The sequence below is a fragment of the Borreliella chilensis genome, assembly GCA_000808095.1.
Taxonomy (GTDB): domain Bacteria; phylum Spirochaetota; class Spirochaetia; order Borreliales; family Borreliaceae; genus Borreliella; species Borreliella chilensis.
This window is the reverse complement of record CP009910.1, coordinates 692,057-749,727: the sequence shown is the minus strand read 5'-3', so window position 1 is coordinate 749,727 and position 57,671 is coordinate 692,057. Positions and strand designations below refer to the sequence as shown.

The window sequence follows — 57,671 nt, the reverse complement described above, 5'->3', positions numbered from 1 at the left end:
CTTCTCTGTATTCTCAATATCAGCAATAACTCCATCCCTAAGTGGACGCACGGCCTTAATATTTTCTGGAGTTTTCCAAAGCATTTTCTTAGCATTTCGACCAACAGCAACAACTCTATTGCCTTTAGTAATATCTATTGCAACAACAGAAGGCTCACTCATAACCACACCATAATCTTTAATATAAACTAACGTATTACATGTTCCAAGATCAATTCCAATATCTATCAAAAAAGACTTAAACAAATTCAAATCAACCTCCCTAAAAGTCTTCCAAAGTAATTCCAAGCCTCTCTCTTGCTGATTCCAAATAAGGATTAAGATTGAGAGCTTCTCTCCAGTATTTCCTAGCTTTAGGATAATCTTTATCTCTTCTCCTATATATATCTCCTATTTTAACATAAACGCTAGAATTTGAACTATTAATTTCTAGAACTTTATTATAGTAATTAAAAGCACTATCATAGTCACCCTTATCTAAGAGAATGTCTCCGTAAAGCAAATACACCTTTTGAATTAAATTTTCATCAGTTTTCTCGCCCTTTAACAATTTCCCGTTATCTTCTTTTATTATTTTTTCTATATACTCAACGCTCTTGTTTATATCATTCAATTTGTAATTAACATAAGCTAAACTCCAAAGTACTAAATCAGACCTATTCTCATTATAAGCTTTTTCAAAAAACTTTAAGCTAGATTTGTAATCTCTTAAAAGCTGATACGAATACCCCAAATATTCAAAAATATCTTCCTTAATGTTCATAAAATCAAAATTATCAAAACTCAAAGCCTTTTTCAAAAATTTTACAGCAAGTTCGCTATAAAACTCTCCTTTATGAGAATATGCCTTCCCTAATATATAATATAAAGGGCCTATAGAGACACCATCATTTATAGAAATTAGAAATCTTAATCTTTCTATAGATTTATCTAAAAATTCTCCTTTTAAATATCCTTCACTTATTATTAAAGAATAATAAAAATATGAAAATCCCAAAAGCAAATTTAAATTAAAATTAAATCTATTATTTTTAATATCATTCTCAGCATAATCTATTATTTCTTTATATTCTTTTTTATCCCAAAGTAAAAGCAAATCAACTTCTGTTGGCCCTGCTTTTAAATAAGAATTAGAAAAAGATTTAAAATAAAATATAATATAATAAATTAAAAAAATAAAAATGAAAATCATAAGTAAGTAAAAAACATATCTTAAATATCTCATTTCCATTTAAAACTCTCTTTTAAGCTTATGAAATTAAGCTGACACCCATAAGCCGAGTTCTGTACTATGCCATCATCTCTCTTGTTTTTTTATCGCTAAAAAAATCATGCGATCTACCCGTAAGCATGCCTCAAGAACAAAGGAAGCTTACATACTTGATCTTGCTCCTAATGAGGTTTATCTTGCCTATATTTATTACTAAATAAGCGGTGAGCTCTTACCTCACCTTTTCACCCTTACCTTTTGTGGCGGTAATTTTCTGTGACACTCTCTTAGGTTTAAAACCCCTAGGTATTACCTAGCATTATGTTCTTATTGGAGCTCGGACTTTCCTCTTAAGTTTTAAAATATTAGAAACCTAAGCGATGGCTGACTGTCAGCTTAAATAAAAAGTATCAAATTAATAAATTTTATTCAACAAGATCTGCCAAACTACCAGGAATTATTTCATCGCTCATTTGAATTTTATCCTGATAATAGAGTATTCTACTGCAATAAGGACAAAATTTAATATCATTGGGTTCGCGCCTTACTTTATTTGCAAATTCAATAGGAAGTATCATATGACAACCTTTGCAGACATTGTCGATCAAAGGAACAACTCCATTTGATTTATTCCTTATTATTCTTTGAAATTTAAATAAAAAATCTTCATTCATTTTAGAAGAACAATTTAACTCTTCACTTTCTATTTCTAAAAGTCTCTTTTTAATTTCTAAAAGCTCTAATTCAAAACTATTACTCTCAGACTTAAAACATTCTTCCTCTTTACTGTACTTATCGCTAACATCTAATATTTCCTTTTCTATTCTCGTCTTAAGTCCATTAACATGTGTCATTTTTTTTCTAATTGTAACTTCATCGTCAATAATAACCTGAAGCTCTTTTTCAAGAGCTTCGTATTCTCTTTGAGTTTTAATGCTGTCAATTTTTTCTTCTGCCTTGCTCTTTCTTGAATTAATGTCTTGAATATCTAACTTTAAAGCAGAGTCTTCTTTTTGATATTCCTTAAACTTTTGTTGCAAATCAATTAAAACTTTAGATAACTCTTCAATCTGAATTTTTTTCATCTCCAAATACTTAGGAATACTTTTTTGCCTTTCTTCAAGCTCAAACTTAGACTTATATATAACTTCAAGCTTTTTCAATGTATCAATATTACTCTCCATCAATCCTCCATATTCAATTTAAATCTTCAAGATAATCTTTTAATTTTTGAGTTTTTTTGGGATTTTTAAGGCGCCTTAATGCCTTAGATTCAATTTGTCTGATTCTTTCTCTTGTAACATTAAAATGAAGTCCAACCTCTTCAAGAGTTAAAGAATAACCATCTTCAAGGCCAAATCTCATTTTTACAACTTCCTGCTCTCTTTCAGGAAGAGTCCCAAGAATTGCTCTTATTTGATCTTGCAAAACTACAAAAGATGTATGATTTGCAGGATTTTTTATTGCCTTATCCTCAATAAAATCACTAAGAACAGAATCTTCTTCTTCTCCAATTGGTGTTTCAAGAGAAACAGGCTCTCTTGAAACACTTTTTACAGTTTTAACCTTTTTAAGCTCCCATCCAAGTCTATCTGAGAGCTCTTCATCTGTAGGATCCTTTCCTAAAACTTGAATCAAATATCTAGTTTCTCTATTAAGCCTATTTATTTGTTCGATCATGTGCACAGGAACTCTAATTGTACGAGCTTGGTCAGAAATAGATCTTGTTATAGCTTGTCTAATCCACCAAGTAGCGTAAGTTGAAAACTTAAAGCCCCGCTTATATTCAAACTTTTCAACAGCCTTAATTAATCCAATATTACCTTCTTGAACAAGGTCAAAAAAATGAAGACCTCTATTTGCATATTTCTTGGCAATGCTTACAACAAGCCTTAAATTTGCCTTAATCAACTGATCCTTAGCATGCTGCATCATTTGCTTGCCTTTAGCAATCTCTTCTGACATGCTTATTATCTTATCCATTGGATATTCATAATACATTTCAATTCTCTCAAGTTCTTTTTGAGCGAGTTGAGCCTCTGTGATCTGCTCCTTAATGGTATCTTCTTTAAGTTTAAGAGATTTTTCTATTTCTATTCTTTTCTCGGCAATAGTTAAATCTCTCCCAAGCACTCTAAGATCTCTTATTTTTTCTATTTTCAACCTGCTCAGAATCATTCTTTGCTGTCTTTGCAAATCTTTTATTTTGTTAGCAGAATCAATATAATCATCTGAAAAAATCCTCAGTTCATCTTGATATAAAGGAATGTCTCGTAAAAGCTCTTTTAAGGCTAACCTTTCCCTTTTTAAATTTTTTTCAAAAATATCCCCCCCAAGCTCATATACTCTATGTTTATTATCTACATAGCTTATTAAACGATCTTGAATTGGCTTTAAAGGAATCTTGTAAAAAGAAGCAATTCTTTTTTTTTTATTATAATAATCCGGATTACTCTCTTTATCCTTATCCTTTTCTCTTTTAAAAAACTCTTCCCTTTCCATTCTTGAATAAATAACATTAACAAGATTGTAATAGTTTTCTATAACAAGTCCGTCATTTTTGAGAATATTTTCAATTATACTCTCTCCAGAATCCATCTGTTTTGCAAGTTCAACTTCTTGATTGCCTGTCAATAAGAACTCTTTCCCTATTTCTTTCAAATAAAGCTTTATTGGATCTTCTGAATGGGTATCTTTAAAAACATTGTTTTTAACATACCCTGAACCCAAATCGTCTTTAACAGAAATAATATCTTCATCACAATCATCCAACTTGTCATCAATATCAATATCAGCGTCACTTTGGAAACCATCATCTAGAATCATAAAATTTCTACCAGATTCAATGTCCATCTCTTCCTCTTCATTACCCTCATCTTCGGTGCCAACCACATCTAATTCTGGAGCTTTATTAACCAACCTTATTCCCCTATCCTCAAGTACTGTACAAATACAATCAAGAGTCTCTGGTTCTAATATGTCATCGGGAAGTAAATTTGATAATTCACTAAAACTAAGAGATTTTCTATTCGCTAAATGAGCAATAATTCCTTCTATCAGTTCCAAATATTTCTTTTCCAAATCCGGCAAAATTCAACTCCCTGGGACATCATCTAAATAGACTTTTAAATTTTTTCTCTGCATGTTTAAAAACATTAACTCGTTTATTTGAATCTTAGCATTTACCAAAAAATCCCCATCACATCTTCTTTTACAAAGCAAAACACGAGAATCCAATTTTCTTCTTTTGATTGCAAGTAAAATGTGAATGATCATCTCATCATCCACTTCAAATTCAGAATTTAACATTTCTTCAAAAAAAACTTCACTAACTTTATAGTTATCCTTTAAACTTCTTTTTAAATCTAACAATGTAAAATCTTCATTATTTTCAGATAAATCCTCAAAGCACATAAAAATTTTTCTAGCGTTGATATCGATTAAATCGCTATCAACAATATTGCGCCTTATTGTACCAAAATAACTAAAATTTTTCAACAAAGCTACTATTAAATACCTCTCGTAAGAATCATCATTATGAGCATACAAATTTCTTTTATTATTGTCAACTACAAACCTTTCTTTTATCCTATAGTAATCTTTTAATAAAGTTGTAACACCAATTCCAAGCTTATTGCTTAACTTTTCCAAAAAAATTTTTTTCTGAGTATCTACTTTTGACAAATTTATCAAATTCAAAAATAAATTAATCATAGCATTCAAGTCTACAGTTTTATTTAAATCATATTTATTAGAATAAATATCTAAAAGATATTCAAAAGCATCACATCTATTATTTAAAATTTTCTGCAAAGAACCGGAACCCTCATTCTTAAGAACATCTGCAGGATCACTACCTAAATCAATTTTAACAACGCTAACATTAATGTTAAATGGCAAACAAATTTGATAAGCTTTTAAAGTAGCAGAAAGCCCAGCATCATCACTGTCAAAAGCAAATATTATCTCATCAGCATATCTTTGAATCAAAGCAAGATGTTCTTTTGAAAAAGAAGTGCCAAGAGTAGACACAGCCCTTCTAATCCCAGATGTAAAAAAAGCAAGAACATCAATATAACCTTCTACTAAAATAACTGACTTTGTTGATTTAATGTCATCAAATCCCTCATAAAATCCATAAAGAAGCTCTTTTTTCTTAAAAACTTCAGTTTCACTTAAATTAATATACTTAGAGCCTTTACCGTCTAAATCTCTACCTCCAAAGCCAACAACATTTCCTTTAAAATCTTTAATTGGAAAAATCAATCTTTGAGATAAAATAGAAGCTTTGAGATTTGTTTTTGAGAATAAACCACTTTTTCTCAATATTTCAAAAGAATATCCTTTTGAAACTAGAAAATCATGAAGATCTAAACCATCTTTAACATTAAATGGTAAATAACCAAGCTCAAACAAATCAACAACTTCCTTAGATATTGATCTACTTTTTAAAACGTAATCTAAAACTTTTTTGTTTTTATTCAAAAAAAATTTAATAGTATTGATTAATCTAGAATTCAAAGAATAAATTTTTGAAACTATATCTTTATTTTCATTTTTCCTATCACCCTCTCGATTTATTTTTACATCATTGTAGTAAACCCCAAATTTTTTACATAAAGCCTTGAGAGCATCATTGTAGTTGATTTTTTCCATATCCATTAAAAATCTAATAACATCTCCACTCTTTTTACACCCAAAACAATAAAAATATCCTTGCAAAGAATTTACAGAAAAAGAAGGGGTTTTCTCAGCATGAAAAGGACAAAGACCTTTATAAGTAGATCCAGATTTAACAAGTTTAATGTATTGCTCCACAACAACCACAATATCAAATTTAGCTTTCATTGAAGCTGCGGTTTGTAAATACTCCATACTTCTTAATCCTTAGTAATAAAATTTTTAATATAATCTTTTGCTCCTAAAAGATGTGAAGAATAATTTGATGAAAATTGATGTGTACCCAACTTAGGATCTTTTACCACAAAAAATAAATACTGCGTATTTCTTGGAAAAAACGCTGCTTGCAGAGAAACAACACCAGCATTTGAAATTGGAGTAGGGGGATACCCTTTGTTAATATATGTATTATAAGGAGAATCCAGCTCTAAATCTGAAAAATAAATTCTTTTAGGATGACTTCGCCCTAACTCTTCTGTAATAACATATTCAATAGTAGCACAAGATTGTAACGCCATATCAGACCTTATTCTGTTATAAAAAACTGAAGACATTATTGAAGCTTCACTTTTAACCCTATACTCACGCTCAACAATAGATGCTATTATTACTCTATTGTAAAAATCTTTACTAGAATAATCACTAAAAACTACACCTATGGATTTAAGCTTATTAAAAAAATTATCAACAAACATGCGAACAACATTTTTTATTTCTATGCCCTTATAAAATTTATAAGTATCTGGGAATAAAAACCCCTCAAGAGAATCATAATCAAATCCAAGCTCAGAAATAAATGATTTTTCGTTGATCAAAAAAATAAAATCTTGAATGTCATCAATAATAGAAAAATCCTTAAGTTTAAAAGCAATTCTTCTACTAGTATACCCTTCAGGAATTGTAACATCAATGTTTACATTAGAAGATCCTCTTAAAAGTTCTTTATATATCTCAAAAGTAGAAAGACTTCTATTAATTAAATATCTTCCTTCTTTAAATTGTTTGTCACTATCAAAAATATACGAGATAAAAATAAGAAATAATTCAGATTTAATTAATTTTTGTTTTTTCAACTCTTTGGCTATTTTTTTAACCCCCCACCCTTTCTCAACATCAAATTCATAAACTAAACCATCAGCTAAAGAAGATAAATTTAAAAAATATATAAAAATTGATAAAATGGACCCTAAAAAGAACAAAAAAATAAATACTTTCCCAACTTTCATAAGCACAAGAATCTCCTAGCCAATCAAAAGTATTTGCTAATTACTCTTTAAGCATAAATTAAAAATTTTAATCAATAATTAACATAATCTTTTTACAATCAATAAGAACTCTTTTAAATAGATAAAAGTACAAATACCATAATAAAACGATACAACACCTTTAAAAAATCGCAATCAAAAATTATAGAAAAGACAATCGTTTATAACTACACGAGATGGGGAGGGTGGGATTCGAACCCACGTAGGCAAAGCCAACAGATTTACAGTCTGCCCCGGTTAACCACTTCGGTACCGCCCCTAAAAGCCGACTGTCGGAGTCGAACCGACGACCTGCGGTTTACAAGACCGCTGCTCTGGCCAGCTGAGCTAAGTCGGCAAATAATAAACTAATAGTTAGTTTATAAAAATACAACTCATTAGTCAATAGAATAATTGCAAATAATTAATACAATTTATCTGTAATCTATTTGTTGCCAGAAAGAAAAATTTTGAAAACAAAAGCGCAAAAAAAAATAATAAAGCTAAAAATTAAAATTATACAATAATTGATTTTTTTATTTCTCAATAAATAAAAAAATATCAACCTAGTAGATTCAAGCCCAAAAGACACAGAGCTCAAAACAATAGTAAGATCGAGATAAAACCTCTGAAAATTGTAAACAAAAATATTGTAAGAGCCGGCTAAAAAAACAAATAAACTCAACAAAGAATTTAAAAATAATACAATAACTAAAATTCTAATAAAATTTGAAAAACGCCTTAGATTTTTTACTTTAAAAGTTTCCATAAAATTTATAAATTTTTTACTATAAAAAGTGCTTGACTAATGATTTCTAAAAGATTCCCAATAACATCAGCTAATGTAATTTTTTTATTTTCATTTACCATTGACTTGTAAGAAACTGTTAAAGATTTTTGAATAAAAACATTATGATTTTCTAAAAGGGTCAAATATCTTTTTTTAAGTTCAATAAAATAATCTACAAATCTATTTGCAACCTTATCAATAAAAACCGATTCATTTAAACACCACTTTAAAATCCTTTCCTTATAAGGATCATCAATCCTACTCTCTCTTTTATGTCTTTCAAATTCTTCATTTTTATAATCAATCTCAAAGTAAATATTATAAATTTCTTTTTTCAAAACAGTAATATTATTTTCAATGTCAACATATATATTTCTCAAGTCATGATTATTAATTAATACTATATTATTTATGGTTCTTAAAACTTCCATCATTCTAACATCATATATATTTTTAAAAAAATCATTAAGAAAATACAATTTTTTAAAACTATAGCGACTAAGATTGAATTCGCTAAAAATCTCACCCTTTAAATTTAAAATTGCACTAGGGTCTTTAACAAGGCTTTTTATTTCCCTAATCACAAGAATTTTTAAGGAACTATCACGTCTTTTAATAGCCTGACCCATAACATTTAAAAATAAAATGTTTTCATAAAAACTTTTCACATCAAAAAAAGGTACATACCTTTTAGGAGACGCAACTGGATTTTTGCAATACACTCTAAAAATATCTAAATAAGGCAAAGTTCTAGATAAACCAACAATCTTAGAAACAATCGATAAAACATTTTTCAATACATATTCTACTCTAGAAGAATGATCTTCCTTTGAAATTATTTCTGAATTGCTAATATCATCAGATATTAAAAAATAATTTGATATAATGCTTTTTACAATATCTTCATCTATCTCAATATCTTTTAATGTGTACAAAATATCAAAAAAATAATTCAAATACTTGCTAACACTTGAAAAGCTAGTTCCAAAACCAATCTCAAGATCAACAATATTAACATTTTCAATATTATCTAAAAGATCTACATTAAAAAACGAAAAAAAGGATTTATAAGGGAAAAAAGCCAAGCTATTAAAAACATAATAAAATTCAAAAGTATCAGATATAGTTCTGTAAGTATCAGAGGGAATAGAATTAATATATTCATTTATTTTGGACTTAAGCGATTCTTCTAAATTGTTTTGAGTCTTTTCTTTTTTCAAAAAAAGCTCATATTCCCCTTCATCTAAAAAATCTTCCAAATTTTTCTTAGAATGAAGAACTTTATTTTGAATAATCTCCAAAATAGTTTGCTCAACAACAATACTGCCTTTTTCTAGCTTTCTAAAAAATTCTTTCAATTCCATTGAATAGCGACAAACATTAAAAAACATCTCTACAAAACCAACATGCAAACATTCTCTCTTAAAATCTATTACTGGATTTTTGCACATTTCATTAATTTGATTTTCTAGGTTTTTTATGACATATGTTTTATAAATATCTTCTTTACTTTTATCCTTCTGAAAAAAATTCAAAATAGTTAACCATATTTTCATAAAAAATGATTCTTCCATTAAGCGCCCTGAAAGAAATTTTTCAAGCTGGGAATCAGAATAAGGTTCATTGTTACAATTAGGCAAAACAAACTCAGAAGAATTCAAACCTAAGCTTTTTCTTATATCATTCATCAACCTATTTTTAGTCTCTTTTGAAAGCTGACCTATAGCGTTGTAAACACTATTGTTATTACTCCTCATAAAACCTCAATAAAACCATTTTAAAAAATAAAAGCACTACTTATAACATACTTCAAATAAATTAAAATTGTAAACTAATTTTAGAAAAAAATTAGTTTACACTATAATATAATTTTATATGAATCTAGGCAAGAATAGTCAAAACATAATTAAAATCGGTAAAATATTTAAAAAAAACAACTACGAATTTTTTTTAGTTGGAGGAGCTTTAAGAGACTTGCTACTTAATAAACAACCTTGCGATTTTGATTTTGCAACCAATGCAACTCCAGAAGAAATAATAGAATTGTTCCCAAATAACATTAAAACAGGAATAAAACATGGCACAATTAGTATTATTTTTAATAAAAAAATCTTTGAAATCACAACATACAGAATAGAAAAAGAATATGAAAACAAAAGAGCACCCAAACAAGTAGAATATACTAAAAATTTAATCAAAGATCTTAAAAGAAGAGATTTTACAATCAATGCAATTGCAATGGATATTTTTAACTTTAAAATAATAGATTGCTATGACGGGAAAAAAGATCTTAATAAAAAAATAATACGATGCATAGGAAACCCAAATAAAAGGTTTGAAGAAGACGCTCTTAGAATATTAAGAGCAGCAAGATTTTCATCCACACTAAATTTTAACATTGAAAAAAATACTCTAATTTCAATGAAATACAAAAAAGAAAATATTTTAATTATTTCAAAAGAAAGAATAAAAAATGAATTTCATAAATTATTAGAAGGCAAAAACATACAAAAAGGAATTTATTATCTTAAAAAAGTTGATTTTTTTAAGAATTTTTTCAACCTGGAAATAAAAGCAAAATTAATCAAAAAAACTGTTTTGTTGAGCAAAGACAAGTTTTATCTAAAAGCGATTACTATATTGACAATTAAAAAACCTATAAAAGAACTAAAAGAAAAATTAACTTTACTTAAATTTTCAAATAAAGAAATTGGGCTAATTTTATTTTATAGAAACATAATTGATAATAACAATATTTTTAATGTCAGAAAATTAAGCGAGATTAGATATTTACTTAGCAAAAGCACAAGAGAACATTATAAAGAAATAATTGACATATACAAAGCCCTAAAAGGAAAAAAGAAAAAATATTTATTTATAATAAAAAACATAAAAAGAAAAAAATTACTCGAAAATCCCCTCTCTTTAAAAGACTTAAAAATAAACGGTCAAGACATTCAAAATCTAAAACAAATAGAAAATAAAAATATAGGGAAAATTTTAAACATACTCCTAAGCCATGTAATTGAAAATCCCAAACTTAATAATAAACATTATCTTATAGAAAAAACAAAAGCCTTAAAGATTAATGTCTTCCATAGCTTTTAAAGCCACTTCAGCTGCTCTCATTTCGGCCTCTTTTTTAGATTTACCCTTTCCATTTGATATAAACTTTTCGCCAACATAAAGTTCAACACAAAAAACTTTGTCATGATCTGGGCCTATTTCCTTATCTAGCTTATAGCTTGGTGAGATTTTATATTTTTTTTGAACATATTCTTGTAATAAACTCTTATAATCTTTAAAATCACCCCTATTAAACATGAGCCTTATATACATGTCAAAAAGCCCAACCACAAAGTCTGTTGCCATTGAAAACCCACTATCAAGATAAATAGCGCCTACAAAAGCTTCAATAGCATCCGCAAGAATACCTTTTTTATTGCGACCGTCATTACTTTCTTCTCCTCTCCCAAGCAAAATATAGGAACCAAGATCAATCTCTCTAGCAATACTAGACAGAGAATCTTCACTAACAATATAAGATCTAGCTTTGCTAAGCTCTCCTTCACTTTTATTAGGGTAAGTTCTATAAAGATGATCTGTGATAATCAAATTAAGCACAGAATCTCCCAAAAATTCCAATCTCTCATTATTACTAGATTTTTGATCCAATTCATTGGAGTACGATGAGTGACTCAATGCTGTGTTTAATAAATCAAAATCATTAAAATTAATGCTCAAATTTTCCAAAAATTCAATTAATTGAACTTTTCTTTCGCTACTAAAACAAAAATCGGAAGAATTTTTTTTCATCAACCTTTTCTCTTTTTAATAAAATTAACAACATCACCTACCGTCTCAAATTCATTAGCTTCGTTCTCTGGGATCTTATCATCAAAAGCCTCTTCAAGTAAATACAAAAGCTCATAAATATCAAGACTATCTGCACTAAGATCTTCAACAAATCTAGAATCTACAGTAATCTCATCTTCTTTTTTATCAAGTTGCTCAGATATAATAGACCTAACCTTACTAAAAATTTCATCATGATCCATGAATATACCTTCCTTGCTACAAACTATAAACCTATTTCTAGATATTGGTTATTCCTATAATATCCACATTTTAAACATATTCTGTGCCTTACTCCAAGAGTACCACAATTAGAGCATTCTTGAAATTGCGGGATTTTCTTTCTCATATTTATACTACGCCTTGTTCTACTCCTAGATTTTGAAGGCTTAAATTTTGGAACAGCCATTATTTTCTCCTGCTTTTAAACTAAATTATCTTAATAATATATATTATCCAAGTCATTTGTCAATAAACTTAGATTTCAATCTATTAGATACCAATTCTGGAACAAAATGAGAAAGATCAACATCTTTTTTAGTCATTAATTCTTTTACAAAATCCGACCTTACGTACAAATATTCTGCACTACTTGGCAAAAATATAGTATCAATTTTAAAATCTAGCTTATTATTAACAAGGTATCTCTCAAACTCTATATCAAAATCATTAAAAGCTCTAATTCCCCTAACAATAAAATTAATAGAATTAATTAATGCATAATCAACAATAAATCCACTGTATTTATCTACAAATACATTTAAAAAATTTAAAGATAAAATAACATCCCTTGTAAGACTAAACCTATCTGCATCACTTAGCAAATATTTTTTTGATTTGTTTTTAGCTACCAAAACAACAACCTTGTCAAAAATAGCCGATGATCTTTTAATCAAATCAATATGCCCCCAAGTAATAGGATCAAAAGATCCTGGAAAAACTGCTACCTTCATATCAACAAAGCCTAAATCCTCTATTGATATCTTTAAGAATTTTTTTGCGCCATACTGGTTGTTCTTCTAAATTTTCAAATTCAATTTCTCTAATGATTTTGAAATACAAATACTCTCCCCTAGAGGATGTATCTACAACAAAAAACTTACCAACACCCCTGTAAACTAGTTTTTCATTATTTGAGAGATTGTTTTCAATCGTTAATTTATTGATAACACAGTCAAAATGAACAGGTTTATCTTCATTTTCAACTTTTAAAGACATGCTAAAAACAAGATCATTTATTTTTTCCCCACAAATAGCACAAGTAATGTCAAGAGTTATTCTTGTTTTGAATTTTTTACTTCTTTTCCTAAATCTACCTTTAAAAATATTTTGTTTATCTGAATTCACAATAGTTGACCTATTCTTAGAACTGTCTGGCAGAGCAACATTTTGGCTTTTACTTTCAGGATTTAACCTTTTATTCTTAAAACCATAAAAACGCTTATTGCCTTTTTGAAAATCATTACCCTTAAATTTACTTTGAGTATATTTCAAAATCAACTCTCCTTAACGACAACAAAATAAATACTTACTTCCCAAAAAAAGAAACACAAAAACTAAAATTTTACGTTTTTTAAAAGAAAAAGATACCATTAATCCATATTGAAATCAATAAAAACAGGCAATTAATATTTTAATTGCAACAAATCAAGGTCAAGCTTGATAAAATTATTTCTTAAAACAGCAAACCCCAAATAAAAATTTGTAAAACAACAAAACATCTAAAAATGGCTTTTAACATTAAGAAAATCTACTTATCTCACAACCCAATTTATAAAAATATTTAATTTTAGATTTCAAATTATCTAAAATCTAATGTTTAACTTTTTTAACATTCAGACGTTCCTTAATCTTCATAGCAGCCTTACCTATTCTATTCCTCATATAATAAAGCTTTGCTCTTCTAACCTTTCCTCTTTTTAAAACTTCAACTTTTTCTATAATAGGAGAATATACTGGGAAAATTTTTTCAACACCTACTCCTGAAGAAATTTTTCTAACCAAAAATGTTTTGCCAATCCCCTTGTTTTGAAAAGAAATGATAATTCCTTCAAAACTCTGCAATCTTTCATTACTACCCTCAATGATTTTATAAACAACCTTCACAGTGTCTCCCACATTAAAGACAAAAGTCTCATTTTTCTTATTTTGAGCTTCAATTTTTCTTATCAAATCCATCATCTTCTCCTATTATCTTCAAATATTTAAGGTATAAATCATATCTATTTTTCTTAGTTTTTTCTCTAGCCTTGCCAAGCCTCCAATTCTTTATATTTTCATGATGACCTGAAACAAGAACTTCTGGAACCTTCATACCCATAAAATTATAAGGCCTAGTATAATGAGGATATTCAAGTAATCCATTTCTCAAACCAAATGATTCTTCCAATAAAGAATTGGGATTTATCACTCCATCGAGCAATCTATATATGCTATCTATCAAAACTAGAGCTGCTATCTCTCCTGAGGACAAAATATAATCCCCAATAGAAATCTCAAAATCAACATACAAATCTACAATACGTTGATCAATTCCTTCATATCTTCCACAAATTATAACAATTTCCTCTTTTTTTGACAAGAAATAAGCTAAATCTTGGGTATATCTTATACCAGAAGGACTTAAAAATATTGTTGTTTTCTTAGAAGCTTCTACGTGTTCAAGAGCAAAAGACAAAGGCTCAGGCTTCAAAACCATCCCAGCACCACCTCCATAAGGCACATCATCACATCTATTATGCTTGTCTTTTGAAAAATTTTTAATATCAATAAGCTCAAAACTTACCATTCCTTTAGTAATAGCTTTTTTCATTATTGAATTTTCAAAAAATGGTTTAATTATTGCTGGAAAAAGAGACATAACTGTAAATTTCATCTTAAAAGATCTAAAACCTTAAGTTCAATTGTTTTTTCTCTCTCATCTATATTGCCAATATAAACACTCAAAAAAGGAATAAAAAAAAATTTAACTCCCACTTTAACCTCAAGAAATACACTATTCAAAGATTCAAAAAAAGCCACAACTTCCCCCAACCTTCTACTGCCATCAACAATAGTATAGCCAATCAATCTACCCAAATAATATTCGCCCTCTCCCAAGCTCGATGCAAGAGAATCATCAACCCACAATTCAAAACCAATTAAAGGCTTAACTAACTCTGGAGCATTAATCCCTTCAAACTTCAAAAACAAGGAATTACCCTTCACATTAACATCTACAACTTTAATCTCAATAGGAAAACTATTGCTCTTTTTTAAAAGAACTTTGTTGTTTTTCAGGTTAACAAAATCACAAAAATTAGTGGATATGCTTTTAACCTTAGCATATCCACTAACTCCATAAGACGATAATATAACGCCTTTAATAAACATAAATTAATCTAAAATTTCCAATTGTACTCGCCTATTAGTTTTAGCAGCACAAGCCCCAAGCAAAGTTCTAATAGCTCTTGCAATACGGCCTCGCCTTCCAATTATTTTGCCTACATCACTTTGAGAAACTCTTAATTCTAAAATAGTTGACTTTTCCCCTTCAATTACATTTAACTTTACTTCATCTTGCTTATCCACAAGAGACTTTACTATAAACTCTATAAGCTCAATTTCACTTCCATATTCTTTCATCTAAACCTCCTGACTTTTCAAATTCAAGTTGTTTTTATTCAAAAGCATTCTCACTGTATCACTCGGAATTGCTCCTTTACTTATCCAATCCTTCATCCGATCTTCCTTAATTTTTATTTGATTCTGTTTCTCAACAGGATGATAATAACCAAGTTCTTCAATCGCTCTACCATCTCTAGGAGAAGCAGAATCCATCACTACAATTCTATAATAAGGCCTTTTTTTAGCTCCCATCCTTTTCAATCTTATCTTAACGCTCAAATTTATTCCTCCTTATTTTCCCAAAAGGGATGCAATCTTATTTTGAAAATCTTTATTTTTCATTTTTTTCATAATCAAAATTGTTTGACTAAACTTTTTTATGAGTTTATTAACATCAAAAACAGTTGTTCCACTTCCCAAAGCTATTCTTTTTTTTCTTGAAGGACTGTTCAAAATCACCGGATTTATCCTTTCTTTTTTAGTCATAGAAAGAATAATAGCTTCTTCTTTGTTAAAACTTTCTTCATCTAAATTGCTACTATTCAATATTGACTTTGAAGCACCTGGTAAAAAACTTAAAAAATTAGCAATCCCTCCCACTTGCCTCATACGTCTAAATTGACTTAGATAGTCTTCAAAATTTAAACTAGCTTTACTGATTTTCTCTTCAAGCTTAATAGCCTCTTCCTTGTCAACAACACTTTGCATCTTCTCTACAAGACTAACAACATCCCCCATGCCAAGAATTCTAGAAGCAATTCTTTCTGGATAAAAGGAATCAAGATCTTCAATCTTTTCTCCAACCCCAATAAATTTAATAGGAACTGCACAAATACTCTTGAATGAGAGTATAGCACCTCCTCTAGTATCTGAATCAAGCTTAGAAAATATTGCACCAGTAAGACCAACATTTTCATTAAATTCCTTAGCAATATTTACCGCAACTTGCCCCATCATAGAATCTACAACTAAAATGGTTTCTGAGGGTTGCAAAATATCCTTGATTCTTTTTATCTCTTCAATCAACAAAGATTCAACTTCAAGTCGTCCTCTAGTATCAACTATTACAGAATCAAAAAACTCAGATTTAGCAAACCTCATAGCTGCTTTAACAATTTTAATAGGATCCCTTTCACCTTCAAGTGAAAATACTGGAACACCTATTTGACCACCCAATATTTTCAACTGCTCTACAGCAGCTGCTCTAAATGTGTCAGCAGCTACAAGAAGCACCTTTCTATTTTCTCTTTTAAGCCTTAAAGAAAGCTTAGCACACGTTGTAGTTTTGCCAGAACCCTGAAGCCCAAGCATAAGGATATAAGATTGTTTATTAATAGGATGCAAGCTAAGCTCATAATTTTTGCCCCCCAAAAACTTAACAAGATTATCATTGACAATTTTAATAAACTGAGATTTAGGATCAACACCTCTTAAAACTTTTAATCCTCTGGATTCTTCAACTATGGAATTTAAAAACCGTCTTACAACTCTTAAGTTAACATCAGCATCAACTAAAGAACTTTTAATAATCTCAATAGCCTCTGCAATGTTTTTGTCATTTATTGTAGATTTTCCAGAAAGATAGTTTATAAAATTTTTAAAATTCGACCCCAAATTTTCAAGCATTAAAAACAACCTTTATTCTCAAAAATAATCTTATCAAATATAAGATACAAAAAAAGGCAATATTAATCAATATCTCCTCCTGTCAAATAAAATTTATTAAAAATAACACTAGAAGCGGGTCCAACAACAGAAACTTCAGTATCTAACGAACTAAGCTTTAATACTATATTCTCTTTATTTCGCTTTTTAATCTCTTCTTTTAACAAATCAAAAAAAGCTTTCAATTTGAAACTTTGACCATAGAGTACCAAATAATTAAAGTCAAGCATTCTTTGAATATTTATAATAATTATTGCCAAATACTTAACCGTATCTTCCATAATTTTATTTATAAAGTCATATTTTTCATAAAGAGAAAAAACATCATATATTGTAACCTTTTTCAATCTACCCTCATACTTTTCATAAAGCTCAGGAATCTCACCATTCATAAACTCTTTTGAAATCAATCTCTGCAAAGCAAAATTAGATATCAACATATTAACACAACCTTTATTACCACAAGTTGGACAATTTTTTTCTCCTTCATAATCAATTATCATGTGACTAACCATACCCGACTTATTATTAAACCCAGGATAAACATTGCCACCTGACCAAATAGAAAGCTCGGCAGTATCTGTGTAATCAAAAAACATAATATTATCTATATTTTTACCCATAAATTCAGCAAGAGATAAATTTTTAACATAACTCTCAAGATAAACTGTAAGAGAAAAATACTCTTCAAGTATTCTCTTAACAGGGACATCTTTTTCAATCCATACTCCATAACTGTCATTAACAACCCCTGACTCTTTATCCTTTATTAACCCTGTAATACTAAAACCTACACCAATAAACCTATCTCTTGAGAAATTATGTTTCCAAATAATTTCTATCATATGATCTTTTATTTTTTCTAAAATATCATAAGCACTAACTGGGGGTTCAAAAGAATGAGTCTCACTTATTAAAACCTCACACTTAAGATTAGCAATACCTATTTGAAAATAATTGCTAGAAATAATAACTCCCATCGAATATGCATAATCTTTATTAATATCAAGAAGTATTTCTTTTCGTCCATGTTTTTTTATATCAGGCACTCTAGAACCAACCTCTATCAAAAGATTTTCCTTTATCATTTGATTAGTTAAGATAGTAACCGCAGCATTTGTTAAGGTTAACTTACGCGCTAAGTCTGTTCTTGAATATTGCATATTTTTCAAGCTAAGAAGAATTTTTCTTCTATTTCCACCTCTAATTGAAACCATATTTTCACCTTGCACAATACACCTCCTTTATTTTTTAAAATAAAAAAATATTATAAAATATAATATCAAAAAACTGATATAATATTCTATCAATTCCTAAAAGACAAGAATGCTTTTTAAAGGATAAAAATATTTTACATCATAAAGTTATATTCATAAACTATTAAAAAATAACAGCTTAACAAAAAAGAAATAAAATCAATTTTATATAAAACTCATAGATAAAAATTAATTAGATTTAAAAAATAGCAAAAACAAGAAAAACTATTTTGCTTTAAAACCCAGCAACTTCAACTTAATTTTTCTTTAAAATAAGAAAATTCCATAGTAAAACTACCCCTTCCTTTAGTAGAGCTTCTTAAAATAGAAGTATATCCAAAAAGCTTCTCAAAAGCAGCCTCTGATTTTATTAAATCATACTCTTCAATATTGTTAACTGAATGAATAATTCCCCCTATAACATTTAATGTAGAAATAATTTCTCCTGTATGCTCAATAGGCGTTCTAATCTCTAACAACATTATTGGTTCAAGCTTAATTGGCTCTGATTTTTGAAAAATACTATGAAAAGCAAATCCTGAAATTGATTCAAAAGCACCCTCACTAATTTTACTGGTCTCACAAGCCATAGAAAAAATACTAACACTAATATCAATAATAGGATACCCAAGAACTCCACTTACAAATGCGGTTGTAATTCCCTTCAATATTGCAGACTTAATTGAAGAATCAATATCACATTCAAAATTAACTTTATTCCCCTCGCCCCGAGATAAAGGTTTAATAACAATTCCAATCTTAAAATTAATATTTTTGCTGGCAAAAATATTGTTAAACTCGAAAATTTCTTTTACAATTTTACCTGCACTCTCTCTGTAACTCACCTGAGGTTTTCCAGTATGAACATTAAGATTAAATTCATCTTTAATTCTTGTCAAAATAATCTCAAGATGTAATTCACCCATTCCAGATATAAGTAGTTGTCCTGTTTCTTTGCTCTCAGAATAACTAAAAGTGGGATCTTCTTTAGCTATTATTTCAAAAGCTTCCTTTAAGCTAAGCTCATCTGATGATCTTTCAGGTTCAACAGACATTAAAACAACTGGCTCTGGAAACACTACAGATTCAAGCAAAACATTATTATTTTCTTCAACAAGAGTGTCTCCTGTAACTGAAAACTTTAATCCTAAAACAGCACCAATATCGCCTGTTTTTACAAAATCTATTTGTTCATTTTTATTTGAAAAAACTCTAAAAATTCTTGTAAATCTTTCACGCTTACCATTTGAAGCATTCATAATTTTTTGACTAGAATTAATCTCGCCAGAATAAACTCTAACAAAATAAAGATGCGCAGCAATTACACTTGAATATTGAACTTTAAAAACAAGCGCTGATAACTTTTTATTCTCATTAGGATTAATTAAAATTTTTTTATTTTCATCCAAAGAAAAAGCATTAAAGCTTTTTTCAAAAGGACTTGGCAAGTAATCTACAATTGAATCAATCAAAGGTTCTATTCCAATATTTTTCAAACTAGTTCCCATTAAAACAGGAACAATAAATCTAGAAATAGTACCCCTTCTAATCTCACTTTTAATAACATCTAAACCTATCTCTTTATCTTCAAGAAATAATTCGGTAATTTCTTCACTAAATTGACTAAGAGTGTCTATTAATTTTCTCTTAAAAAACATTGTTTTTTCAACAAATTCTTCTCTAATTTGACTATAAGTTAATTTTGGAACTCCATTTTCCATTTCAAAATGAAGCTCTTTATTCAAAATAATATCAACCACTCCTTCAAAATTGCCTTCATTCCCAATTGGAATTTGCAAAACTAAAGGAATGGTTTTAAACTTATTTTCAATATCTCCTACAACCTTAAAAAAATTAGCTCCTAGTCTATCCATTTTATTAACATAAGCAAGTCGTGGAATTTCATATTTTTCTGCCTGTCTCCACACAGTTTCTGTTTGAGCCTGAATCCCATCAACAGCACTAAAAATAACAACACCACCATCAAGAACTCTAAGAGATCTCTCAACCTCCGCTGTGAAATCAACATGCCCTGGAGTATCAATAATGTTTATTTGACAATCCTTCCAATAACAAGTAATAGCAGCCGAACTAATCGTAATTCCCCTCTCTTGCTCTTGAGGCATCCAATCTGTAACAGTGTTTCCAGAATCCACATCCCCCATTTTATGACTCTTACCGGTATAATAAATAATTCTCTCTGTAGTAGTGGTTTTGCCAGCATCGATATGAGCCATAATTCCAATATTCCTAATACCCATAAAACCCCCAACACACAACTACGGATTTAATATAGATAAACCAACCATTAAACAAGCTAAACCCTTTATAAAGTTGTTATTTTATATCATCCTCACAACATTTGTGCCCATCATGACAAGGACAGTCACAATTTTCAAGCAATGCTTTATGCATCCACAAATGCTTTTCAAGATCACTCATAATGTCGTCCATAATATTAGCAGTACCATAATCACAAGCAATATCAATTAATTTTCTCATTTCAAAAATATTTTTCAAAATTCCAGTAAGACTGCAAACAATACTTTTCATTGAAAGTAAAAAATTAGAAGTTGATTCAACATCAAGCTCCTTAATAAAGGATTTTTTCATAAACTCAGAATATCTAAATTCAGAATCATATCCAAGCATTCTTGAACGCTCTGCAACAATATCAATAATCTTTTCAATATATTCATAAAGGTTTTGGGTTTTTTCATGAATAACAAAAAAATTGATATCTTTTATATTCCAATGGATACCTCTTAAATTAGAATAAAAAATATGCAAACTTGCTAGAAGCTCTTGCAACTTAAAGTGTATTTTTTCTAAATCATCCTTTTTTATATAATTCAAATATTTTTCCATCACTATCCCCTTGATATAATCATTATAATACATAATGCGGTATAATTATAGTTTTAATACCACAATAAATAAAAAGGATCTTTAATGAAAAAATTGATTTTTATTTTTGCACTATTATTGTCTCAAGCATGCAATTTAAATACAATACACCCAGTAGATACAAAAGAAGATGTGAAAATCCTATATTCAGAAATTGATGAATTGAGAAAGAATTTAAATCTAAACCATTTAGAAATAGATGATACTCTTGAAAAAGTTGCAAAAGAATATGCAATCAAACTAGGTGAAAATAACACACTCACCCACACCCTTTTTGGAACAACTCCAATGCAAAGAATACACAAATATGACAAATCCTTTAATTTAACAAGAGAGATACTAGCATCAGGAATCGAACTTAACAACGTAGTCAATGCATGGCTTAACAGCCCAAGTCACAAAGAAGCTCTTATTAATACAGATACCAATAGAATAGGTGGCTATAGATTAAAAACAAATACCAATATAAATATATTTGTGGTTCTTTTTGGAAAAAGAAAAGAGAAGAATTGACACTACTAAAACTTATACTGTATACTACTTAGTAGTGAAAAGGGCTCATAGCTCAGTTGGTCAGAGCGCCTGCCTTACAAGCAGGATGTCGGGAGTTCGAATCTCTCTGGGCCCAAAAATACCCTAAGCTTTAATTAATTTTAACTCCAAAGCCAAATCTATTCTAGAATTCTTAAGTATATTATTTAATTCTATTTTAACTAAATTAGCCTTTTGCTGACTTTCAAAAAGGAAAATAAATGCTCCCCCTTTACCAGAGCCACTTAATTTGCCAGAAAGAGCACCCAATTTTAGTCCTTTACGTATCAACCAATCAAGAGTATCGTTAGACAACCCCAAGCATTTTAAACAGTAATGCGCAAAATTCATTTCATTAGCTAAAGAATATACATCATTATTCTGGAAAAAAACAGAAGCATTATTTACAGCAGAACCAAGTTTTTTAATAAAAACAAATAAATCGGGATTGGCTAAAACCCGTTTTTTCAAATTTACAACTATCTCTTTAGTTGTAAAATCTCTTTTTATTGCTCCTACTAAAAAATAAAAACTAGAATTTCCCACTTTTTTAAAATTTAAAACACCTTCTTTTTTCTCCAAATAAAAAGTTCCACCAAGCTCAATTAACCCAATATCCATCCCAGAAGATTTGCCATGAAAAATGTCTTCGATTTGATTTGCCAACAAAATTTTATTACAATCTTTATATTCAAAATGATTTGTAATATATTCTGCAAAACACAAACTAAGACTGGCTGAAGAACCAAGACCAACCCCAATAGGAATTTCAGAAATTACAGTAAACTCGATTGGATTAACTTTATTGTAATTTGAAACAATAAAGCTTATCAAGCTATTTAATCTTATACTGGGTTTTCCTAAATATTTCCAATCTTTAGACAACTTGTAAACCAGGTCCATATAAATCGGGACTGTAGCTCCAATGACTGGAAATCCGTAAACAGCGCTATGTTCTCCCAGAAATAATATTTTAGAGGGCTTTCTTATCCTTGACATTTTATGCTTTCAAATTTAATGCTTTCATGCTCTAAAACGATTGGAATAATCTTTGACAAATCAAAAGCTCTAATATTGGGCCTGTAAACTAAAAACGTTTCATTTCCAGCTCCCAAAGCCTTAATCAAATCACATTTATCCTGAAGATGCTCAAGACTTGAGGGCAAAGCCGCAGAAACTCCTATTGCCTCTCCAATTGCCAATCCTAATTCTTTAGCCCTTTTTAAACTAGCAATTAATACAGATTTAGAACTACCAATACTTAAAACAAGTTTTTTCATCTCCAAATTGCATTTAAATATAAAATCTAAAATAGAATCTCTGTGTTTATTGTACTCACAAATAGAAGTAGTGGTTTTAACTGCTTGTAAACCCTGCATCAAATAAAAATCATTAAATTCTACAGCATCTAACCGTCTGTACTTAGGAGTAAAACCACCTTCAAACTTAACAACACCCCCAAAAATACTGGTAGCAATATCATACCCACTGCCTATTCCCCCTTGAGAATGCCTGTAAGCTTCTAAACAATATCTAAAAATTTTATCTTTTTCAACAACATTAGTAGCATTAGAAATTAAAAAAAGTCCACATACTATGCCAATAGCAACAACAGCACTTGACCCAAATCCCTTTTTAATACCATCATTAAAGAAAAAATTGCTTGTATCAATATAAACATCATATGAAAAACTTTCTAAATTAAAAAAATAATTTTGATTTAAGTAAGCAAACATTTTAAAAACAAAATCATTTTTATTCTCTATTAAAGAAAAATCGTCTATCTCTTTCTTTTTGCTAAAAAAACGCCAAGAATCGCTCTTTTTAAATGAAAAAAATGCTCTCTTGTTGATGGCAATTGCTAATCCCAATCCCTTTTCCTCCAAGATAGTATATTCCCCCATTAAAAGCAAGTTTCCAGGTACAGAAAAACTAATCAAATCCATTCTAAGCCACATCCAACCTTTGAAACAATAAAATTAATATCAGCAAAATTCTGCTTAAGTCCTTTTAAAATGGCATTTAAATTTTCTTCTAAACAAAGAAACTTTACCTGCGGACCTGCATCCATTGTTTCAAACACAAAAATTCCCTCACTTCTCAAATTAGCAGCATATTTAATTAAATCTATTGTACTACTTTTAAAATAAAAAATAGAAGATGCAAACATTAAGGCAAACATATTCTGATAACTTTTTACAATATTTGCTCCAAAATGTATAAAATCTTTTTTTAAAAAAAAATATAAAGCATCTTTAAAAATATGTTTACTAGAAGCAATCCAAGCATCATAATAAAATCCTTGCTGTTTGCAAATACCCATTGCAACTCTTGAGGATAATTCTTTTTCATTAGTATCAACTATGGCAAATATTATGCGCAAATCATTAAAATAAGATTGATCTCTCAACTGAAAAGATTCTTTTGAACCTTCTTTTAAAATAGTAAACCCTCCGTAAATAGACCTTGCTGCAGAAGCTGAGCCCACTCTTGCAAGATCCGACGCAATATTAAAAGAATATTTATTAAAATATTTTAAAATACAAGCAGCAATAGAAGCAAAACCTGAACTTGAACTTGCAAGACCTGCTGCTGTTGGAAAATTGTTTTCACTTTTAATTTTAAATCTAACATTTGGTTCGTTAAGAATTTTTCTTGCATAATCAAAAAATAACTTTTCTCTATTTTGCAATATAACAGGCTTTGAATTTAAAATTATTTCATCTTGATTTGAAAGTTCAAGCTCACTTATTGAATAAAATTCATCAATACTAACAGCAAAGCTAGAAGTTGCCGGAATATTTAAAAAAACATCTTTCTTTCCCCAATATTTAATTAAAGCCAAATTTGCATTAGCTTTGCACTTCACTTTCATTCTCTAGCCTTATTCTCTTTAAAATTTTAAAAGCAAACTCAAAAGAATAAATACCCACTTTTTCCATTTCTAATAATAATTTGTCCTTCTCAAAATCAGAAATATTACACTTTGTCTTTAAAAGATATAATATTTTATTAACATGTAATCTCATATGCCCTTTTTGAATCCCATCAAATGCAAGAGCTCTTAATGCAGCAAAATTACTAGCAAGCCCTACACAAGAGAGAATGCCAATAAATTCATTCTTACTGTGCACATTCATAATTTTAAAACTTAAAATTGAAGCTTCGTTAGAAGATGTAACCCCACCTCTAATTCCAACTTGCAAAGGAATTTCAATTTCTCCAACCAAAGCATTATCAATAGTATAAAATTTACTAAGGGGAAGATATTTCCCGCTTTTTGAAGCAAATCTGTGAACAACGGCTTCAAGAGCTCTTGTATCGTTTAAAGTTGCAAGACACACCCCTGTTATTCCATTCATAATGCCTTTATTATTAGTAACAGCTCGCTCCTCTTCATAAAAGCCTATACTAGAAATAATTTCAATTTTTTTAGCCAAATTCCAAGAATCCTCTCTATTTGATAACAAGTGCTTAAAATCTAAAACAAAGCGAGCTTTAGTTGTAAAATCGCTAATATCATTGCTTAAAACTTTTAAAATGCACTCATATCCAAACTCCAAAAAAATACATTTTGCTACATGCTCTGCAATTGAGTTTAGCAAATTAGCACCCATAGCATCACAGGTGTCCAAATAAAGATTTAATTTCTGAACACCAAGCTCCTTAATATACTTAGTTGATAATCTTTTAAATCCACCCCCTCTTTGATTCATATTAGTTAAAAGAGGGTCAATCCAAATTTTGATTTTACTATCAAGACCAACAAAAATTTTACTCAAATCTTTTTCAGACTTTATATAAATTTGAGAAATTCCTAACACTTCGCCCAAAGAATACTTTAAATTAGCATTTTCAAGAATTTTTGATGCAAAATTCAAGGCAGCAACAACAGAAGATTCTTCTGTTGCAATAGGCAAAGAATAGTATTTGCCATTTATCTTCAAATTTTTTACAATTCCAATAGGAACGGATAAATATCCAATATAATTTTCTACCATATTTAAAAGAAAATCTTCATTGGCATTATTATAAAAAAAATCTTTAAAAGATAAACCTAAAAAACTTTTTATCTCTTGTTTTTTTTCTAAAACACTTTTATGTCTAAAATTTTTGCTAAGCTCCATAAAACTGCTTAAAAACTCCAAGCTCAGCAAGCAAATAGCTACTTAAAAAATACTTATTATTTTTAAATTCTGATAAGCTCTTGCTTCCACTTAAAAACATAGACATTTTTAAAACATGCTCATATTCAGAAAAAAGACTAAATATTGCATCTTCTCCTGAATCGTAAAAAACTCTAAGAATAACTGCAGCAACGCCTATAAGCCTAGCTCCAAGAGCAATACCTTTAGCAATATCCATGCCTGTCTCATACCCACCAGATGCAAAAATATTAGATTTTAGAGAATTATCAATACTAAGCAAAGTAAAAATCGAAGGAATGCCCCAATCAGAAAAACAAGTCGCCACATTTAGGTTATTCCCTTTCAGACCTTCTACTAAAACCCAATTGGTTCCACCACTCCCCGCAAGATCAACATAAGAAACACCAAGCTTAAACAATTCTTTAACATCGTTTGGCGAAATTCCAAAACCTGTCTCTTTAACAATCAATGGAATATTTAAAAAGTCAGACAATTTAGCTATTGATTCTTTTATTCCTTTAAAATTTCTATCTCCATTAGCATTCATTAACTCTTGCCCCGCATTAAGGTGGACAACGATTGCATCAACTTCCAATCTCTTGATCATTTCAGCTACTCTAGAAACACCAAACTCAACAATCTGAACAGCACCAATATTTGCAAATAGAGGAATATTAGGAGCATACCTTTTAAGGGCAAAGTCTCTTATGTACTGGGGATATTTAAATAAAAGCTTAAAAGAGCCTAATCCAATAGGAATTTTTAAATAATTTGCAATTTTAACCAAAGATTTATTAAACTCATTCCCTTCCTTACTACCCCCTGTCATAGAAGAAATAAAAACAGGCATGCTAATACTGTATCCAAATATTTCTTCTTTTATCTTTATCTCAGAAAAATTAAAATCACTAAGAGCATTATGTCTTAGCTTAATAAACTTTAAAAAATTACAGCTGCTTTTAACATCGCTTTTATTTAAACAAATTTCAATATGCCTTTTTTTATTTTCTAATATATTAGGCTCGATACCCATAAACTCGGTATCCATCATCCCTTAATTCTTTCAAATAAAATCCTTTAGATTCACCAGGAACTATTTTATTTTGAAAAAAATCTTTATATTCTTCAAAACTTGCATCATTTCTATTTCTTATAAGTCCATCAAGATCCCATAATTTAACAATATTAAAAGCACCTTTTTCAATGGTAAATTCATAAATAATCATAATATTGCCAGATCCATAAGAACAAAACAAGATCTTTTCTCCTGAAATATCTTTCTTGGAAAATACTTTTTTCAAATAAAATGCCAATGATAGAAAAATTGAACCCGTATACAAATTCCCTACTTCCATAGCAGCTTCAACTCCATCATAAAAATCTATCGATTCTAGATACGAATTTCTAACAGACTCGTCATCACTATAATATTTTTTTAAAATATAATGCATTGAATCTATCGGCATCTTAGCAAAAGGAACATGCAAAACAAATCGATAATTAGAAAATAAATCTCTCATGCTAAGCTGTTTTTTAGCAGCAAAATCTCTTAAAGCATTTTCATTTGCATTATTGTAACATTCAACTGAATACTGACCTCGCACTTTAGCCTCAACGCTCCCAAAAGGTCTAAAAAAATCATCGACATCGTCGGTATAAACTCCAAATTCAGATAAATTGATAGAAAGAAGCTTTGGATTCTTCTCAACAAGAACTGCAGTTGCACCAGCTCCTTGGGTAATCTCAGCCGTAGTAAGATTGCTATAATGCGCAATATCTGAAGAAAAAACTATTCCATATTCAGAATCATTAGAATAGCTTAAAACGCTTGCTACGCTGTGTAAAGACATTGCAGCACCCGCGCACGCATGTTGCACCTGAAAAGTTAAAAAATTATTCCCTAAGCAAATACCAGCCTGCTTTAAAGCTCCAAAAACATAAGAAGAAATTGCCTTTGAATGATCTACCCCTGTCTCAGTTCCACCTAAAAGCATTCTAATTTTGCTTAAATCAAGATTATTGTTATCAAAAAGAAGTTTAACAGCTGAACTTGCCATAGTTACACTGTCTTCATTAGGACTAGTAAATCTAAAACCTTTTTGCAAGGTTGAATCTATTGCTCTGTTGATTTTTTTAAAGAAAACTTCATTAGAAGAATATAAAGGATTTTCTAAAAGGACAGAAAAGTCTAAGTAATTAAAAGGTAAAAAAATCCTAATATCACTAATACCTATTTTCATATATTCCTCAATTCATTAATGGGTTTTAAGTATTATATTATAATTTACAAAAATTAGCAAAATTTTATATAATGAAACCTAAAAAGGGAAATTTATGAAAATAGCCGTGCTTTTGTCTGGAGGAGTAGACAGTTCTGTTGCTCTTTATAGAATTATAAAAAAAGGATATGAAAGTATAAAATGCTACTATCTAAAAATTTGGCTTGAAGATGAACTGTCTTATATAGGCAACTGCCCTTGGCAAGAAGATTTAAATTATGTTGAAGCTGTGTGTAACAAATTTAAAGTACCTTATGAAATAATAAATTTTCAAAAAGAATATTATAACAAAGTAGTAAGCTATACCATTAAGGAACTAAAAAATGGCAATACTCCAAGTCCAGACATTTTTTGTAATCAAAGAATAAAGTTTGGAGCATTTTTTGAAAAAATAAATGAGCAGTATGATTTGATTGTCACAGGACATTACGCTAAAATACAAATAAAAGGTAAAAACTTTTTTTTAAAACAAGCAAAAGATAAAATTAAAGACCAAAGCTACTTTTTATCTCATCTCTCTCAAAAACAAATATCAAAACTATACCTTCCCTTAGGAAACTTGCTCAAAAGCGAAGTAAGACAAATAGCTAAAAGCATAAATTTACCTAACAAAGAAAGAAAAGACAGCCAGGGTATTTGCTTTTTAGGAAAAATCAAATATAACGAATTTATCAAGTATCATCTTGGCGAGAAAAAGGGCAATATAATCGAAAAAGAAACAGGGAAAATAATAGGAATTCATAACGGATATTGGTTTTTCACAATTGGACAAAGAAAAGGAATAAAACTAAGCAACGGACCGTGGTTTGTCGTAGAAAAAGACCTAGAAAAAAATATAATATACATCTCTCATAACGAAAATTATTTAAAACAAGCAAAACGTAAATTTTTAGTTCACGAAGTACATTGGATAAATAGAAGGCCTTCAAATTTTGAAAATTTCAAAATTAAAATAAGACATGGCGAAAAAAAATACCCTTGCAAATTAAAACTTATTAAAAATAACTTAATTGAGGTTTCTTTAAATAAAAAAGATTGTGGGATCTCACACGGTCAATTCGCAATATTTTATAAAAATACAGAGTGCCTAGGAGGTGCTAAAATCTTTAAAATCTTAGAATAATAATCAATCCCATAAGTAAGAAATAATAAAATTTATCTCTTACTTATTTTTCGACCTTAAAATAATCAACAGATTCTTTTAAATCTTTTACACTTTCTAGCATCTTTTCAGACATCGCAGAAAGTTCTTCGCTACTTGAAGCTGTAGTCTGAACTAATTGGCTAACCTGCTCTATTGCATTTTTAAATTGCTCTATTTGAACACTCTGCTTAGAACTTTCATTAGAAATATTTTTCACAAGCCTAGCCGTTTGTTCCATACCAGGAACTATTTGCTCAAAATTTTCTCCAGCACGACTTGCAACAGTCAAGCTCCTGTTTGCAATATCAATAATCTCTCTTGCCGATTCTTTGCTTTGATCTGCAAGCTTTCTAACCTCAGCTGCCACCACTTCAAATCCTTTACCCTTCTCTCCCACTCGTGCAGCCTCAATCGAAGCATTTAAAGCTAGCAAATTAGTTTGCCTTGTTATTTCATCAATAATTCCAATTTTTTCAGTAATTATAGTCATTGCCTCAATAGCTTTAACAACAGATTTATGCCCCTCTTTAGTTCTCTCATTAGTATTAACAGCAATTTTCTCAGTAGTAGATGCATTTTCAGTATTCTCAGAAACACCCTGTGATATCTGCTCAATATTTGCTGTCATTTGCTCCAAAGTAGAAGCCTGCTCAACAGCACCAGAGCTTAGATTCTGGCTTGCATTTGCTATCTGAATCGCATTCTCATAAAGATAATCTAGATTTTCAATAACCCCTTTTGCAACTGAAGAAAAATTGGTTCTCAATTGTTCAAGACCTTCGTGCAAGCTATACAATTCTAAAGCATCCCATTTTTCAAAATTAACATCAGCAGTAAAATTGCCAGAAGCAAGTCGTTCGGAATATTCTAATATCTTATTCAAAGAAGAACTTAACTTTTTCACAAGATAAAGAGTTGCAATAGCAAGAATAAGCAATGTAAATGCAAAACTAATCCCCAAAATTAAAGATGTAGCTCGTGACATATAATAAAAATCATCCTCAGAAGTTCTCATCAAGACAATAAATTTGCTATTAGATAAGTTTAATACTACCTTTTGGCTAATTCCCACATACTTTTTACTAGTATTAGGATCATAATAATAAACAGTTGAAATTTCTCTATTTTTTTGTAACAACTCTTCAGATGTCTTTTTAAGAATATTAGAATAAGAAGCACTAAGATCGGTTAAAACATCGCCTGGCAATGCAGTATGATGAACAACAAATCTACCCGTAGCATCATAAGCTAATGCGCGACCACTAGATAGTATCCCAAAATTAATTCCCCTAAAAGATCTATGTATATAATCCATTGAATAGAAAAACATAAAATATCCAAAAATATCACCTGTACCAAAATCTCTCAATGGTATGCCTATTAATATATAAGGAATTTGACCTTTTTTATTTTTTATTTTAGAAATGTTTCTAACTAAAGATTCCTCAATCGAGCCAGGATCTGACAACATGACAAAGGAATTATAAACAATGCTTTGAGACTCTTTAAGCTTTATAAAATACTCCCTATCCCCAATAGACTTGCCAAAATCACTATTATCCTTAACAGCCGTAGTAAAAACTATTTCGCCTTCCTTGTTTGTCACCATCATATTACTCCCGGTTTGAACAAGAATTTCAGATTGATCTGAAATAAAACCCAATCTTTTGGATCTAATCTTACTATCTTCATTAAATTTTTCAGCAGAATTGAAGTACATGGAACTAACCCTAACTTTTTCTTCCATTGAAGAAATATAAATATTAAAAGAACTTCTAATGTTTCCAATAAGATTTATCATCAGATCAAATTGTTGATCTACCAATTTACTATTAATTAACATTCCAAACACAAAAAATAAAATTGATATAAAGAATGCTATCAGAATAAGAACAAGCAGCAACATCCTAGCTTTCAACTTCATATACTAACCACCTCTTTAAAAAAATAAATTCAAAACTCTGAGAAATCATCATCAAAATTCAAATCCTTATCAGCAATATCAATAGCTTTTTTAGGATCAACTCGCTTATTAATAGTTCTTACAGAAGGCTCGTCTTCAACATTAAAAGAATAATTATTATGCTTACTACCACTTAAGGTCGAAATTCCATTATTTTGCAAATTTTGATTTTGATCTTTAAAAGAATTTTCAGGACAATCCATTAAACTAAAATCATAATCACCATTTTCTAGATTACCAATTGTAGAGTCTTTAATTTTGAAAAATAATACAGACTGTCTGAGCTCCTTGGATTTTTCAAGCATTTTATCGGACATGCTAGAAAGTTGCTCGCTACTTGAAGCTGATGACTGAACAACTTCTCCAACCTGATCTAAGGCCATTTTAAACTGAGCAATTTGATCGCTCTGCTTAGAACTGCCTTCGGAAATCTTCTTAACAAGATTAGCTGTTTCCTCTATTTCGGGCAACATCTCTTTAAATATTAATCCCGCTTCAGTAGCCACCTTAGAGTTGTCTTCAACTAACTCTCCAATCTCAAGAGCCGAAATTTTACTGAGATCAGCTAACTTTCTAATCTCGCTAGCCACAACAGCAAATCCTTTACCTTCATCGCCTGCTCTTGCAGCTTCAATGGCTGCATTCAATGCAAGTAAATTAGTCTTTCTCGCTATTTCTTCAATAACACTAACTTTCTCTACAATATCTTGCATAGCAATAACAGATTCCTCAACGGCCTTGCCACCTATATGAGAATTTTCATTGGTCTTTAAAGCTATCTGCTCCGTTTCATAGGAATTATTCGCACTCATATTAACACCAGACGCTATTTGCTCAACATTGGCTGACATCTCTTCAAGAGCAGATGCCTGTTGCAGCGCACTAGAGCTTAAATTTTGACTTGAGCTGGCCACTTCTAGACTAGCCTTATTCACATAGCTAATATTCCTCAAAACGCTGGCAATTGCTATAGAAATGGCTTTTTTCATTTTTACAACCTGAAGACTTAACATACCAAGCTCATCAGAAATATCATCACCATCATCAAGAGCATAATCCTTATCCAAATTCCCCTTAACCATATCTTGAACCAAAATTCTAATTGTATTTAAACGAAAACTAATAATCTTGTCTATTCTCATCGAAAGAATAATGCTTAATACAACAAGACCTAAGACAGAATATAAGACATACTTAAACCTTAAACTAGATATCACTCCATAAATATCTTTATAGGGAAGTCTAGCAATAAGAACTCCACTTTTTTCTCCTAATTTGCTGCTTATGGGCAATAATGCATAATAACAGTCTTCCCCCATTTCGGAGAAAAGAATTCGATCAATAGTATAAACTGACACTTCAGTAGGAATATTTGATGGAAGCGGTGGCTTGGAAAAAACATCTTTAAGGATATTTAAAAATTTAGAACTAACTCTACTAGTTTCATTGTATTCTTCAAAAGGATTAACTGCTAAATTATTAGGATCTACATAAATAAAATTACCTCTTTTGTAAAAACCAAATCTAAATCTATCAAAATTATCTGCCAAAATATCATTAAGTAAATATCCGGCTAAATATCCGCAAACAAGCTTATCTTCTGGAGAGTATACAGGCACAATTATTGCGAAAGCTTTTTTTTCGCTTTGCCTAGACCTAATAGCAACCTCTGCAGATATTCCTTCAGAAAGATTTGAATACCAACCTATAAATTTTAATTGGTTTTGCTTATAATCCTCAACCGCCTTTTTAAAATAATTAGTATTTGCCTCAGAATGACCAAAATCCATATTATTTTCATGCCTTGTACTAACAATTATTCTTCCTTCAAAATCAAAAAAAGCAAATTCCTCAAAAAAAGTATCATTTTTAAGACTAACCATAAAATTATATAAGCATTGACGATATTTTTTATTCATCTTTACAGAATCAATAACAAACTTTGAATTTTTTCTTAAATCCACCAATTCGGACTCTGAAAAATCTTTCCCTCTATTTTCAAAATTCGAAAATTCTGATATAGTTTCAAGCGCTAAATTAGAAGCTGCTCCATTGATTATGACATATAGAGTGTCCAAAAAAGACTGCGTAGAGAAAGCTGCCCTTCTTACTTGCGCCCTTGTAAGCTGTTTATAATAATCTTCTAAATATCCGCATAAAACAAAATTAAAAATCATAGAAAAAAGTAACAGTATAAAAATTAAAAACAATAACAAAAATCCAACAAATCTATATTTAAGCTTCAACAACATAACAAACTACCTCACAAATCATCTACTTATTAAATCAAATAAACTCAAGACCAAAGGGTATAAAAAAATTTTACAGCAAAAAATTAAAAACTCTTAAAAAATTAAAAGAATTTTCACAACATGAAAAACAAATTATAAGCTATTATTGACTGCTAATGCTTTTTATAAGGTATGCCTAGAAACTTAGGCGCATAATTTCTTTTTGAAAAAAAAATAAGACTTAAAATAATAATTAAATATGGAGTAATAACTAAAATTTTAGAAGGCATTATTAAAGACAAAAAAGAAGTTTGAGCCAAAACAATTGCCAAAGTTTTAACGAATGAAAACAAAAAACTGCCCACTAAAACTCCTAAAGGTGTCCATTTGCCAAAAATTAGCATTACAATAGCAATAAAACCTTGACCGCCTGTAATCCCTTGTACATAGCTTGATGCAATCACTGTTGTAAGAATAGCCCCCGAAATCCCCGCTAAAAATCCACTCAAAAGAACACAAAAAAATCTAATTTTATTTACACTAACCCCAACAGACTCCAATACTTCTGGATTCTCACCACTAGCATTAATTCTAAGTCCAACTTTGGTGTATTTGAAAATAATATGCAGTAAAAACACGCATAGCATTGCAATATACAAAGAATATCTTTTGCCAAAAATTTGAAATATAAAAGACTTTTTGCTTAAAACTCCATCAAAAAGAATAGGCAACTTTATTTCTATAGGTGGAGTTGAAATAGAAGAAAAAATTAAAGTGCTTACAAAAACAGCAATGGCAGGTCCTAAAAAATTAAGTGCCATTCCAGTTATAACTTGGTCTGATTTTAAAAAAATTGTAAAAACAGCATGCAAAACAGCAAGCGCAAGCCCTGCCAATCCACCAACAAAAATTGAAAACAATGGATCATTTGTAAAATATGCAACTGTAGCCCCTGAAAATGCTCCTATTGTCATTATCCCTTCAAGACCGATATTAATAATCCCACTTTTTTCGCTTATAAGGCCTCCAAGGCCAGCTAAAATTAAGGTTTGAGAATTTATTAAAGTTTCACTAATCAAGAATATTATTATATTTGACACTCTTAACACCCTTTAAAAATATTTTATTTAAAAAACAACTGGCAGAAATTACAAGAACAACTACCCCCATCATCAAGGATACAATTGAAGATGGAAGCCCCATTAAACTTTGAACCCTACTACTCCCATAAAGCAAAACAGAAAAAAGAATACTAGAAAATAGTATTCCAATAGGTGAATTGTTTCCCATAAGAGAAACAGCTATTCCATTAAAACCAATCCCTTCCATATAGGAAAGCTTAAATATAGCTTTATTAACACCCATAACCTGAACAGCTCCAGCAAGACCTGCAACCGCTGCTGAGAGAAACATTGAAAAGATCAGTACAGTTTTCACATTAATACCCATACATTTTGAGGCTTCAATATTGCTTCCTATAGCATTTATTTTAAATCCAACAATAGTTTTGTTAAGCAAAATCCATATTAAAATAGCAAAAATTATGCCCAAAACTATTCCAAAATGAAGAGGCGCTTTTAAAAGCTCATTAACAAAAGGATGAGAAGACCTATAAGCAAGACCTTCTGGTGAAAGCTTCCAAGAACCTAAAAAATCAATAAATGCACTTTCTTTGATGGGCTTTGAAAAATCACTATTATCTCTTTTGATAAAACCAAAGTCTAAAATTATATTATTAAAATGAAATAAGATCCAATTAAACATTATTCCTGAAATCACTTCACTAATATTGAATCTAGCTTTTAAATATCCAATTAAAATTCCCAAACTACCTGATGCCAAAAAAGTAATAACAAAAATGGTAATTACATGCAAAATGGGAGGCAAATCAAGAAAAACAGATGCTATTAAAGCAATAATAGATCCGAGTATAAACTGACCTTCAACTCCAATATTGAAAAGACCTGTTTTCAAAGAAATACCAATAGAAAGACCTGTAAAGATCAAAGGAGCCGCATAACTTAAAACATAGCCTAAATGCTTGGGAGACGAAAAGAGAATCTCCATTATTATAAAATACATTCTAAAAGGAGAATAACCAAAAACCGCCACCACTATACCAACAATTAAAAATCCAATAAATAGAGAAAAAACACTAATAAATGCTGAAGAATTTAAAAATTTTAATACAAATTTGCTACATACATTTTTACTAATTATCATCTAACTTAAACCCATCATCATTTTACCAATAACATCAATATCAAAATTTCCCTCTAAAATACCTACTATTCTTCCGCTATGCATTACAGCTATCCTATCGCAAACATTAACAAGTTCATCAAGCTCAAAAGAAATCAATAAAATAGATCTACCCGCATCTCTTTGCTCTATTATTCTTTTATAAATATTCTCAACAGCACCAACATCAAGACCTCTTGTAGGCTGAATAGCTAAAAGGATATCCGGCTCCAAGCTAATCTCACGAGCAATAATAACTTTTTGCTGATTACCCCCAGATAAATATTTTACCTTATTCAAAACATCTCTTGGCCTAATATCAAAATAATTTACAAGTTGATTGCTCAATTTTTTTAAAAAATTAAGATCAAACCCTACAAATTGTCTTTTAATAAAATTAAAACTTAAACCACTCTTTAACTGATTTTTTTTTAATCTTAAATAATCAGGATTGTCAAAGCTCTTAAGTCCAATATTTTGCATAACATTAAATTCTAAAATAAGACCATGCCTTTGCCTATCCGAAGGAATATTACCAATTTTTTTATTTATTATTTGCTTTATAGTTAAGCCTTTTAGAGATTCTAAAATTCCTGAAGAACTTTTTTTAAAAATATCGCCCTTAAATATACTTTTTAAACCTAAAATTGCATCAACTAGATCCTCTTGACCGCTCCCCTCAATACCTGATATTCCAAGAATTTCACCATTTCTCAAATTAAGATTAACATCTTTAACTTTCAAAACTCCCCTTTCATCTTTAACACTTAAATTCTTTATTTCAAGAACATTAAAATGATTCTCAAATTGAGCTTTAGATGCTCGAAGCACAACCTCCTTACCTATCATTAATTTTGTAAGATCTTTGTCATCAACCTCAGCAATATTAACAGTTTTCACAACCTTCCCAAGGCGCATAATTGTACATTGTTTTGCAATAGACCTAATTTCTTTTATTTTATGGGTAATAAGTATTACAGTATGACCTTCTTGGGTGAGTGTCTTTAAAATATTTATAAAATCATCAACCTCACTTGGAGCAAGTACTGCAGTAGGTTCATCAAAAATAATAATATCTGCATTCCGATAAAGAACTTTCAATATCTCTATTTTTTGCTCCATGCCAACACTTAAGTCTTCAACTTTTTTCTCCAAATCTATCTTTAAGCCATATTTTTCTGAAAGACAATTTATTTTTTCCCTAGCTTGTTTATAATTAAGAAAACCAAATTTTGAATTTTCATATCCTAAAATAATATTCTGAATAGCAGTAAATTGTGGGATTAACATAAAATGCTGAAAAACCATTCCAATCCCATTTCGAATAGATTCGCTTGAATCCTTAAAGCTGACTTCCTTGCCTTTTAAAATAATGCGGCCACTATTTACTTGGTGAAGTCCATAAATAGTCTTCATTAAAGTGGTCTTTCCAGCACCATTTTCTCCAAGAATAGCATGAACTTCGCCTGCCTTAAATTTAATAGAAACATTATCATTGGCAATAAAATCACCGTACTTTTTTGTAATATTTTCCAATACTAGTATATCTTCTTTCATTTCATTAAGCTTTAACCCCAATCAATATCAAACAAAAGTGGCTTACATATTCTATTCTAATGAAATATAATAAAACTTAAAGTTTATATTTTCAATAGTATTTTTATATTTTAATAAACAATATAAGTTTACTAATAAAAACTAATTATTAGTAAATAAAAACGCTTAAAATATAAAAACCTTAATAAAGAAAACAAATTAATGCTAAAATAAAAGAATGTCTAAACTATTGTAAAAGAGAGTACTATGAAAATCAAAGCTTGCATTTTTGATATGGATGGAACCTTAATAAATAGCATCATGGATATTGCATTCTCAATGAATTCTGCTCTTTTAAACTTGGGATACAGTGAAATCGAACTAAGAAAATTCAATGCCCTGGTTGGCAGAGGATTTAACAAGTTTGTAATAGACACTCTAAAACTATTATCTCTTGAATACACTAATCCCAATTTACAAGACAAACTTTACAAAGAATTTGTCAAAGAATACAATAAAAATCTTTCATCCCAAACAAAACCGTACAAAAATATAAAAACCCTTCTAGAAAAGATGAATAAACTTAAAATTCCAATTGGAATTTTAAGTAATAAAAACCACGAAGAATTAATAAACCTGGTAAACAATATCTTTGAAAATATATTTTTTTTTGAAATTAGAGGTTATTCAAAAAAATTTCCACCAAAACCAGATCCTGAAAATGCTCTTGATATGATATTGGAATTAAATGTACAAAAAGAAGAAATTGCATATATTGGAGACAGTGATGTAGACATGTTAACCGCAATAAACGCTGGATTTATACCAATAGGGGTTTCTTGGGGATTTAGAAGTGTTCAAGAATTAAAACAAAATGGAGCAAAACATATAATCCACAAACCACTTGAGCTATTGGATTTAATAAAATGAATGTAAAGCCATATTTCCCTTACCTATATCATTACTTATTCAGCCATGAAAGCATCAAAAGCTTATCTGCTATAGAAAAAGAAATTGAAATGCTCAACTATTTAAAAGAAAATAAAAAAACCATTGCTACTTTCATCAAAAATGATTTTGAATCAGAACTAAAAGACCTCATCCAATACATCAAAGATAAAATAGATGCAATGATTACACCATTTGTTTTATCGGGCATTGAAGCTATTGATTTCAACATTGTAAAGCCTCTTTTCACCAAAGAGCTAACAAAAAATGACTTAAATTTGGTATTTAACTTTGTTAAAGTCAATTCATCTTTAAGAAAAGAATTTTTTTATAATTTCAACACCATAAGTAATGGTTACATTACTTTTTATATAAACAAATTATTTGAAGGAAAAAACTCTTATACAATATACTTAATACAAAAGGAAAACAAAGCCCTTTATTCATCAGAAATCATAAAAAATTATATAAAAATATTACTTCTCTTAAAAGTTATAGTAATCAAATACTGCTTTGAAAAAGGGATAGAATTGAATACCAAAAATATTGAATCAACTTCAAAAGCAATAAGCACGGATACTGATTTCCTAGACAAAAGAACAGCTAAGATCATAATTGAAAGCTTTTTTAAATATGAAATTTTACAAACAATGTCTCCAATTTCAACATTAATTGCCATTTTCTCAGCCAGAGCAAGAATTCCAAAATACAAAAACAATCCAATAAAAGGTTTTGTTGGATATGACGAGAGTTGGTTTTCAATAAAACAAGCTGGTTCTAAAGAATACGATTCAAGAATAATAAAAGAATTACTAGAAATAGCTAAGGGAAATAAATGGTAAAAAAATTTTCAATTTTCTTAAAAGCAATAATAATTTTTTCAATATTTGAACTTTTAATCGAAGAACTTTCAATCATCCTTTTTCTACCATACAGCATACGATTTGCACTAATATTTCTTGGGTTTTTATTCGATACAATTTTTATTTTTATTTTTTTATATAAAATAACTAAGGCTTACCTTTCCCAAAGGTTAGAAATATATGTCAGAAACAATCTATTCTTCGATATAATTCACTGTCTTATCCCTTTAGTATTTTATAGCTCATATCAACTTAAAAACATAATTGTAGCCCATGAGACCATATTAAATCCAATAATGCTGTCTCTTTTCAAACTGAGATTTTTAAGACTTCTTAGATTTAATGACCTAATAATAGAAATCTATTACAATTCCAAAGACAAGAACCTAATACTAATAGCTTTTGCTAGGACATTCTCAATGAGCTTATTAATACCATTTATATTTTTTATAATAATATCAAGTTCAAAAATTGTAAATTCAATACCAGAAAAACAAGAATTTAATATTATTAAAAATATATCAATAATAAATGAAAAAGCTTACATTAAAGAAAAATATCCTTTCATCTTAATAATCAAAGAAAAAGAAGATATAATATACTCAAAATCAGACGAAATATTTGTTTACTACAGTCCTAGTGAATACAAAATCATAGAAATAGAAAAGACAAAATTTTATATAGACAAATATTTACAAAGAAAAAGCGATTCTATTCTTGGAATCTTTTTATTCACATTGTTTGCATCGTTTACTATTTTTTTAATGAATTTTTACAAATTTTTTAAAGCAAGCTTTTTAAATCCCATTATTTTAATGATAAAAATTTTACAAGACCCATTAGAATATCGAAAAATTCAAATTCCTTTCACTTTAAGCGAAGAAAAAGTATATGAACTTGCAAAATCATTTAATAACCTTTTACTAAAAGAAAAGTTAAATTCAAAAAGAAAAAGTAAAATACCTTTAGAAATTGAAAAAGTAAAAAACATAATTAATAAAAACCAGGAATTAAAATGAAAATCCAAATAATTGCATTACAACTAGCATTGTTAAATTTTTCACTTAACGCTAGACTTTTAGATATCTCAATTGAAAAAAGAGCAAGCATAGAAATTAGACAACATTCATCTTTTAATTTAATTTTAAAAAAAGAATACTACACTAATTTGCCAACAAGCGAAATAGAAAAAAATATTTATAAACTAACTCAACATTTTATAAAAAGCATACTAATCAATAGAATTGATTATAGCCTAATAAATTCAAACTATAGAGAAGCAAATAAATACTTAATTCAAAGCGAGCTTATTGATAAAAAATTTTCAAAATATAAAACATTTAAAATTAAAAATATAAATGGCGCTTTTAAAAGTTATTCACTAATATACACAAAAAAAGGATTTTATAAATTAGAACTTTACATAGAAAATAACACAGAACCCATAAAAATATTCAATCTAAATATCACTTATTTTTTAAATAATCCAGATAAAATAAGCAATGAAATGATTTTTTTCCAAAAAGAATGAAAATAATTTAAAGCTTAAGCTACTCTTACAAAAAACTATTTAACAAATACAGACATAACTCTTTGAAGAACCTTTGCTCTATCTAATGGCTTAACAATAAATGTTTTTGCCCCTTTTATTAAGCAATCTTTAACTAATTGTTCTTTACCTAAAGCAGATATCATTATCACTCTAGCATTTTTATCAAATTCCATTATATTAGAAAGACAAGTTATTCCATCCATTTTAGGCATAGTAATATCAAGAGTGACAATATCAATATTAGGATAATGGTTCTTATATTTTATCACAGCCTCCTCTCCATCAGCTGCCGTATCAATAATATTAAAACCTTCTGATGTAAAAATTTGCGTAAGCTGCTTAACAGTAAAAACGGAGTCGTCAACAATTAAAACATTGAAAGGAATGCCTGTATCATAATTAATTCCTCTAGGCTTAGATGAAGAATCTGCAGCAATTGTAGTCTTTTGGATCATATCAACCTCTCTTTTCTAATAAAAAGAATTTTTTTCATATCAAACCCTCTCTCTTATTGCAATATTAACTTCTATAATTTTACCATCAGGCAAAGAAAAAGGAACAATTAAAGCTTCAGAACCTTTATTGCTTATTTTCATATTTTCTCCATAAATAAAAGCTGGTGGGGTTATATCAAACACAAAACCCTTAGCATGCAAAGTAGTAACAAAATTCCCAGCAATAATGTTGCCAACCTCAGTAAGAGTTGCAGCAACCATCTCTTTTGTCTCTTCATCATCAAAATCAACATACTCTTCAAAATTCAACTTAGAAGCAACAAAAAGAGCTGTTTCTATATCCATATCAATAATTATACTACCCTCAACGGATCCGGCAAGTCCCACTATTACAGAAACACCTTTTATCTTTTGATTTATCGATTTAAGCCCTGGTTTACCCATCTCTATATTCTCAACAAGTAGCATATCTCTTAAAACTGAAGAAGCGGCATCCAAAAATGGCTCTATATAATCTATTCTCATTAATTTCTCCTTTAGACTTTCCTGTACAAGTTAAAATATTTTGTGGATTTTTCTTTTATAAAAACATCATTATTTTTAAGCTCTTCGTTATCTCCCAAAATCAAAAGAGCCCCTTTAATGGTTTTGGAAGCAATGATATTTAAAATTAAAATCTGATCTTCATTATTCAAGAAACATAAAACATCTTTTAAAAAAACCATTCCCAAATTATCAGGCAAATCTGAAAAAAGAGCATCTGAATATTCAAACAAAACATTATTTAAAACTTCTGGCTTAAATTTATAAACTTCAGTACTTTGTTCAAAAGAGTTTCTAAGATAAATTTCGTTAATATCAATTTCTGACTTTGAAAAAACTAATCTAGAAGTTTCAACCACTTTTGATAAATCATTATCAATAGCTGTTAACTTAAATGGCTTTACATAATATTCGACCAAAGCACTGGCTAAAGCCATAGTCCCCTTTCCACTTCCACAACCAATTTCCAATACATTGAAAACAGAACTCAAATTATCCATAGAATTTAAATAATTCTTAACAATTTCATTTTGAAATTCTTCCAAACAACCAACTCCCCAAAGATTCCCCGATGATTTTGAATAAAATTCATTTAAAAAATTATCGTAAAGCAAGCAATTAACATCAAGCATATTAAATTTTACTCCAACTTTCTCTAAAAACACATCATTTACTAAAGAAGCATTAAAAGAGTATTTTAAAAGATTTTTTTTAATATCCTCCAAATTAAAAGCTGTAAGATCATTTAAAGTTGAATTTTCATTATTATTACTATTTTTTGAAAAAATATTATTAGAAAAATCACTTTTACAATCATCTTGAATATCTAAATCATTACAATCACTTGCAAAATCAATTTTCTCAACAAAATTTTGATCGGACTTTAACAGTCTTTCTTCTTCACCATAATTAAAGACTTTAAAAACATCAAGGAGTATATAAAGTTTCTCATTATAATCTACAACACCTTTTATATAGTTTATTAAAGAGTCCTGAGATAAAACTGGATGTGGATCTTGAATAAGGCTAGAATCTATTGAAAAAACATTATTAATTTTATCAACAATAACACCTATAAGAAAGTCATCATTTTTTAAAACCATAATATCTTCTAAATCTTTTTTACTAAATTCTAAGTCAAACATTATCCTAAGATCTATAATAGGAATTATTTCACCTCGCAAATTATCAAGCCCAGCTACATATTTTTTGACATTTGGGACATAAGTGAAATTACTAGATTTTCTAATTTCTTTAACTTGCATAATGTCTACTAAATAATGATCCGATCCAAGCTCAAAAGAAACAACCTTAAAATCAAAATTGGTCAATTTAGAATCATAATTTTTATCATCTAAAGTTTTGGATCCAAAATAAATTTCTTTTATCTGCACAAGAGATTCACTCCTTCATATCCTTTTTTAAATCAAAAAGTTTAAAGACATCAATTATTAATACGACCTTACCACTACCAAGCGTCGTTGCTCCAACTATACCTGCACTTGATGAAAATTTATCCTTAATAGGCTTTACCACAAAATCCTCCTCCCCAAGAATAGAATCAACAACAATTGCGGTCTTTATATTATTAGTATTAACAATTATTAAAAATTTCTCTATTAATGAATCATCTCTTACTATCTTAAAAAGTTTATCCAGCCTAAGAACAGAAATAATTTCTTCTCTTAGATTATAAACTTCATGATAATTTTCAAGCAATTTTATATCATGTTCAGTTATTCTATGAGTTTCAAGAACATTATTCAAAGGAATAACATAGGTCTCAGGCCCTGACTTTACCAAAAGACCTTGTACAATCACTAATGTCAATGGTAGCTTAATTTTAAAAGTTGTTCCAAGTCCAATCTCTGATTCTACTAAAATAGTCCCATTAAGCTTTTCAATACTTTTTTTAACTACATCAAGCCCTACCCCTCTACCTGAAAGATCTGTCACCTGGGCTGCTGTTGAAAATCCGGGAGCAAAAATTAAGTTAATAAGCTCAGAATCGGAATAAATTGAATCTTCCTTTATTATTCCCTTTTCAATTAATTTGCGCTTAATAATCTTTGGATCTATACCAATCCCATCATCTTCAATCTCAATTGATATTACATTACCCTCATTCTTAGCACGTAAAATTATAGTTCCTGCTTTGCCCTTACCTCTTTTAATTCTCTCTTGAGCTGTTTCAAATCCATGATCCATTGAATTTCTAACACAATGCATCAAAGGATCTACAAGGTCATCTATAACAGACTTATCCAGTTCTGTTTCCTCTCCTTCCATTTTAAGATTCACAATCTTATTCAATTTCTTTGAAAGATCTCTAACAACTCTTGTAAACCTTGAGAATATATTAGATATTGGCAACATTCTAGTCTTTAAAACACTCTCATGTAAATCTGTAATTATTCTTGACAGCCGTCCAGAAGTCATTTTAAAATTCTGAAGAAGCCTGAAAAAAGAATTTCTCAACTCAGATATATCATTAAGAGACTTTTCCATTTTTGAACTCATCAAAGACTTAATATGCGATTCAACTTCATCATCTAATGTGAGGCCCGCATCTTTAAAAATAATCTTCAAATCAATTAAAAAATTTCTCTGAAAACTTTCTTGATAATCATAAAAATAATTAAAATTATAAAATAATGTAATCATTTCTGAATTTATTTGATTATAAGATGATTTACTTATTACAGCCTCACTTACAAGATTTAATATATAATCTATTTTTTTACTATCTATCCTAATTAAATTAACACTAATTGGATTATTTTTTTTAATACTTTTATCTCCCTTAAGAGATACTTCATTATTTTCTTTTAAACTTATATTCTTAAAAGATTCTAAAGCAATACTTTTAATTTCAAAATGGCTAACAACATCTGGTAAATTAATCTTTTTAGCAATAGTGTCTTCACTAACATTCGATATTAAGTAATATATAACAAAATCAAAAAACTTATTTGCTAATAGTTCACTAGAATCTGGGAGAGACTTGAAAATTTTTCCAAGACTTTTTAATGCTTGAAGCATTTGAAGTCCACTAATCGTAGCCATAGGGTTGTCTTCTACAAAATCCAATCTAACTTTAAATAACTTCTGATTCTCAACTTCAAGCAACAACTCCGAAATTTCATTCTCTGAAAAATCAAAACTATCATTTAAAACAGGATCAAAATTTAAATCAAGATCTTCAGACTTTCCATCTATAAACTTTTTTAATTCTTCTTTTACATTAAATTCATCAACCAAATAGCTTGAAATTAAACTTAAAGAGTCTAAATTTTTTTTCACGCCCTCTATATCTGAAGATATCAGATAATAATCTACTCTTGTTAAAAATTTACTTTCAATTATTTGCTCATATTTAGGAACTGTATGCAAAACAGACCCTATTTTTTTTAAAACATGGAATATTTTTAATCCAGAATTTTCAACCGCAGAAGAACTATTTGCATCAAAAATAACGCTGATCCTTAAAACCTTTTGACCAATTCCTAAACCCTCTCCTATCTCTTCAAGATCTAATTTTGAAAGAGAAAAATTGTCTATAGTTGAATTTTCATCGTCAAATCTCTTAATACAAGTTCGATCATCAATTATTAAAAATTGCTTTAATTTGCTTTTAAGATCACTTATATCATTTAAATAAACCTTTCCATTAAGACGAAGCGCAAGCATTTCCTTAATGATATCAAGTGAATTTAAAAGCAGATCAACAAGATCATTGTTTATATTTATCTTATTATCTCTAATAGCATCAAAAACATCTTCAACAATATGGGTAAAATCAGATAACTCCATCATATCAAGAGAAGCAGAACTTCCTTTTAAGGTGTGAGCTGCTCTGAATATTTCATCAATAGTATCAGAATTACTAGGATCATCCTCTAATGACATAATATTCTCTTCAAGAATATCTACAAGATTTTGAGCCTCTTCAAAAAAAACTCCTAAAAGTTCTTCATTTTCTAAATCTAATATTTCCATACCATTTCCTATTGATATCTAACATATGCAAAACTAACCTTTTAGGCTAGCTTTACATATTAATTTAACCCTACTACTTTTTTTGAGATGATTTTTCAGGTTTTTCACTCTCAACCCTTTCTATAAAATTTTGGAAAGAATCTTTAGGCATAGAAATTTGCTCTCTAAGCTTTAAAACTCTTTTAAAAGTTTCATGCGCCTTTAATTTACGAAGAGATTCTGTCCCACTAGTTTCATAAACTTTAAATACAGACTCGCTATCAATATCAGAATCTATTGAGACACTCAATTTATCATAAAGAACTCTTAAATCTTTCACATAAAAAATAAAATTTTGCTCTTTTGAACTATGTGATTTTGAAACTCTAAAAGCCTTAAACCTCATCTTACTTGAAGCAAGAGGATAATTTGGAACATCGTCTTTAATTATTCTAGATGATATATTAGGAATATAATTAGGATTTGACCAAATTAAATCAGCCCAACCTTTAAACTTTAAAGTTCCCAAAGAGTAAGCATATTCCATCCCATTCATATCCTCAAACAAAACTTCAAGATCTATTTCATACCCTAAACTATAAACTGATACTTTAATCTCCTTCATGGTTTTAATGTTGTCAATAAGACCCTTGCCTAAAAATTGATTCCCACTTTCCCCTGAATAAAAAGGAATTTTAAATGGTGGCATAATCATAGCAGATGATTGAGAATAGCTTGGAAACAAAACTCTTACTCCTAAAATAGTATCACCTGCGTATCTTTTTGACTCGCTCTTAACAACAGCAGGAGCAACAACTGAATTTTTAACATAGGCCTGCAATCTTGCAGAAGGAGTAAGCAAAACACTCCAATTATTTATCCCAAGATCTACAACCATATCTTCTGGCTTAACAACGCCAGTAGCCCCTGAATATACATAGTCAACATAATTTGTAAGATCAAGTTTAGTTGAACTTGGATCTCTTGCAAGCTCAGCAAAATCCAAAACCAATTCTCCAGGCTCTGCCCTTTTAGAACCCTCTGTCAATCCATCAGCCTCTTGAGCAAAAAGAGCAGTGGATAATATAAAAAATAAAATACTTTTCACTTTCCTCTTCATGGAAACTAACTCCTTATATAATAATCCTTTATAAAATTTTCTTTTTTTAATTGTTATTATTAGTAAAATAAAATTTATCAACTTTGCTCCCTCAGCATACACCCTTCAACAAGAATAACAAGCTTTTCTGCCTTACCAGGATAGTTAAAGCGTATTGTTTTTATTAAAGACACAGCAAACAGATTAACCTTAACATCAAAAGACCCATAAGATTCATGATAATCATCATTATTAAAAGAATCATAAAACTCTCTTGAAAGATTTATGTAATAAACTCCATTATTTAAAAAAGAATATAAAAATCTTGTATCACTTAATGAAAAACCAAAAGAAAATCCTTCATTACTTCCTAAGAGAAAATCTTTTACTAAAAGATCTAAATTATCCTTCAAAATTTTTCCATCTCTTAAATACCTTAAATTAGCAACAAACCCCTTGCTAGAATGAAAATAAAAAACCCTTTTTGAAAAAAGATTATCATAATTTAAAAAAATCATACAAATAGAAAACAAAAAACTTGCTAATAAGATCCCCAAAAGGATTCTAACCGTATGCTCTTTTTTCAAATTTAAAAATTTATAAACCACTAAATTATATTTAAAAAATACATCCGAAATATTATTTTTCATAAAAATTTATAAATTCCACTAAAGATTTAAGTATTAAGACATTAAACTTGCTCATATAATTATAATCCAAAATTAATTTGGCATCTAAAATATTGGATAAAAACCCCATTTCAATCAATACAGCAGGCATACTACTATTTTTTATTACAAACCACTGCTCTTCTCTAATTGGCCTAATATTAGTTTCGCTTAACTCATTTTTAAATACTTTATATAAAATCTCAGCCAATCTTTTAGATTCATATTTATATTTAATATCCAGTATATCATTAAGCTCACTTAAGTATCTATTCCCTTTAATATCATATCCCTTAAAATCTTTAATAACTTCTCTTTTTGAATCCTTGGGAAGATACCAAAATTCAATCCCTCTAGCTTCATTATTTGGAGCATCATTAGCATGTATGGATAAAAATATAACATTATTTGGAAAATTTGGCTTTATTGCATTCGCAAATTCCGATCGCTCTTTTAAAGTCAAAAACACATCATCTATACGAGTTAACAAAATATTTTTATTTACAAAATAATTACTTAAAATTTTAGATAAATAAATAGAATAGGTTAATGCAAAATCTTTTTCTTGAAGCACAACATCATAACCATTTATTTTTAAGGTTACAACAGCACCAGAATCATGTCCACCATGTCCAGGATCAATGATTATCGAAGTAATTCTTGGTTTATTATAATCTTTAAGAGATCCAAAATAATTTTCAATTTGTTTTAATACTTTTTTGCTTATTAAAATTTCTCCACTAATATCAATAATAGGATCTATAAACATATAATAACCAGAAGATGTAAGTGCATATTCAAAGCCCACTCTAAACTTTAAATACCCCTTCTCATTTTCAATTGTAAAAACATCACTTTCAATGTTAAAATCAAATTTAAAAACATTAACATCAAAAAAATCAAGAACATTTAAGTAATCAAGGGGCTTGGAATATAAATTTAAATATGACAGCAATAACAAATCAATCAATAATATCGTTTTCCCAAAGCTCAATGGCACTCTTTAAATCTCCCTTGAATCTTAAGCTATTCCTAGTAATCTCATCTTTTATTTCTTTAAACTCTTTTTGGAAAAGAAAAGGATTAATTTTATATTTTAGACAAATCTTACAAAACCTCAAAAAAGAAAAAATAACACCATTTCCAACAAAAATTGGGACATAATTCTTAAGCAAAAAAATCAAAAAACTTTTATTTTTAGTTAAATTCTCTGGCGAATTTAATGCAGTATATTGAATTCTTAGTTTTCTATAAATATAAATATGCTCACCAAAATAAACAGCTCTTAGTCCAAAATCTATTCTTTGAAAATATTCATTTTGAATTCTTCTGTCAAAACCTCCAAGCTGCAAAAACTTCTCCTTAGAATAAAGTCCACAATAATCCATGGTAATCAAAGTTTTTTCATAGTCTTTCTCAGAATTTACTAAAATTACCTTAAACTTTTGCTGTTTATCTATACTGGGAAGAAAGATTGAGGGAATCATTTCCTCTTCTTTATCGAAAAATTCACCTCCAACAAGAAGGACATTTTTTTTAACTATTTCATCAAATATATTTGGAATCCAAAAAGGATTTAATAAGTACATATCACTTTGCAAAACAAAAACAAAATCACAACTGGATTCTTTCATTGCCAAATTAACCTTTTCCCCAGAATTCAAATCATCGGACAGTAAAATAAATTTTAATTTACCATAACTTTCTGAGATAAACTGTAAAGAACTTCTATTACTCTGTTTTTCAATTGAAATTATCTCTCTTATAAATTCAAAATTTGATAGAAATTCAAACAAATCCTCTCTAAAAATTTTTGTTCCTCTGCTTAATATTACAAAAGAAATTCCAAAAGAAGATTTTTGTGAATAATTATTTTTAGATTGAACAACAGTATATGAATAGTCGCTACTTTGAAGACGCATAAATTACTTTTAAAATCCTCACAATTAAATTATAATAATCATATGTCAAATAATACAATGTTAATTCCAAGAATAATGTATATGAGTGCATTATTCTATAGCATAATTATTATCATTTTTACACTCATTTCTTGTAACAATAAGAACATACAATATGACAGGAGAATTAAAAAATTTTTAGATAAAAATAAAATTGAATATAAAATAGATCCAGAAAATGACTTTATAGTGTTTAAAGACATAAACAATAACGAGAGAGAAGACGTGATCATTAGATCCAGACTAAACTCATATAAAAATTCAAAAATAAGAGAAATATTTGGCATTGTCAAAGCATTTGACGTAAACTCACAAAAAATTAAAGAAATATCTGAATCCCTAATGAGCGACAGCTATAATAACAGAGTGCTAGGATCCTGGGAGATTATTCATAATGCAGAAAGAGGGATTAACTCTTTAGTATATATTGTAAAAGCAGAAGAATTTGCAAACGAAACATTTTTGCTTGATGCAATTGACGAAATCGCCTCAACAATAACTATTTTTAAAAAAATAATAACTACTAACAATGAAAACGTTAATCATGCTGAAACAAATAGCATTGAAAATAAAGCTTTAAATGAACAGCCCGCTTTAAATCAAGAAATACCAAATCTAATAAAAGAATCTAATAAAAATGAACTTAAAGAAGATCAAATCGAAGAAGAACTCCAAGAAATCAAAGCCCAATAATTTAAAATTATTCTACTGATAAAGAATTAATATCAAAGCAAAAATGCACCTTATCACCTATTTTTATTTTAAATTTAGAAAATGAGCCTCTTGGAAGCTCAAGAGCATATTTTGACTTATAAATAGAATTAACATTTGCTTTAGAATATGGCTCTAAATCATAAAGCTCTTTAATAACTCCCTTTGAATCAATATAAGCTATTTCAAGCGCCAAAGGTGTATTTTCCATCCAAAAAGATAAATTTTGCTCGTTTTTAAAAACAAAAAGCATTCCATTTCCATATTCAACTTTTTTAGTACCCATATAACCTTTTGCTCTATCAAATTCATTGGAAGCTATTTTTACAAAAAATTTAACTTTATTTATAACAACTTCTTTATCATAAAAATGATCAGTAAAAGACAAGAAAGATATAGGTGCAACCAAACATAAAAAAAGTTTTAAAATCTTTTTCAATTATCAACCCTATTGAAAATCATTTATTATAATTTGCAATATAAGACTTTAAAGTCATTCTTAAAATATTTTTATTTAAAACAATAATACACTCACCAAGATCCCAAAAATAATTTAAAGGTGTTGCCAATGTAGCCTCGCCAAACTTTTTCTTTACTTCAAGAAAAATTGAATACTGAGATATTAATTTTTTATCAAAAACAAAAGTATACGAAAACATTTTATTTTTATCAAAATTAAAAACAGCATATTTTAAATGAGTTTTAGCGATAAATTGTAAAGTCTGTTTCTGAGCATAAGGAAATTCAACTTCTTCGATATCATAATAAAAAATAGTACTTTTGCTAACATTATCCTTAACAGACTCCATACTAGAACCCATAACAAAAGATGTAAAAATAGAAAATAAATAAAAAACTGTAATGCCCATACAATGCCTTTAGCCGTAAACAATATAAAGGAAAAGTATAACAAATAAAAAACTAGAAAATAAATAAAGCAAAATATTTACATTAATCCCAAAATTAAAAAGCCTTACAAAGACTTTAGAAACTATTCCATCACCCATCATTTTTACTCTTTCTTTTCTTTTGAAGGGTTTTTCTTTAAGCTCTTCAAAAGGACTGTAGTGACAATTAGGACAACCCTCTCCAAAAGCAGAAACTGGGCCTACATGCCGACAATTTGGACATTCAATATCACCAAGCTTAGCAGCACAATTAGGACAAACAGACCTATTAAGTCCAACTTTTTCACCACATTGCTCACAAAAAACTTCAAAATTTACTTTTGCCAAACGAAAATTCCTCAAATTTTACTTAAAAATAAAGTATCTAAAATAACATAAATTAATTATAATAAAAACTGTATTAATATTACATATTTAAGGAACGCTAAAATATGAAATCGGGATTTGCAGCAATACTTGGTAGACCATCAACTGGAAAATCTACCCTTTTAAATTCAATATGTGGACATAAAATATCAATCATATCACCTATTCCACAAACAACTAGAAATAAAATAAAAGGAATCTTTACAGATGACAGAGGACAAATTATTTTCATAGACACACCGGGATTTCATCTAAGCAAAAAAAAGTTTAATATTGCAATGATGAAAAACATACACTCTTCAATCGGAGAAGTTGAACTTATTCTATACATAATTGACATTCAAGACAAGCCTGGAGAGGAAGAAAATAAAATGTTAGAAATAATTAAAAATTCTAAAATTAAATTTTTAGTACTACTTAATAAGGTTGATCTTAAAAATACAAAAATAGAAGAAATAACACAATTTCTAAAAAACCAGGGAATAGAAGATACAAATATAATTAAAATATCTGCTGAAAAAAACATTAATACAGAAGAATTAAAAAATAAAATTTATGAAAATTTTTCAGAAGGTCCACTTTATTATCCACAAGAATACTATACAGACCAAGAAATAAATTTTAGGATTAGTGAAATAATAAGAGAAAAAGCAATCGAAAACCTAAAAGAAGAACTTCCCTATTCTTTGTATGTAGATATTGACACCTTGGAAAATAAAAAAGAAAGCCTTTTTATCAGAGCAAATATTTTTGTAGCTAATGAAAGTCAAAAAGGAATAATCGTGGGGAAAAATGGAAAAGAAATAAAATCAATTGGTGAAAGATCAAGAAAAACAATCTCAAAAATTTTCGAAACAAAATGCAATCTATTTCTTCAGGTAAAACTAAAAAAAAATTGGAACAAAGAAGATAAATTAATAAAAAGACTTATAAATTAATATTTAACTATAATTTTGCAAATTCTTGAAAATTGAAAAATAAAATGCTAAAATTTGGGCTGGGGATAAAACGTGAAGACAGCACACTGGGCAGATTTTTACGCAGAAAAAATAAAAAAAGAAAAAGGTCCAAAAGACTTGTACACAGTTGCATCAGGAATTACTCCATCTGGGACTGTACACATTGGTAATTTCAGAGAAGTTATCTCGGTAGACCTTGTAGCAAGAGCTTTAAAAGACTCTGGATCAAAAGTAAGATTTATTTACTCTTGGGATAATTATGATGTGTTTCGAAAAGTTCCCAAAAATATGCCAGAACAAGAACTTCTTGCAACTTATTTAAGACAAGCAATAACAAGGGTTCCTGACACAAGAAGCCACAAGACAAGCTACGCAAGAGCCAATGAAATTGAATTTGAAAAATATCTGCCTATAGTAGGAATTAACCCTGAATTCATTGACCAAAGCAAACAATATACTAAAAATGTCTATGCAAGCCAAATAAAATTTGCACTTAATCATAAAAAAGAACTCTCTGAGGCTTTAAACGAATATAGAACTTCAAAGCTTGAAGAAAGCTGGTACCCAATCAGTATATTTTGTACAAAATGTAATAAAGACACAACAACTGTAAATAATTACGATAACCATTATTCTGTTGAATACTCATGTGAATGTGGAAACCTAGAATCTCTGGACATAAGAACTACATGGGCCATTAAGCTCCCCTGGAGAATAGATTGGCCCATGAGATGGAAATATGAAAAAGTTGATTTTGAGCCTGCAGGAAAAGATCACCACAGCAGTGGCGGCAGTTTTGATACATCTAAAAATATTGTAAAAATTTTTAAAGGTAGTCCCCCTGTAACATTTCAATATGACTTTATTTCAATAAAAGGACGTGGTGGAAAAATATCCTCCTCATCAGGAAATGTCATATCACTTAAAGATGTCCTTGAAATCTATACTCCTGAGGTTACAAGATTTTTATTTGCCGCTACAAAGCCAAATACTGAATTTTCAATATCATTTGATCTTGACGTAATTAAAATATATGAAGATTATGACAAGTTTGAAAGAATCTATTATGGAGTAGAGGATATAAAAGAAGAAAAAAAAAGAGCCTTTAAAAGAATTTATGAACTATCTCAACCATACAAACCAAGCAAAACAATTCCTTATCAAATCGGATTTAGACATTTAAGCGTAATTTGTCAAATATTTGAAAATAATATAAGCAAAATTCTAAACTACCTAAAAAACGTTCAAGATGATCAAAAAGAAAAACTGATAAATAAAATCAAATGTGCAATTAATTGGATAAGAGATTTTGCACCTGAAGATTTCAAATTTTCATTAAGATCTAAATTCGATAATATAGAAATACTAAAAGAAGATAGCAAAAAAGCAGTGAATGAACTTATGGATTTTTTAAAGAAAAATTTTGAAATTACTACAGAACAAGACATCCAAAACGAAATATATAAAATTTCAAGAGAAAATAATATAGAGCCCGCTTTGTTTTTTAAACAAATTTATAAAATTTTAATCGACAAAGAAAAAGGCCCCAAATTAGCCGGATTTATCAAAATAATCGGTATTGATCGTTTTAAAGAGATTGTAAGCAAATATATTTAAACCTTAAATAATAATAAAAAAATAAGTCATATATATATGACTTATTAACAATTTTAACCCAAATAAATAGAATATTATTTTAACTTTCCTTGACTAGCAACAGATTCCATTGCCTTTTTAATCTTACTCTCATCACCTAAATAGTAATGCTTAACAGGATTTAAATCTTTATCTAATTCGTAAACTAAAGGAATACCCGTCGGAATGTTAAGCTTTAAAACATCTTCTTCACTTAAATTATCAAGATATTTAACAAGAGCCCTTAAAGAATTTCCATGAGCAGCAACAATAACTTTTTTGTCTTCAAGAATTTCTTTTGCAATCTCATCAGTCCAATACGGAATTACTCTTGCAACAGTATCTTTAAGACATTCTGTTGAAGGAAGTTCCCTTTTAGGAATATACTTATACCTTGTATCTCTTATTGGATGACGATTATCAGACTCTTTTAAAGGCATTGGGGGCACATCGTAACTACGCCTCCAAATTAAAACTTTATCTTCTCCGTATTTTGCAGCTGTTTCTGACTTATTTAAACCTTGTAAAGCTCCATAATGCCTTTCATTCAATCTCCAAGTTTTTTTAATACTAATATAAGATTGACCTAATTCTCGCAAAATAATATTTAAAGTATCATTAGCCCTTGACAATAAAGAGCTAAAAGCAATATCAAAAGAATAACCTTCCTGCTTGAGTAGCAAACCTGCCTCCAAAGCCTCATCAACGCCTTTATCAGAAAGTTTAACATCTGTCCAGCCAGTAAAAAGATTTTCTCTGTTCCACTCACTCTCTCCATGCCGCACTAAAACTAATTTATACATAAAATCTCCTAGAATATTATTTTATTTACTAATACTAATAATTATAAATTAGCATAAAATCTAGTCAAGATTTCAACCTTAATTAAATAATGATATACTTTAAAATAAATTGAGCTTTAAGTTCACTAAAGCAAGGAACAAACTTTATGGAAAGTCAAAAAAAATTAGTAGCAAAATACGCAATTGATCACTATATCAAAAACAATATGAATCTTGGAATCGGAACAGGCACAACTGTTTATTATGCAATAAAATATTTAAGTGAAAAACTAAAATCGGGCAACTTAAAAAATTTAAAATTCTACACAACAAGTAGCGATACAAAATACTTACTCTCAAAAGAGCAAATTCCTTATGAATCAAATTTTTCAAAACTTAACAGAAGTCTAGACATTGCAATTGATGGAGCTGATGAAATCCTTTTAGAAAAAAAAAGCCTAATAAAAGGAATGGGGGGCGCACACTTGATGGAGAAAGTAGTAGCTTACAATTCAGAAACATTACTAATAATAGCAGATGAAACAAAAATTGTGAAAAAATTGGGAACAAAAATGCCTATTCCCATGGAAATTGCCCAAAGTGCTGTCGGATTTATCATGACTAGACTTGAAGAAATGAATTTAAACGCAACCTTAAGAATTTGTAGCGAAAAAAAAGGTCCCATCATAACTGACAACAATAATTATATTTTAGATGTAAAAATGCACGTAGAAAATCCTGAAGGAACAGAAAAATACTTCAAGCTATTTCCGGGCATACTTGAAATTGGAATATTCAATCACAAAAACACAAAAATAGTTTATTACCAAAACAAACAAATCAAGGATGCTTAAGCTTCACTTTAAAAAAATTATCATTAAAATAGTTTATAATTTTTACTAAATAAAAATCTAACTTAAACCTTTCGTTCCCTTTTAATAGCATAATATTATTATCAAAAACAAGCTTTCTGCTTAAAGTTGAGCAATAATTAATAAATTGAAAAAATTGTTTTTCATCATACTCAAACTTGCTCCTAAGAAACCGCAAGTTGACACCTTTAGCGGTTCCAAGTCCTTGAATAAAATGATAAACAAAAAACTCTAAATCTTCTAGTAATTCAAAAGTTGCTAAATGATTGTTTGCTTCAAAAGAACTACTAGCTTTTCTAATCAAAGCTCTTACATTATTGTCCTTGTCATTGCAAAAAAGCAAGCTTACAGCATATAATCCCAATCCTAAATATGGTTTTAACTCCCAATTTAGCTTATTATGCTTACTCTCATGCCCCTTAAATGCAAAATTAGAAATTTCATAATTAATATATCCATTAGATTCTAAACACTCTAAGGCACAAAACCACAGATTTTCAGAATCAATGCCGTCATTATGAACAGAACAATCAAAATCTCTCAAAATAAGTCGCACATCTTCATATATGAACTCACTAAAACAAACATGCTCGGGAGCATATAATAGCAACTCTTTCAAATCACATTTGAGATGGTATTTTTTTTGCGAAGGAATATTAATAGTCATATCAATATTTAAATCAAAAGGAAACTTTCTAATATTATTAATTAGAGTATTTATTTTTTTATAAGAAATTTCAGGCATTCCCATAATCTTTCTAAATTTTAAAGAAAAACTTTGAAGATTAAGATTAATTCGAGTAATACAAAATTCATCTAAAAGTTTAAATTTTTCAAAATCAACATAATACGGAATAATTTCTAAAGTAAATTCTTCCAATAAATCTAAATTAATACACTTGGACAAAGAATTTAAAATAAATTTTAAATTATCTTGCCTACATAAATAAAAATCTAAGTGCTTAATGTAAAGTGTTTTTACCATTGGATGACCTAACAAGATTAAATGATTCTTTAATTCCCCTAAAATTCTATTAAAAATGTTTAAATCTTTACAACAAAATGACATATTAATATAAAGACTTAACTCGCTAAGAGATAAAAGATCTACTCTCATAATTGGTCTTTTAAAAATTTAAGTTTAATTATAACATATATAAAGTACAAATATTAAAAATATCTTTAAAAGCTATAATAAATACAGGGGATTTAAAGGAGATTTCTTAATGACCAAAGACTATTATAATATACTTGGAATACAAAAAAATGCTAGTAATGAAGAAATTAAAAAAGCCTATAAAAAATTGGCAATTAAATATCACCCAGACAAAAACAAGGGAAACAAAATAGCTGAAGAAAAGTTTAAAGAAATAAATGAAGCTTATGAAATTTTATCTTCTCCTGATAAAAAAAGAACTTACGACACCTTAGGTACTACCAATTTTAATGACAACAGCGACCATTTTGAAAGAGAATTTAAAACCACAGGATTTAGCAATTTTGAAGATTTGGATTTTTTTTCCAAAATTTTTGGTGGATCTTCAAGAAAAACTACAGACAAAGAAATAACTATAAATATTTCACTTTATGATGCTTATATGGGGGGTAAAAAAATAATACTTATAAACAACCAAAAAATAGAAATAATAATCCCAAAAGGAACATTAGAAACAACCAAAATAAAAATAAACAACAAAGGCCCCTTAAATCCAATCTCTGGAGGAAAAGGAAGCTTAATAGTCAAATTTACCATATCAAGCTATAAAAACTTCAAGCTGAATGGAAAAAACTTAGAAACAATAATAGAAGTTTATCCGTGGGAAATAGCTCTAGGTTGCGAAAAACTATTTGAAACAATTGAAGGAAAAAAAATAAAGCTTAAAATTCCTGTAGATGCAAAAAATGGAGAAATTCTTAGCTTAAAAGGATTAGGAATGCCCATAATTGGAAGTGGTTCAAAAGGAGATCTTAAAGTTACTCTAATGGTAAAAATTCCCAAAATAATAAATAATGAAGTAAAAACTATTTACGAAAGATTAAAAGAAATATATAGTTAAAGCGTTTCTGCAAACAAATGATCAAAGC

59 protein-coding genes, 3 tRNA genes and 1 other RNA gene (2 of these 63 running past the window's edge) are annotated in these 57,671 nt (G+C 28.9%); 13 read left to right on the top strand and 50 right to left on the bottom strand.

From position 1 onward, the window contains the following. The 11 genes from OY14_03580 to OY14_03535 all read right to left on the bottom strand — a co-directional run. Positions 1–252, bottom strand: the 5' portion of a protein-coding gene (locus OY14_03580; protein ID AJA90655.1) for a rod shape-determining protein MreB. It extends 798 nt beyond the left edge of the window; only the first 252 of its 1,050 coding nucleotides appear in the window; its start codon is at positions 250–252; its stop codon lies beyond the left edge, outside the window. Positions 253–262: 10 nt separating this feature from the next. Continuing rightward, positions 263–1,231, bottom strand: coding sequence for a hypothetical protein (locus tag OY14_03575; protein ID AJA90499.1), 969 nt, complete (start codon positions 1,229–1,231; stop codon positions 263–265). A 27-nt stretch (positions 1,232–1,258) separates the two neighbouring features. Next, positions 1,259–1,606, bottom strand: an RNA gene (locus OY14_04230) — bacterial RNase P. Between the two features lie 29 nt (positions 1,607–1,635). Further along, positions 1,636–2,394, bottom strand: coding sequence for a Zn-ribbon protein (locus tag OY14_03570; GenBank protein ID AJA90498.1), 759 nt, complete (start codon positions 2,392–2,394; stop codon positions 1,636–1,638). 13 nt (positions 2,395–2,407) lie between these two features. Further along, positions 2,408–4,300 (bottom strand): RNA polymerase sigma factor RpoD, encoded by a 1,893-nt coding sequence (locus OY14_03565; GenBank protein AJA90497.1) that lies wholly within the window; start codon positions 4,298–4,300, stop codon positions 2,408–2,410. A 3-nt stretch (positions 4,301–4,303) separates the two neighbouring features. Continuing rightward, positions 4,304–6,085, bottom strand: coding sequence for a DNA primase (locus OY14_03560; GenBank protein AJA90496.1), 1,782 nt, complete (start codon positions 6,083–6,085; stop codon positions 4,304–4,306). 5 nt (positions 6,086–6,090) lie between these two features. Beyond that, on the bottom strand, positions 6,091–7,122 hold the full coding sequence (locus tag OY14_03555; GenBank protein ID AJA90495.1) for an aminodeoxychorismate lyase: 1,032 nt from the start codon (positions 7,120–7,122) through the stop codon (positions 6,091–6,093). A gap of 210 nt (positions 7,123–7,332) precedes the next feature. Further along, positions 7,333–7,414 (bottom strand) — tRNA-Tyr (locus OY14_03550). Positions 7,415–7,418: 4 nt separating this feature from the next. After that, positions 7,419–7,492, bottom strand: a tRNA-Thr gene (locus OY14_03545). 87 nt (positions 7,493–7,579) lie between these two features. After that, positions 7,580–7,903 (bottom strand): hypothetical protein, encoded by a 324-nt coding sequence (locus OY14_03540; protein ID AJA90494.1) that lies wholly within the window; start codon positions 7,901–7,903, stop codon positions 7,580–7,582. A 5-nt stretch (positions 7,904–7,908) separates the two neighbouring features. Beyond that, positions 7,909–9,681, bottom strand: coding sequence for a hypothetical protein (locus OY14_03535; protein ID AJA90493.1), 1,773 nt, complete (start codon positions 9,679–9,681; stop codon positions 7,909–7,911). 118 nt (positions 9,682–9,799) lie between these two features. Here OY14_03535 and OY14_03530 point away from each other — a divergent pair, with 118 nt between their 5' ends. Next, a complete protein-coding gene (locus OY14_03530; GenBank protein AJA90492.1) occupies positions 9,800–11,032 on the top strand; it encodes a polynucleotide adenylyltransferase in 1,233 nt (410 codons plus the stop codon). Here the strand turns inward: OY14_03530 and OY14_03525 are convergent. The 14 genes from OY14_03525 to OY14_03460 form a co-directional block, all read right to left on the bottom strand. Further along, the gene (locus tag OY14_03525) at positions 11,003–11,740 is read right to left on the bottom strand and encodes a ribonuclease III (protein AJA90491.1); all 738 of its coding nucleotides are present in this window, start codon (positions 11,738–11,740) and stop codon (positions 11,003–11,005) included. The two genes, OY14_03530 and OY14_03525, sit on opposite strands and share 30 nt — an antisense overlap. Next, complete coding sequence (locus OY14_03520) at positions 11,740–11,982, bottom strand: acyl carrier protein (protein AJA90490.1); 243 nt, start codon at positions 11,980–11,982, stop codon at positions 11,740–11,742. The genes OY14_03525 and OY14_03520 overlap by 1 nt, the downstream gene beginning before the upstream one ends. Before the next feature lie 23 nt (positions 11,983–12,005). Continuing rightward, a complete protein-coding gene (locus tag OY14_03515; GenBank protein AJA90489.1) occupies positions 12,006–12,188 on the bottom strand; it encodes a 50S ribosomal protein L32 in 183 nt (60 codons plus the stop codon). 52 nt (positions 12,189–12,240) lie between these two features. Continuing rightward, positions 12,241–12,732, bottom strand: coding sequence for a phosphopantetheine adenylyltransferase (locus OY14_03510; GenBank protein AJA90488.1), 492 nt, complete (start codon positions 12,730–12,732; stop codon positions 12,241–12,243). A 1-nt stretch (position 12,733) separates the two neighbouring features. Beyond that, positions 12,734–13,273, bottom strand: a complete 540-nt coding sequence (locus tag OY14_03505) for a hypothetical protein (protein AJA90487.1) — start codon at positions 13,271–13,273, stop codon at positions 12,734–12,736. Positions 13,274–13,591: 318 nt separating this feature from the next. After that, positions 13,592–13,957: a 50S ribosomal protein L19 gene (locus OY14_03500; GenBank protein AJA90486.1), complete on the bottom strand. Its 366-nt coding sequence runs from the start codon at positions 13,955–13,957 to the stop codon at positions 13,592–13,594. Continuing rightward, positions 13,935–14,654: a tRNA (guanine-N1)-methyltransferase gene (locus OY14_03495; GenBank protein ID AJA90485.1), complete on the bottom strand. Its 720-nt coding sequence runs from the start codon at positions 14,652–14,654 to the stop codon at positions 13,935–13,937. Before OY14_03495 ends, OY14_03500 begins: the two co-directional genes overlap by 23 nt. Next, entirely contained in the window at positions 14,651–15,151 is a 501-nt protein-coding gene (gene rimM / locus OY14_03490) for a 16S rRNA-processing protein RimM (protein AJA90484.1), read from the bottom strand. The genes OY14_03495 and rimM overlap by 4 nt, the downstream gene beginning before the upstream one ends. Before the next feature lie 3 nt (positions 15,152–15,154). Further along, positions 15,155–15,403 (bottom strand): RNA-binding protein, encoded by a 249-nt coding sequence (locus tag OY14_03485; GenBank protein ID AJA90483.1) that lies wholly within the window; start codon positions 15,401–15,403, stop codon positions 15,155–15,157. After that, complete coding sequence (locus OY14_03480) at positions 15,404–15,664, bottom strand: 30S ribosomal protein S16 (GenBank protein AJA90482.1); 261 nt, start codon at positions 15,662–15,664, stop codon at positions 15,404–15,406. It lies immediately after the preceding gene. A 12-nt stretch (positions 15,665–15,676) separates the two neighbouring features. Next, complete coding sequence (locus OY14_03475; protein ID AJA90481.1) at positions 15,677–17,011, bottom strand: signal recognition particle; 1,335 nt, start codon at positions 17,009–17,011, stop codon at positions 15,677–15,679. 62 nt (positions 17,012–17,073) lie between these two features. Then, entirely contained in the window at positions 17,074–18,282 is a 1,209-nt protein-coding gene (locus OY14_03470) for a XylR family transcriptional regulator (protein AJA90480.1), read from the bottom strand. 275 nt (positions 18,283–18,557) lie between these two features. After that, positions 18,558–20,567 (bottom strand): elongation factor G, encoded by a 2,010-nt coding sequence (locus OY14_03465; GenBank protein AJA90479.1) that lies wholly within the window; start codon positions 20,565–20,567, stop codon positions 18,558–18,560. A 76-nt stretch (positions 20,568–20,643) separates the two neighbouring features. Then, the gene (locus OY14_03460; protein ID AJA90478.1) at positions 20,644–21,174 is read right to left on the bottom strand and encodes a neutrophil activating protein; all 531 of its coding nucleotides are present in this window, start codon (positions 21,172–21,174) and stop codon (positions 20,644–20,646) included. A gap of 84 nt (positions 21,175–21,258) precedes the next feature. Between OY14_03460 and OY14_03455 the strand changes: the two genes are divergently transcribed. Then, positions 21,259–21,726, top strand: coding sequence for a hypothetical protein (locus OY14_03455; protein AJA90477.1), 468 nt, complete (start codon positions 21,259–21,261; stop codon positions 21,724–21,726). 41 nt (positions 21,727–21,767) lie between these two features. Then, positions 21,768–21,841 (top strand) — tRNA-Val (locus tag OY14_03450). Between the two features lie 8 nt (positions 21,842–21,849). Here OY14_03450 and OY14_03445 read toward each other — a convergent pair. Genes OY14_03445 through OY14_03420 form a run of 6 tightly spaced genes read right to left on the bottom strand, consistent with a single transcriptional unit; the run spans position 21,850 to position 28,132 of the window. Then, positions 21,850–22,743 carry a mevalonate kinase gene (locus OY14_03445; protein AJA90476.1) on the bottom strand — a complete coding sequence of 298 codons (894 nt, stop codon included), beginning with the start codon at positions 22,741–22,743 and terminating at the stop codon, positions 21,850–21,852. After that, the gene (locus tag OY14_03440; GenBank protein ID AJA90475.1) at positions 22,731–23,690 is read right to left on the bottom strand and encodes a phosphomevalonate kinase; all 960 of its coding nucleotides are present in this window, start codon (positions 23,688–23,690) and stop codon (positions 22,731–22,733) included. The genes OY14_03445 and OY14_03440 overlap by 13 nt, the downstream gene beginning before the upstream one ends. After that, the gene (locus OY14_03435; GenBank protein AJA90474.1) at positions 23,681–24,619 is read right to left on the bottom strand and encodes a diphosphomevalonate decarboxylase; all 939 of its coding nucleotides are present in this window, start codon (positions 24,617–24,619) and stop codon (positions 23,681–23,683) included. The genes OY14_03440 and OY14_03435 overlap by 10 nt, the downstream gene beginning before the upstream one ends. Beyond that, positions 24,597–25,871: a 3-hydroxy-3-methylglutaryl-CoA reductase gene (locus OY14_03430; protein ID AJA90473.1), complete on the bottom strand. Its 1,275-nt coding sequence runs from the start codon at positions 25,869–25,871 to the stop codon at positions 24,597–24,599. The genes OY14_03435 and OY14_03430 overlap by 23 nt, the downstream gene beginning before the upstream one ends. Further along, positions 25,861–26,925 (bottom strand): isopentenyl pyrophosphate isomerase, encoded by a 1,065-nt coding sequence (locus OY14_03425; protein ID AJA90472.1) that lies wholly within the window; start codon positions 26,923–26,925, stop codon positions 25,861–25,863. The genes OY14_03430 and OY14_03425 overlap by 11 nt, the downstream gene beginning before the upstream one ends. Beyond that, complete coding sequence (locus tag OY14_03420) at positions 26,909–28,132, bottom strand: 3-hydroxy-3-methylglutaryl-CoA synthase (protein ID AJA90471.1); 1,224 nt, start codon at positions 28,130–28,132, stop codon at positions 26,909–26,911. The genes OY14_03425 and OY14_03420 overlap by 17 nt, the downstream gene beginning before the upstream one ends. A gap of 94 nt (positions 28,133–28,226) precedes the next feature. Here OY14_03420 and OY14_03415 point away from each other — a divergent pair, with 94 nt between their 5' ends. Beyond that, entirely contained in the window at positions 28,227–29,294 is a 1,068-nt protein-coding gene (locus tag OY14_03415) for a thiouridylase (GenBank protein AJA90470.1), read from the top strand. A 43-nt stretch (positions 29,295–29,337) separates the two neighbouring features. Here OY14_03415 and OY14_03410 read toward each other — a convergent pair whose 3' ends face one another. The 5 genes from OY14_03410 to OY14_03390 all read right to left on the bottom strand — a co-directional run bounded on the left by OY14_03410 (position 29,338) and on the right by OY14_03390 (position 37,307). Continuing rightward, the gene (locus OY14_03410; protein ID AJA90469.1) at positions 29,338–31,239 is read right to left on the bottom strand and encodes a chemotaxis protein; all 1,902 of its coding nucleotides are present in this window, start codon (positions 31,237–31,239) and stop codon (positions 29,338–29,340) included. 29 nt (positions 31,240–31,268) lie between these two features. Beyond that, positions 31,269–33,530 carry a chemotaxis protein gene (locus tag OY14_03405; GenBank protein AJA90468.1) on the bottom strand — a complete coding sequence of 754 codons (2,262 nt, stop codon included), beginning with the start codon at positions 33,528–33,530 and terminating at the stop codon, positions 31,269–31,271. Between the two features lie 152 nt (positions 33,531–33,682). Further along, positions 33,683–34,609: a sugar ABC transporter permease gene (locus OY14_03400; protein ID AJA90467.1), complete on the bottom strand. Its 927-nt coding sequence runs from the start codon at positions 34,607–34,609 to the stop codon at positions 33,683–33,685. Further along, positions 34,581–35,726, bottom strand: coding sequence for a sugar ABC transporter permease (locus OY14_03395; GenBank protein ID AJA90654.1), 1,146 nt, complete (start codon positions 35,724–35,726; stop codon positions 34,581–34,583). The genes OY14_03400 and OY14_03395 overlap by 29 nt, the downstream gene beginning before the upstream one ends. A 6-nt stretch (positions 35,727–35,732) precedes the next feature. After that, complete coding sequence (locus OY14_03390) at positions 35,733–37,307, bottom strand: ribose ABC transporter ATP-binding protein (protein ID AJA90466.1); 1,575 nt, start codon at positions 37,305–37,307, stop codon at positions 35,733–35,735. A gap of 246 nt (positions 37,308–37,553) precedes the next feature. Between OY14_03390 and OY14_03385 the strand changes: the two genes are divergently transcribed. The 4 genes from OY14_03385 to OY14_03370 are packed head-to-tail and all read left to right on the top strand — an operon-like array spanning position 37,554 to position 40,628. After that, complete coding sequence (locus OY14_03385; GenBank protein AJA90465.1) at positions 37,554–38,216, top strand: phosphoglycolate phosphatase; 663 nt, start codon at positions 37,554–37,556, stop codon at positions 38,214–38,216. Further along, positions 38,213–39,076, top strand: coding sequence for a hypothetical protein (locus tag OY14_03380; GenBank protein AJA90464.1), 864 nt, complete (start codon positions 38,213–38,215; stop codon positions 39,074–39,076). The genes OY14_03385 and OY14_03380 overlap by 4 nt, the downstream gene beginning before the upstream one ends. After that, positions 39,070–40,116: a membrane protein gene (locus tag OY14_03375; protein AJA90463.1), complete on the top strand. Its 1,047-nt coding sequence runs from the start codon at positions 39,070–39,072 to the stop codon at positions 40,114–40,116. Before OY14_03380 ends, OY14_03375 begins: the two co-directional genes overlap by 7 nt. Then, the gene (locus tag OY14_03370; protein AJA90462.1) at positions 40,113–40,628 is read left to right on the top strand and encodes a hypothetical protein; all 516 of its coding nucleotides are present in this window, start codon (positions 40,113–40,115) and stop codon (positions 40,626–40,628) included. The genes OY14_03375 and OY14_03370 overlap by 4 nt, the downstream gene beginning before the upstream one ends. A 35-nt stretch (positions 40,629–40,663) precedes the next feature. Here OY14_03370 and OY14_03365 read toward each other — a convergent pair whose 3' ends face one another. The 8 genes from OY14_03365 to OY14_03330 all read right to left on the bottom strand — a co-directional run bounded on the left by OY14_03365 (position 40,664) and on the right by OY14_03330 (position 49,314). Further along, positions 40,664–41,104 carry a chemotaxis protein CheY gene (locus tag OY14_03365; protein ID AJA90461.1) on the bottom strand — a complete coding sequence of 147 codons (441 nt, stop codon included), beginning with the start codon at positions 41,102–41,104 and terminating at the stop codon, positions 40,664–40,666. A 39-nt stretch (positions 41,105–41,143) separates the two neighbouring features. After that, positions 41,144–41,629 (bottom strand): chemotaxis protein CheX, encoded by a 486-nt coding sequence (locus tag OY14_03360; GenBank protein ID AJA90460.1) that lies wholly within the window; start codon positions 41,627–41,629, stop codon positions 41,144–41,146. A gap of 11 nt (positions 41,630–41,640) precedes the next feature. Further along, positions 41,641–43,041, bottom strand: a complete 1,401-nt coding sequence (locus tag OY14_03355) for a chemotaxis protein CheW (protein ID AJA90459.1) — start codon at positions 43,039–43,041, stop codon at positions 41,641–41,643. Positions 43,042–43,048: 7 nt separating this feature from the next. Then, positions 43,049–45,646, bottom strand: a complete 2,598-nt coding sequence (locus OY14_03350; protein ID AJA90458.1) for a chemotaxis protein CheA — start codon at positions 45,644–45,646, stop codon at positions 43,049–43,051. A 73-nt stretch (positions 45,647–45,719) separates the two neighbouring features. Continuing rightward, positions 45,720–46,745 (bottom strand): flagellar protein, encoded by a 1,026-nt coding sequence (locus tag OY14_03345; GenBank protein ID AJA90653.1) that lies wholly within the window; start codon positions 46,743–46,745, stop codon positions 45,720–45,722. Positions 46,746–46,822: 77 nt separating this feature from the next. Then, on the bottom strand, positions 46,823–47,374 hold the full coding sequence (locus OY14_03340; protein AJA90457.1) for a flagellar filament outsheath protein: 552 nt from the start codon (positions 47,372–47,374) through the stop codon (positions 46,823–46,825). Further along, entirely contained in the window at positions 47,364–48,362 is a 999-nt protein-coding gene (locus OY14_03335) for an N-acetylmuramoyl-L-alanine amidase (GenBank protein ID AJA90652.1), read from the bottom strand. The genes OY14_03340 and OY14_03335 overlap by 11 nt, the downstream gene beginning before the upstream one ends. Beyond that, positions 48,355–49,314 carry a hypothetical protein gene (locus OY14_03330; GenBank protein AJA90456.1) on the bottom strand — a complete coding sequence of 320 codons (960 nt, stop codon included), beginning with the start codon at positions 49,312–49,314 and terminating at the stop codon, positions 48,355–48,357. The genes OY14_03335 and OY14_03330 overlap by 8 nt, the downstream gene beginning before the upstream one ends. A gap of 57 nt (positions 49,315–49,371) precedes the next feature. Here OY14_03330 and OY14_03325 point away from each other — a divergent pair, with 57 nt between their 5' ends. Beyond that, positions 49,372–50,046 (top strand): hypothetical protein, encoded by a 675-nt coding sequence (locus tag OY14_03325; protein ID AJA90455.1) that lies wholly within the window; start codon positions 49,372–49,374, stop codon positions 50,044–50,046. 7 nt (positions 50,047–50,053) lie between these two features. Here OY14_03325 and OY14_03320 read toward each other — a convergent pair whose 3' ends face one another. The 3 genes from OY14_03320 to OY14_03310 are packed head-to-tail and all read right to left on the bottom strand — an operon-like array spanning position 50,054 to position 51,299. Next, positions 50,054–50,503: a hypothetical protein gene (locus OY14_03320; GenBank protein AJA90454.1), complete on the bottom strand. Its 450-nt coding sequence runs from the start codon at positions 50,501–50,503 to the stop codon at positions 50,054–50,056. A 19-nt stretch (positions 50,504–50,522) separates the two neighbouring features. Next, entirely contained in the window at positions 50,523–50,933 is a 411-nt protein-coding gene (locus tag OY14_03315) for a hypothetical protein (protein ID AJA90453.1), read from the bottom strand. Between the two features lie 9 nt (positions 50,934–50,942). Then, positions 50,943–51,299 (bottom strand): hypothetical protein, encoded by a 357-nt coding sequence (locus OY14_03310; GenBank protein ID AJA90452.1) that lies wholly within the window; start codon positions 51,297–51,299, stop codon positions 50,943–50,945. Between the two features lie 104 nt (positions 51,300–51,403). On the opposite strand from OY14_03310, the gene OY14_03305 reads away from it, so the two are divergent. Beyond that, positions 51,404–52,276, top strand: a complete 873-nt coding sequence (locus OY14_03305; GenBank protein ID AJA90451.1) for a GTPase Era — start codon at positions 51,404–51,406, stop codon at positions 52,274–52,276. Positions 52,277–52,348: 72 nt separating this feature from the next. Beyond that, entirely contained in the window at positions 52,349–53,914 is a 1,566-nt protein-coding gene (locus OY14_03300) for a lysyl-tRNA synthetase (GenBank protein ID AJA90450.1), read from the top strand. Positions 53,915–53,988: 74 nt separating this feature from the next. On the opposite strand, the gene gpmA is transcribed toward OY14_03300, so the two are convergent. Then, on the bottom strand, positions 53,989–54,735 hold the full coding sequence (gpmA, locus tag OY14_03295) for a phosphoglyceromutase (GenBank protein ID AJA90449.1): 747 nt from the start codon (positions 54,733–54,735) through the stop codon (positions 53,989–53,991). Positions 54,736–54,881: 146 nt separating this feature from the next. Here gpmA and OY14_03290 point away from each other — a divergent pair, with 146 nt between their 5' ends. Beyond that, a complete protein-coding gene (locus OY14_03290; protein AJA90448.1) occupies positions 54,882–55,568 on the top strand; it encodes a ribose 5-phosphate isomerase in 687 nt (228 codons plus the stop codon). Here the strand turns inward: OY14_03290 and OY14_03285 are convergent. Beyond that, positions 55,555–56,703, bottom strand: coding sequence for a coproporphyrinogen III oxidase (locus OY14_03285; protein ID AJA90447.1), 1,149 nt, complete (start codon positions 56,701–56,703; stop codon positions 55,555–55,557). The two genes, OY14_03290 and OY14_03285, sit on opposite strands and share 14 nt — an antisense overlap. Before the next feature lie 109 nt (positions 56,704–56,812). On the opposite strand from OY14_03285, the gene OY14_03280 reads away from it, so the two are divergent. After that, complete coding sequence (locus OY14_03280) at positions 56,813–57,643, top strand: molecular chaperone DnaJ (GenBank protein ID AJA90446.1); 831 nt, start codon at positions 56,813–56,815, stop codon at positions 57,641–57,643. Here OY14_03280 and OY14_03275 read toward each other — a convergent pair. Beyond that, on the bottom strand, positions 57,640–57,671 hold the 3' end of the coding sequence (locus tag OY14_03275; GenBank protein AJA90445.1) for a hypothetical protein. It continues 1,111 nt past the right edge of the window; only the last 32 of its 1,143 coding nucleotides appear in the window; its start codon lies beyond the right edge, outside the window — the gene reads right to left on this strand; it ends in the stop codon at positions 57,640–57,642. The two genes, OY14_03280 and OY14_03275, sit on opposite strands and share 4 nt — an antisense overlap.

Coding starts and splice junctions, on each gene's coding strand:
- OY14_03575 (AJA90499.1), bottom strand. CDS start 1,231: ATGGAAATGAGATATTTAAGATATGTTTTTTACTTACTTATGATTTTC.
- OY14_03570 (AJA90498.1), bottom strand. CDS start 2,394: ATGGAGAGTAATATTGATACATTGAAAAAGCTTGAAGTTATATATAAG.
- OY14_03560 (AJA90496.1), bottom strand. CDS start 6,085: ATGGAGTATTTACAAACCGCAGCTTCAATGAAAGCTAAATTTGATATT.
- OY14_03540 (AJA90494.1), bottom strand. CDS start 7,903: ATGGAAACTTTTAAAGTAAAAAATCTAAGGCGTTTTTCAAATTTTATT.
- OY14_03535 (AJA90493.1), bottom strand. CDS start 9,681: ATGAGGAGTAATAACAATAGTGTTTACAACGCTATAGGTCAGCTTTCA.
- OY14_03530 (AJA90492.1), top strand. CDS start 9,800: ATGAATCTAGGCAAGAATAGTCAAAACATAATTAAAATCGGTAAAATA.
- OY14_03525 (AJA90491.1), bottom strand. CDS start 11,740: ATGAAAAAAAATTCTTCCGATTTTTGTTTTAGTAGCGAAAGAAAAGTT.
- OY14_03520 (AJA90490.1), bottom strand. CDS start 11,982: ATGGATCATGATGAAATTTTTAGTAAGGTTAGGTCTATTATATCTGAG.
- OY14_03515 (AJA90489.1), bottom strand. CDS start 12,188: ATGGCTGTTCCAAAATTTAAGCCTTCAAAATCTAGGAGTAGAACAAGG.
- OY14_03510 (AJA90488.1), bottom strand. CDS start 12,732: ATGAAGGTAGCAGTTTTTCCAGGATCTTTTGATCCTATTACTTGGGGG.
- OY14_03500 (AJA90486.1), bottom strand. CDS start 13,957: ATGGATTTGATAAGAAAAATTGAAGCTCAAAATAAGAAAAATGAGACT.
- OY14_03495 (AJA90485.1), bottom strand. CDS start 14,654: ATGAAATTTACAGTTATGTCTCTTTTTCCAGCAATAATTAAACCATTT.
- rimM (AJA90484.1), bottom strand. CDS start 15,151: ATGTTTATTAAAGGCGTTATATTATCGTCTTATGGAGTTAGTGGATAT.
- OY14_03485 (AJA90483.1), bottom strand. CDS start 15,403: ATGAAAGAATATGGAAGTGAAATTGAGCTTATAGAGTTTATAGTAAAG.
- OY14_03475 (AJA90481.1), bottom strand. CDS start 17,011: ATGCTTGAAAATTTGGGGTCGAATTTTAAAAATTTTATAAACTATCTT.
- OY14_03465 (AJA90479.1), bottom strand. CDS start 20,567: ATGGGTATTAGGAATATTGGAATTATGGCTCATATCGATGCTGGCAAA.
- OY14_03460 (AJA90478.1), bottom strand. CDS start 21,174: ATGGAAAAATATTTGAATTATATAAAAAAGGATGATTTAGAAAAAATA.
- OY14_03455 (AJA90477.1), top strand. CDS start 21,259: ATGAAAAAATTGATTTTTATTTTTGCACTATTATTGTCTCAAGCATGC.
- OY14_03445 (AJA90476.1), bottom strand. CDS start 22,743: ATGTCAAGGATAAGAAAGCCCTCTAAAATATTATTTCTGGGAGAACAT.
- OY14_03440 (AJA90475.1), bottom strand. CDS start 23,690: ATGGATTTGATTAGTTTTTCTGTACCTGGAAACTTGCTTTTAATGGGG.
- OY14_03435 (AJA90474.1), bottom strand. CDS start 24,619: ATGAAAGTGAAGTGCAAAGCTAATGCAAATTTGGCTTTAATTAAATAT.
- OY14_03430 (AJA90473.1), bottom strand. CDS start 25,871: ATGGAGCTTAGCAAAAATTTTAGACATAAAAGTGTTTTAGAAAAAAAA.
- OY14_03425 (AJA90472.1), bottom strand. CDS start 26,925: ATGGGTATCGAGCCTAATATATTAGAAAATAAAAAAAGGCATATTGAA.
- OY14_03420 (AJA90471.1), bottom strand. CDS start 28,132: ATGAAAATAGGTATTAGTGATATTAGGATTTTTTTACCTTTTAATTAC.
- OY14_03415 (AJA90470.1), top strand. CDS start 28,227: ATGAAAATAGCCGTGCTTTTGTCTGGAGGAGTAGACAGTTCTGTTGCT.
- OY14_03410 (AJA90469.1), bottom strand. CDS start 31,239: ATGAAGTTGAAAGCTAGGATGTTGCTGCTTGTTCTTATTCTGATAGCA.
- OY14_03405 (AJA90468.1), bottom strand. CDS start 33,530: ATGTTGTTGAAGCTTAAATATAGATTTGTTGGATTTTTGTTATTGTTT.
- OY14_03390 (AJA90466.1), bottom strand. CDS start 37,307: ATGAAAGAAGATATACTAGTATTGGAAAATATTACAAAAAAGTACGGT.
- OY14_03385 (AJA90465.1), top strand. CDS start 37,554: ATGAAAATCAAAGCTTGCATTTTTGATATGGATGGAACCTTAATAAAT.
- OY14_03380 (AJA90464.1), top strand. CDS start 38,213: ATGAATGTAAAGCCATATTTCCCTTACCTATATCATTACTTATTCAGC.
- OY14_03375 (AJA90463.1), top strand. CDS start 39,070: ATGGTAAAAAAATTTTCAATTTTCTTAAAAGCAATAATAATTTTTTCA.
- OY14_03370 (AJA90462.1), top strand. CDS start 40,113: ATGAAAATCCAAATAATTGCATTACAACTAGCATTGTTAAATTTTTCA.
- OY14_03365 (AJA90461.1), bottom strand. CDS start 41,104: ATGATCCAAAAGACTACAATTGCTGCAGATTCTTCATCTAAGCCTAGA.
- OY14_03360 (AJA90460.1), bottom strand. CDS start 41,629: ATGAGAATAGATTATATAGAGCCATTTTTGGATGCCGCTTCTTCAGTT.
- OY14_03350 (AJA90458.1), bottom strand. CDS start 45,646: ATGGAAATATTAGATTTAGAAAATGAAGAACTTTTAGGAGTTTTTTTT.
- OY14_03345 (AJA90653.1), bottom strand. CDS start 46,745: ATGAAGAGGAAAGTGAAAAGTATTTTATTTTTTATATTATCCACTGCT.
- OY14_03340 (AJA90457.1), bottom strand. CDS start 47,374: ATGAAAAATAATATTTCGGATGTATTTTTTAAATATAATTTAGTGGTT.
- OY14_03330 (AJA90456.1), bottom strand. CDS start 49,314: ATGCGTCTTCAAAGTAGCGACTATTCATATACTGTTGTTCAATCTAAA.
- OY14_03325 (AJA90455.1), top strand. CDS start 49,372: ATGTTAATTCCAAGAATAATGTATATGAGTGCATTATTCTATAGCATA.
- OY14_03315 (AJA90453.1), bottom strand. CDS start 50,933: ATGGGCATTACAGTTTTTTATTTATTTTCTATTTTTACATCTTTTGTT.
- OY14_03305 (AJA90451.1), top strand. CDS start 51,404: ATGAAATCGGGATTTGCAGCAATACTTGGTAGACCATCAACTGGAAAA.
- gpmA (AJA90449.1), bottom strand. CDS start 54,735: ATGTATAAATTAGTTTTAGTGCGGCATGGAGAGAGTGAGTGGAACAGA.
- OY14_03290 (AJA90448.1), top strand. CDS start 54,882: ATGGAAAGTCAAAAAAAATTAGTAGCAAAATACGCAATTGATCACTAT.
- OY14_03285 (AJA90447.1), bottom strand. CDS start 56,703: ATGAGAGTAGATCTTTTATCTCTTAGCGAGTTAAGTCTTTATATTAAT.
- OY14_03280 (AJA90446.1), top strand. CDS start 56,813: ATGACCAAAGACTATTATAATATACTTGGAATACAAAAAAATGCTAGT.